This is a genomic window from Chitinimonas prasina (assembly GCF_030160395.1).
GTDB classification, from domain to species: domain Bacteria; phylum Pseudomonadota; class Gammaproteobacteria; order Burkholderiales; family Chitinimonadaceae; genus Chitinimonas; species Chitinimonas prasina.
In genome coordinates this window covers 114,472-171,557 of sequence record NZ_BSOG01000003.1, presented here as the reverse complement: position 1 = coordinate 171,557, position 57,086 = coordinate 114,472, and the positions used below count along the sequence as shown (strand labels likewise).

Genomic DNA, 57,086 nt, shown 5'->3' with positions numbered 1-57,086 from the left:
CGCGCCAAGGTAGATCGACAAAGCTGGCGCCCACCCACATTGAAGGCAAACGAAGTCAGTGCCGCCTGCATCCCCACAGGTAGCGCCACCGGTATGCAGCGCGCCACATCCGCCATGGCAACACGTGTGCCCGCCACCAGCATGCCGGCACATTCTTCAGCGCCATAAGCCCTTCCCATCCGCACGGCAGCACCTGTTTGTCCAAAACAGGCGGTTGGCACCCCAACCGGGTCCAGATAAGCCTGGCGTACCTCCCCCTCATGCGGGGCAATCAACAAGGCGGCCAGCAGCAAGCTCCCTGCCGCTCCTGCAGCAATCAAACGCCCGCGCAAGCTCATGCCCGCCTCCGCAACCAACGCCCAATCCTGCGCAAGCAGTTAGCACCACCAAACTTGTCACGCCACAGCACCAGCAACTGCATCACCGTGTAAAGCAAAGTCACCAACAGCACCAAGTCAGACAACTGCAGGCCTGCCAATGTCATCGCACCAACCGATACCGGCGGTGCCGCCTTGATCGCCTCCAGCCCCACGTCGTATGTTCGTTGATCCATCCCTCATCACCCTCCAGAAACGCAAACGCCCAATCCGGTTGGCATCAACTGGATTGGGCGCAGAAACGAAAAAACCCGGCACAAGGCCGGGTTTTTGTCGCACTTATTGAAAGTAACGGAGCAATGATCTCACACTTCATGCCGCAAGGCAAGTACCCAGCGCCGATTGCGAACTCAATACATTTATGGGATTTGACGGATTGGGCAGCACCGGGAAGACCCGGACCGGCAAACGCAGCCAGGATAGCCCCCATCACCGCTACGAAGGCGCATCCCGGCGCGGGATAGCCACAACGAAACGGTTAGTGCCAAGAGCGGCAGACACAACCCAACCTAGGGCCTTGCTGCGCAAGCACAGCAATCAGGCGCGGAAAGCTCGCAGCGCCGAGGCAGATGCGCGGTCTTCGTAGCGCCGAATGTCGCCAAGGCCAAACCCGCTGCCGTCCATCTTGCCACCCAACCAAGCTTGCCGGCACGCGCTACGCTGCCAGCAATGCCTGATACAACCGTCGCAGGAGGTCTCATGAACCGTCACATCGCGCTACAGCTACTCCTGTGCAGCAGCATGGCCCAGGCCGCCATCACGCCAGATCAAGTGTTCGACTGGGCGGAGATCCAATACTACGCACTGTTTCCAGGCAACAGCAGCACCGCACAATACGAAGGTTATACCTATCGCTATTACCCACAGTCCAACAACTACCTCGCCGTCAAAGACGGGGACAACTGGGTACTAGGCACCATCGCCAGCAGCCCACTCAAGATCGCGCCGGTAGCCGACTACCAATGCCAGGTTCTGCCTGACGTGTGTGTAGACAACACCACCCGGTCCGCACTGACCCATGCCGTCACCAGCTTCTCCCAACTTTTCAGCCAAGGCCATCCCAGCGCCGATCAACTGACGCCTTTGCTTGCCGACGACTTTCTGCATAACGACAAGCAACGCAGCACGCATATCGCCGACCTTATCGGCGACGCCGATACCCTAGGCATGCAGTTTGCCAATGTACAGGTTCAAGCCCTGTCAGGCGATCTGGCCACAGTCAGTTTCGATGTATTGGATGCACTGGGCACCCTGCAGGAGCGGGTGTATGGCATGCAGCTGCGTAAAATCAACCAGCAATGGCTATGGCTAGGCAATCAGCAACGATTCGAGACAGGCGCCTGGGCACAGGCCTTACGCCACAGCCGTAACAATGCAGCAGCAACCCTGAGTCAAGGGCTGGAGTTCTCCATCATTGATGCCGATGCCAGTAACAGCAGCGATATCAGCCACGCCATTATTACCGGGCCAGGCCTGCCTGTTGCCGGCCTCACCTTTGTGCCCGGTACGGGCGGTGCAGGCAATCAATGGGTCACCACCTTTACTCAGCCAGGCGGCACCGCCAGCATCACCTCGCCCTACTATCAGATCAACAACGACACCACCATCCAGCGCATTCCCAACGCCGCCATCTATCAGATGCAGTTCTACCGGGCCGATGCCAGCCTCGCCTACATCTATCAGGCCCATATCCTTCAGCGGCCGCATCTCGGCGCCGAAGCGCTTGCCCTCAGCTATCCCGACTTCAGCCCCGCCAGCCAACAGGCCTTTGCAAGCTATCTGGGTGGCGCAATCGCCATCAGCGGCACCGCACCTGCAGGCATAAAGTACGTATGGGCCTATCTGAAACTCGTCGGCAATGCTGGCACAAGCCAAGCCAGCGGCGACTACGCCATCAGCGAACAAAGCTTCACCGCCACCGATCTGGGCACCCAGATCAGCAGCATGCAAACCGTAACAGTACGCAACAGCCGCATCTCCTACCGCGACAACCACTATCGCAGCATCATGACTGAATACTATTTGGGACCTTGACCGCCGTCGCCGTCCGCCGCCCGCGCACCCAGCAAAGCGCCATAGCCCAGCTACACTGGTCTGATGATTGCACCTCGGCTCCCCACCTGGTCCATGCGGCCCTCATGGCTCAGATTCACGACTGCCCTGTGCCTGCTCAGCCTCGCCTGCAGCCACGCCCTGGGGGCTGAAAGCATCATGCTCAAGGTGCCATCCCAAAGTGGCACCGAACCCAAGTACCTCGCACTGCCCAATGGCAGCAAAGGTGGTATTTGTATTGATGTATTCAGGGCAATAGAACAGCTGGAGCCCACCAACCGTTTTAGCCGCGACCAGGAATTGAACCCGCCGCACGTATCGAAGCCTCGATGGCAGCGGGCTCGATAGATGCCGAATGTGGCTTCTCCAAAACCCCTGAGCGAGAGGCCCGCTTTATCTACGCCGAACCCGCCCTGTTCCAGGTCCGCTACCACTTGGTAGCCCGTGCCGACGATGCCGCATCCGTCCAGCGCTGGGACGATGTACGCAAGCTAGGCGATAGCGGCATCATACTCACCATACTTGGGTTCGGCCCGGTCAGCCGCCTGCGGGCCCTGGGCAGCTTGCAGATAGACTCCAACGCCAAGACCCCCCACCAATCTTCAAAAACCACTGGCTGGTCGCGGGCGTTTTTCTATCACCGACGGCCCAGCATCAAGAGCGATATTCGTAAACTGGGGCTGAAAGGAAAAGTGCGCACACTACCCACCGTCAAGGATCGCCAGGCCTTCTATTTGACGTTTGCCCGGCATATACGGCCGGCAGTCATCGAACGTATCAAGGCAGCGCCACGCCAGTTGGAGAAAACCGGCGATCTCAAGCACCTCGCCGATAAATGGGATGACAATTAGGGCCTACACTGAACTTGCACACGCGAGCGTAAAGATACCTGCAGCGCAGGCACCCGGGAAACCCGGGTGCTCACCATGGCGGCAACTCAAACAACGGCCCGACCTTGATTGAGCCCCACCCCTACCCCCGCCCGCCGGCGGGGAAGCTGGCTTCGAAGCCTCAGCTGTACACCTTGACAGCATGCCCTATGAACCTGTGCGCGACGCCTCTTGAGCCGGCCGCAGGAGTTCGTCGAATCGATGCGCCACCGCCTTCAGAGCAGCCGTGTATTGCGCATCCAGCTCAGCCCACACCGCGTGCTTGTAGCGATGCGCCGTCGCTGCCGAGCAACCCGCCATGCCTGCCAGCTCCACCTCCGACCCCGCAGTCGCCCCCTTCTGGCTAACAGGTGTCATCCACATCCTTGCCGCATAGCGCGCCGCCTGAAAGCCATACTTGCTCGGCACACTGTCCGCCGCCGCAATACTCATATTTTCGCGCATGGTTGGGTTGAACAAGCCAAACACCACGCACTTCTGCCCCACCGGCAGGCTAGAAAGAAAAGCCATCACAACTGCCGCCTGAGCATGCTTGTCATGCGCTGACATCCCTACCGGCCCGCCTCCCCGTACCTCGGCCGACCCCGCGTCATAGCATCGCGCACTACGCAATATCGGACGCTCGCTCGTCTCAAACGCCCACGCCAACAGATGTGCCGCCGATTTGAATTGCATCCCTTCTCTCCTCATTCTTGTGAGTACCATCGCCTCAATGCGGGCGCTACCACCCCACCAATTGTACGTCATCGCGTACGGTAATTCAACGAAATGGGCGCGCATTCGTACTTATTTTGCAAGACAATCCGGCAATGCGTACTCTATCCGAACGAATGCAAGCAGCCGCCGATGCTGCGAAGGTCTCACAGGCCGACATCGCAAGGCACCTGAGCGTATCGCGCTCAACGGTCAACCAATGGTTCAATGGCCGTGCGCACAGCCTCAGTGCAGACTATGGCGCGCGTGTTGCCAGCTTCCTGAACGTCAATGCGCTCTGGCTGTCCTCAGGCAAAGGCCCCATGCGGCCGGGAGAGATACCCGCAGGCGCGGCCGTTGCTGCGTACAACGATTTCACCGAGCTGGACGAACAGCGCTACGTCAAGGTCCCCAGCTATGATGTGGGCCTCTCTGCCGGAAATGGCAACCTGGCCTGGGTTGAGCATAGCGAGGATGACCCATTGGTATTCCGTGCCAGCTTCTTCAAGGCGCGGGGGCGTAAGCCCGAGAATGCCAAGGCACTTTATGTACGTGGCCGCTCCATGGAACCCGAGCTGCGCGATGGCGACACCGTCGTCATCGATATCGCCGACACCCGCATCGTTGATGGCGAAGTCTATGCAGTACTAGTTGGCGACCAACTCTTCATCAAGTTCGTTGATCGCCTTACCGATGGCATCCGCCTGCGCTCGGCAAATCCCGAGTTCGCCGCTCAGGACATACGTGGCGACGATCTGGAGCGCTTCAGGGTGCTGGGAAAGAAGTTCTGGCGCGCAGGTTGAACGCAGGCCCATTCATCATCCTCCCTACCATGATACCCATGCTTCATATACAAGCAGAAGATCCCGCATCCCTCGATGCCCAGCTATTGATGGACGAACTCTCGGCGGTGCTCGCACACATCACCGGCGATAGTGGGCGAGCCTCCTTCGACCCGGATGACGTGCGCGCAGCCAATGCTGCCTTTGTGGTCGCCCGCAACAACACAGGCCAGGCCGTCGGCTGCGGTGCTTTCCGTCCCCTGGGTGATGGCATTGCCGAAATCAAGCGCATGTATTCCCGGCCCGGCCATCAAGGTGTAGGCTCGGCCATACTGGCCCACCTTGAAGAGCGAGCCCGTACCCTGGGCTACCAGACACTCTGGCTGGAGACCCGCAAGGTCAACGAGCGAGCAGTCGGCTTCTACCGCGCTCGCGGCTTCCAGACCATCGACAACTACGGCAAATACGTCGGCAATACCAAGGCCATCTGCTTTGGCAAGCAACTGGGCTGATGCTTACACGCCAACGCAAGCGCACAGACCGAATCGTTCACCATCCTAGTCCGGGAAAAAAACTGCAAGCCCCTCCCTGCCACGGGGGTAACCTGTCCGCCCGATTGGATTCAGCCGTGCCGCTGGTCTAATCTCACTTGATCCAACATCCATCGCAGTCCGCTTTATCCGGAGTCCCCATGACCGCCTCACGCAGTCTTCTCAGCCTTATCAGCCTGGCGCTGGCTACTGGTGCGTTTGCCCAAGCCCGCCTGGATGCCGCCCTTCAAGCCATTGCCCGCAATCCTGCCCTGCAAGCCCAGGTCATTCCCGCCAATGCCGGCAGCAAGCCCAATATGGTGCCTGCGCTGCTTCGCTTTGAAGGCAAGGGCCTGGATGCCGCACGCGCCAGTGGCGTCACAGTGCGTGGCGTGCTGGGCGATGTTGCCTCTGTAGATATCCCCAGGAATAAACTACGACAGATCGCCAACTTGCCTGGTGTGATGTTCATCGAGGCGGCGCGCAAGCTCAGTCCCAAGCTCGACAGCAGCGTCGCTGCCACCAAGGCCAATACCCTACGCAGCGGCACAGGCTTCAACCTGACTGGCGCGACCGGCAAAGGCGTCATTGTCGGTATCGTTGATGATGGCATCGATTACCGCCACATGGATTTCCGTAAGCAGGATGGCAGCACCAGGCTGCTACAGCTGTGGGACATGCGTGCCAGTGGCGCATCAGGCGCGCCTCCCAGCGGCTTTACCTATGGCGGTATCTGCACGGCTGCCATGATCAACGCGGCCATCCAGGGCAACAGCACCATGTGCCGGCAACCGTCCAGTGGCGGCCACGGCACCCATGTTGCCGGTATCGCGGCTGGCAATGGTCAGGCAACGGGGGGCGCCATGGCTGCTTTCCGCATGGTGGGCATGGCGCCCGAGGCCGACATTGTCTCGGCTAACGCCATAGGCAGCGGCGTCGCAGCCAGCAACGCCGTGGTCGATGCCGTTAGCTATATCAAACAGGTCGCCAGCCAAGCCGGCAAGCCGGCTGTGGTCAACCTGAGCCTAGGCAGCTATTTCGGCGCGCGCGACGGCACCTCCAATTATGAGCGCGCCTTGTCCAACGCGGTCGATGCTGGCTTCATGATAGTCGGCGCCGCCGGTAACGAAGGCGATGCCAAGATACGCGCCAGTGGCAATATCAGTCAGGGGGAGACCGTCACCGTAGGTTACGAGGTCCCTGACGGCAACCAAACCTATTACCTGGAAATGTGGTACCCCGGTACTCAGTCGTTCAGCGTACGCGTCACCGGCCCAGGCGGCATTGATTGCGATAGCGGCCTGATTGCCGTCAATCAGTCCATAGACAAGGAAACCAGTTGCGGTCAGATTGTGGTGGCCTCCACCGACACCCTGGCCAGCAATGATGACAGACAAATCTATATTACGCTGAATCCCAGTGCCGCCGATGTTACCGTGGGCAAGTGGGGCATCTCCCTTACGGCCAACTCGCTCGGCGGAGCACCAGGTCGCTTCAGCCTCATCGGTGGAGAGGACACCAGCGGTGGCACCTTTACCGATCACACCGACAATGTCACCAGCGAGATCATCACCGACACCGCCTCGGCCACCAATGTCCTTGGCGTTGCAGCCTATGTCACCAAGCGCAGCTGGAAAGCCATAGACGGCAGCACCTACAACGTGCCGGACGATGTCGTAGGCGACATCACCGGCTTTTCCAGCCGTGGCCCGCGTCGCGACTGCAGCAATTTGGCCAAGTGCCCCGCCATCATGAAGCCTGAAATCACCGCGCCCGGCGCGACTATTTTTGCGGCATTGGCCCAGGACGATAACGATGTTGCCGAAAGCAGCACCGATCCGGATGGCAAACATGTAGGCAAAAGCGGCACCAGCATGGCCACGCCACATGTCGCCGGCGCCATCGCCCTGCTGCTGCAGAAAAAACCCAACTTGACGCTCGCCGAAGTCAAGCAGGCCCTGCTGGGTCATGTCCAGACCAATGGTTTCGTGGGTACGCTACCCGTTTACAATGCTCAGACCCTGCTCCCGCAATCACCCAACTACACCTGGGGCTACGGCATACTTGATGTCGCGGCCGCCTATAACGCCATCAGTTTTGGCCCCACTTTCTCGCTGGCACGCTCGGCCACCGCAACCGAAGTCAGCTACAACGCCACCATACAACCCGGCAGCGCCGACCTGGGCAAGACCGTCAATATTTATATCGGCGTGCAGGTAGGCAACAGCCTCTTCCTGCGCAATGGCAGCAACTGGGAACTCTACGCCCCGCCCGCCATTCCAGTGGCAAGTACCGCCGTCGCCAACACCAGCATTCCGGTACACATCGCCACCATCCCCCTCGGCGTCAACAACGACCTCATTGGTTCGCAGATCTATGTGGGCTACGGCAACAGCGTCGATGAAATGCTCAATGGCAAGGTTGCCATGCCAGGCTTCGTGCAGTAATCGCACATAGTTGATATGAAACCAGGGCGCTTCTTCCACCAAAGAAGCGCCCTGATCATATGTGGATTCCACCAGCGTAACAGTTGCATTGCAAAGAGAACGATCGTTCACCATAATGGTGCTGCCACAGCTTGGTGTCTACGAACGATCTCTTCCCCCTGCCATGCAGCGCCCCACGCTTGCCCCTCTCTACTACCTCACCAACTTCCAAAGTGCGCTGGGCTGGATTAGCGAACGCTATGGCGACTTGCTGGGTGATCCAGAACAGGCGTTCATCGCCGCATTTCAGCAGCTGCCTCTCCCCTCCCAAGCACTGCTCGTTCGGCTGGTCATGCGCAAGGGGCCGCTGTTTCTTGCCAGCAAGCTGCATTACCCCGAAATCGGCTGCATCCGTTCTGCTGCCGCACCGCTCACCAGCTTGGGCTGGCTGGATACCAAGCCCGAACTGAGCCTGCCCCAGCTGTTTCAGCTATTGACCCGGGCCGATCTCGCACAAGCCTTGCCTGCTGGCCCCGCAGGTCAACGCAAGGATGCCTGGCTGGCCGAGCTCAGCCCGCAATACCCAGAGCCGCGCCCCCTGGCAGCCTGGCACCCCACCACCAGCGATACCGTTTACGCACTGCAAGTCACCCCAATTTGCGAGCGCCTGCGGCTAATGTTCTTTGGCAATCTGCACCAGGATTGGTCGGAATTCGTGCTCACCGACCTGGGTGTGTTCCAGTACGAAAAAGTCCCATTCAGTCCCCATTCGCGTGCCTTCCAGCATCGCCAGGAAATAGACGACTACCTCCACCTGCACGATTGCCGCCAGCGCCTACACCAAGGCACAGCAATCACCGAACTACTGGACGCCATTCCCTCCCAGCCGTATGGCAACCCATGGCTGGAGAGTCGCCGCGCCAGATTGTTATTCCAGCTGGCACAACAATGCGAAGCCGACGATGTGGCGACCGCCCTGGCGATATACCAACGCAGCAGCCATCCCGGCGCCCGCACCCGGCAGGTCAGATTGCTGGAACTGCAACAGCAGTACGCGACGGCTTTTGCCTTGGCCACGGCCGCACAGCAGCAACCGGAAAACGACGCCGAACTGCAACAACTGGCGCGCATACTGCCACGGCTGGCCCGCAGGCTGGGCCAGCCCAAGCCCGCACCCGCACCAGCCGTACCCGTGCCGGAACAATGGCTGGTGCTGCCCCCCTCCGAGTCCGGACAGGCTGTCGAGCTGGCCGTTCGCGATCATCTCCATCGCATCGACGCCCCGGTACACTATGTCGAAAATACCCTGCTGAATGGCCTATTCGGCCTACTGTTCTGGCCAGCCCTGTATGCCCCTTTGCCCGGCGCCTTCTTTCATCCCTTCCAGGCCGCTCCTGCAGATCTTTATCGACCAGATTTCCAGCACCGCCGGGCGGCAATATGTGCGCAATGCTTCGCCGAACTTGACAGCGGCAGCTATAGAGAGACCTTGCGGCAACGCTACCAGGAAAAAGCCGGCCTGCAGTGCCCCTTCATCCACTGGCCCTGGCTTACGCCCGATCTGCTGGAGCAGGCCTTGGCCGCCATTCCGCCACAGCACCTCAAGCTATTGTTTCAACGCATGCTGGCCGACCTCCAAGCCAACCGTACAGGCCTGCCCGATCTGATCCAGTTTCAAGCAGGCCACCCAGGCTACCGCATGATTGAAGTCAAAGGCCCAGGCGACAAGCTGCAAGACAACCAGAAGCGCTGGCTGACCTACTGCCTGGCCCACAGCCTCCCAATCAGCGTGTGCTACGTCCGCTGGCAAGCAGGTAGTGAGGCGGGTGCACCGTGAGCTACGCCATCGCCGTACGTGCCTTGTGTGAATTCACGGCCAAGGCCGGCGACCTCGATCTGCGCTTCACCCCAGCCCCCACGGCCCAAGAGGGCATCACCGGCCACCAGGCTGTCACCGCACGACGCGCCAGTGGCTATCAGGCCGAAATCAGCCTGTCCGGTCAATACCAGAACCTGCTGGTTCGCGGCCGCGCCGATGGCTACGACCCGGACAACAATCGGCTGGAGGAAATCAAGACCTATCGTGGCGACCTGGCGCGCATGCCCGCCAATCACCGGGCGCTCCACTGGGCGCAGCTCAAAGTCTATGGGCACATGCTCTGTCAGCAGCGCCAGCTCAAGCAACTGGAACTGGCGCTGGTGTACTACGACATCAACCGCCAGAAAGAGACACTGCTGACAGAGACCCATAGCGCCGCCAGCCTGCAGCAATACTTCGAAACCCTGTGCGGCCGCTTTACCGCCTGGGCCGATCAGGAACTGCAGCATCAACTGCAACGCAACCAGCAATTGCAGCAGCTGGGCTTCCCTTATCCGCATTTCCGGCCAGGCCAGCGCAATCTGGCAGAGGCCGTCTACAAGGCAGCCAGCACCTGTCGCCATCTGTTGGCCCAGGCCCCCACCGGCCTGGGCAAGACGGTAGCCACCCTGTTTCCCCTGCTCAAGGCCATGCCCGTCCAGCAGTTGGACAAGCTGTTCTTTCTGACGGCAAAAACACCCGGTCGTCGACTTGCCCTCGATAGCCTGTCACTGCTGCAACAGGGTATGGCCGGCGGCTCCCTGCGCACGCTGGAACTGGTCGCTCGCGACAAAGCCTGCGAGCACCCGGACAAAGCCTGCCACGGCGATGCCTGTCCGCTAGCCCAGGGCTTCTACGATCGGCTGCCCGCAGCCCGCGCGGCTGCCGTTGGCTTGCAGCTGCAAGATCAGGCAAATTTGCGCGGTATCGCACTGGCCCACCAGGTCTGCCCCTACTACCTGAGCCAGGAGATGGCGCGCTGGAGTGATGTCGTCGTCGGTGACTACAACTATTTTTTCGATACCAGCGCCCTGCTCCATGGCCTGGCTCAGGCACAACAATGGCAGGTGGGCGTGCTGGTGGACGAGGCCCATAATCTGGTGGACCGTGCGCGCAAGATGTACAGCGCCACGCTCGATCAAGCGGCATTCCGCCTGGCCCGCAAGCAAGCCCCCAAGGTGCTACGCAAAACGCTGGATCGCCTGCACCGTAGCTGGAAAACCCTCACGGACGCCCAGCAAACCCCATATCAGGCCCACCCCACACTGCCCGATACCCTGCTCCACCCTCTGCAACAAGCCATCAGCGCCATTACAGATCATCTGGTCGAGCAGCCATTGGGGCTGGATCCAACGCTACAGCAGTTCTATTTCGATGCCCTGCATTTCACCCACCTGGCCGAGGTCTATGACCTGCACTCCCAGTTCGACAGTACCCTGAGCGGCACGCATAGCCGGCAAGCCAACAGCATCCTCTGCCTGCGCAACATCCTGCCCGCCCCGTTCCTGCAGCCGCGCTTTGCCAGCACCCGCAGCACCACCCTGTTCTCCGCCACGCTCAGCCCCTGGCACTATTACGCCGACACGCTGGGACTGCCACCCGACACTGGCTGGATCAATGTCGATTCTCCATTTCAAGCCAGCCAGCTGCAGGTACGCCTGGTCAATGACATCTCCACCCGCTATCCACACCGCCAGGCCTCGCTCACGCCCATCTGTAATCTGGTCGCCCAGCAATACCACCGCCATCCAGGCAACTACCTGGCCTTCTTCAGCAGCTTCGACTACCTACAGCAAGTCAGTCACGCCTTCCAGTCCTGCCACCCCCTCATCCCCACCTGGCAGCAGGCCAGACGCATGGATGAAAGCGAGCGGCAAGGCTTTCTTGCACATTTTGTCCCCGGCGGACAAGGCATAGGTTTCGCCGTCTTGGGCGGCGCCTTCGCCGAAGGCATAGACCTGGCAGGCGACCGGCTTATCGGTGCCTTCGTCGCCACCCTGGGCCTGCCGCAATTCAATCCCGTCAACGAGCAGATCATGCAGCGCATGGGCACCCTGTTCGGCACCGGCTACGAATACGCCTACCTTTATCCTGGCCTGCAAAAAGTGGTACAGGCCGCCGGCAGAGTAATCCGCACCCAGCAAGACCAAGGCTACGTCTACCTGATCGACGATCGTTACTGCCGCCCAGAAATACAGGCCCTGCTACCAACATGGTGGGACTTGCAGCTAGTCTCAGCCACGCAAGTGCAAACGTGCTCGGTTAGAGCCCTCCAGAATGAAGGCCAACTGCCCACCGAGCAAGGCGGTCGATAGCTGATGGAAATGCGCGCAGTCGCAACGCAGGTAATAACGCGCCAAAGCCGCCACCGGTGCATGCAATATCAAACCCATCAGATGCTCTATGGTGCCGCCATGGCAAACCACAATCACATGCTGGTCGGGTTTCGCCAGCAGCTGTTGCTGCAGGTGGCCAAACCAGCTCGCCACGCGCGCCCGGTGCTGGGCCACGCTTTCCTCGCCCATCAAACTGCACTCAGGGGCAAGCAGGCCATCCTCCTGCAGTTGCTGCGATAGGCGTCCTGTCAACTGAGGCAAGGCATCAAAACTACGCTCCGCCAGGCTGGCCTCATACTGTATCGGTACCTGCAAGCGCTCTGCCACACAGGTGGCCGTCTCACTCGCCCGGCGTATCGGGCTGGCATACAGCAGGCATTTCCCGCCCAGCCCAGCTAGGGCCTCGGCCAATGCCGTGGCGGCAGCCCAACCCGCTGCCGTCAGCCCGTTCTCTGCATCCGCCAGCAAAGGCAGATGAGCCTCCCGCACTACTGACATCGGCTCTGCATGTCTTGCCAGCACTAACAATTTCCTCACCTCATGTAGTTCAGTAATTCTGATTAATCCGCTCAAAATAAACCGCGTTCATTCCTGCCTGCATCTTGCCATACTGCAGCCACCCCACTCATCAGGGCGTGGCATTTCCCGCCCGGTACCATCAAGGAGCCTGCCATGGCAAAAGTCGCAATCGTCTATCACAGTGGTTACGGCCACACCAAGAAAGCCGCCGAGGCCGTCCATGCGGGCGCCGCCAGCACGGGGGCCGAAACCAGCCTGTATGCCATTGATACCGAAGGCAATCTGCCGGACGGTGGTTGGGAGGCACTGGAGGCAGCCGACGCCATCATCATGGGGTCGCCCACCTATATGGGTAGCGTGTCCTGGCAGTTCAAGAAATTTGCCGATGCCAGCTCCAAGCCCTGGTTCGGCCAGAAATGGAAGGACAAGATTGCCGCAGGCTTCACCAATTCCGCCACCATGAATGGCGACAAGCACTCCACCCTGCATTACCTCATTACCCTGGCCATGCAGCACAGCATGATCTGGGTTGGCAGCGGCATGATGCCCTCCAATAGCAAGACCGCCCACCGTAACGACCTCAACTATGTTGGCTCCTTTGCAGGTCTGATGACGCAATCCCCTTCCGACGCCAGCCCCGACGAAGGTCCGCTGCCTGGTGATCTAGAAACCGCACGGCAGTTTGGCGCACGTGTCGCCACCTACACCCAGCAGGTGAAGGGCTAAACCGCCACAACGCCGCCAGAAGCGAAATGCGCTGACGATACGCCCCACCATCGGGACCATCGCCAGCGCAATGCTTACCGCCAACCGCGAACCAACCCCAGCCTAACGACGTTGGCTAGGCGCGCGAGGACCAGCTCGCACAGCAACATCAGCAGGGTTGGTATCAGCGCGCCTTCACTGCAGACACCAGATACATCACTGCAGCACCACCATACCAATAGCGCCCCGACTCCAGCAGTGCGCGCAACCGCGCATGGCGCGCATCGACATCGGCCGCATACGTCCGTACGAAATCAGCGTCCTCCCGGCTTAGTGCAGTAACCCAGCGCGCCACATGGCTATCCCATAGTGCCACCCGCTCCGGCAACATGCTCTCGCGCAAATCCGCCAGGTCAGCCTGCGCTTCCTCGCCCCCATAGGGCGCCAATACCGGCGTGGCCTTGTCCGAGAGATAACTCTGAACCTCGGCAAAATCCGCCTGCCGAAACAGGCTAGCCAGCCCATCTCCCAGAGATGAGTCGCCTTCGCCCACCAGCCGCTTGCCCGTCTCGCACAGCAGGCGGTAACGATATGCCGCCAACCGCTCCGCCGGCGTCATGTCTGCCTCCAGTGCACTGGCCATGCCGGCATTGGCCAGATTGCTCGGTTCGGCACATATCACCCTGCCTCCCGGCTTGGCTACCCTGTGCATCTCCCGCAACGCGGCCAAGGGGTCAGCCAGATGTATCAGCACCGTCTGGCAAGTCACTAGGTCAAAGCTATCGTCGGCATAAGGCAGGCAAACTGCATCACCCTGGCGGAACACCAGGCTAGCCCCTTGCTCGGCAAATCGGCGCTGCAGCGCTGGGTCGCCCTGCGACCATTTGATATCGCGATCCAGGCCCGTAATCTGCGGCTGGTCCGCCAGATAGGGCAGCAGCAAACGGCTCCAGTGGCATTGCCCGCAGCCCACATCCAATACACTGCGGTAGTGCTGCAACTGCCAGCGCCTGGCAATCAGCTGCAGAAAGTCGGCGTTCCACCAAAAATCCCGATAAGCTCCAAAGTATTCCTCGGAGTGCCCCAGTGCGTTGTGGGCATGGGTAGATACGGCAGCCGGCGTGGCCGGCGTCAAAGATGAAGTCATATTCCTGTCCTGTAGAGACGCAACAACACCGCCATCGCAAGGCAATGGCGTGCAAAAAACAGCGATCTCAACACAGGCATTACATCGGCAGACCCATCCAGGCAAAGACTCAGACCCTGCCATGCTAACAGGCAAGCGGTCATATCGACCTACATCAGGTTTCAGCCCGCACGCCAGTGTGTATCTCCAGCAACCTCCACCACCAAGCCAGAGTTTGGTACGGGCGAGCCACCTCGACTCAGCAGGCATTTGATGTATTCGGAATATTGCCATCTGACCACGTCATGCCACGCAGACTTCTAGCTTCTGGATGCGCCCACCTGCATCTATGCTGAATCAGGCGCCACCACCCAGGAATCGCTTTGGAACACCTCAACAGCCTGAAAACCGCCATTGCCCTCGCCCTGCTGGGTGCTGCCGCCTTGCTGCTCTACAAGCTGATTACCGGCATAGACGCCCTCTGGAGCGACCCAGCATCACACGCCATCATCGGCTACTTTGCCTCGCTAAGCCCTGCCGACAACACCGTCCACAGCCCCAATGGCAACATCGTCCTGTCCAAATCCATAGTGGTGTTTCTGGGTGGCGCACTGGCGGTCTTTATCCTCGGCGTACTGGCTGGCGTCATCAACAGCCTGGTGCGGGGCGCCATTGCCCTGCTGGGGGCCGATCTCGAAAGCCGGTTTCAGCAGTTGCTGCAAGCCATCAATGCACAGCGCTCCAAGTGAGGCAGGCATGGGCGGGTACGAGCTGCCGCTATCGCGGCCCTGTTACATTCCGTTTCAAGGGTAAACAAACCGCAGACCTGCTTGTCCCGCGCCGACGCTGGGCACTATCTTGGCGTCACTTCCCACCAAGAGTTTGCCGCCATGCGCCGCCCATTGCTTGCCTACCCCCTGATGCTGTTCGCCCTGCTGTTATGCAGCCCATTGCATGCAGCAGTCCAGACGCTGGAAACCAATTGGTACGACCCTGTCCGCCAACGCAGCATCCCGCTCAAAGCCTATCTGCCTGAGGGCAAGGCACCCGCGCCCACCATCCTGTTTTCCCACGGGTTGGGTGGCTCGCGCGATGCAGCGGTTGACTGGGTCAGTTATTGGGCCGAGCACGGCTTTACCGTGCTGGTGCTGCAACACCCAGGCAGCGACGCCTCAGTTTGGCAAGACAAGCCCGCCAAAGACCGCCGAGCCAACCTCCGGCATGCCGCCACCGCACACCAGTTACTGGAACGTTTGCGTGATGTCAGCTTTGTCATCGACTACCTGGTCGAGCACCGGCAGGATACCGTAGCAAGCCGGGTAGACCTGCTGCGGCTAGGGGCCAGCGGCCATTCCTTCGGTGCCGTCACGACGCAAGGGCTCGCAGGCGAACGCTATCCCATGGTGGGCCTACGCTTTGCTGATCCACGCCCGCTCGCCTTCCTGGCCTTCAGCCCGTCCTTGCGTAACGACAGGGAAAGACGCCACAGCCAGATGATACGCCCCATGCTGCTGATTACCGGCACCGACGACCAGGATCCGCTGCACGCCGAACGTACTCCAGCCGATAGAGCCGCGCTGCTTGACCACCTTCCACCGGGCGACAAATACCGGCTGGTGCTGGATGGGGCCAACCATGCCTTTCTCGGTGGCCAGCAAAGGGGCAAGGTTAATGGCGATGCCACGGCCCAGCGCAAGCTGGTACAGGAGGCCAGCCTGCAATTCTGGCGTGCCTACCTGCTGAATGACACACAGGCACAGCAGTGGCTCAAGCAAGCTGCGCCCGGTACGACCCGGCAACTCAATGCCAGCTGGGCCACCCGCTGATGAAGGGCAGCACCCAGTCCAGGCACCGGGCGCTTGAACTCGCCTCAGCCGTGGGTTATATCTTGCTCCCGGCCAAGCACTGGCAACGACACCGCAACAGGAAAGCGCATGAGCAACCGCAGCCTGAACCTCGACGACACCCTGTACCAATACCTGTTGGACCATAGCCTACGCGAACACCCGGCCCAGCTCGGGCTGAGGGAAGCCACCCGTAGCCACCAAGCCGCGGGCATGCAAATATCGCCGGAGCAAGGCCAGTTCATGGCCATGCTGGTCAAGCTGCTGGGGGTACGGCGTGCCATTGAGATAGGCGTCTTCACCGGTTATAGCGCCCTCAGCGTCGCGCTCGCACTACCCGATGATGGCTACCTGCTGGCCTGCGACATCAGCGACGACTACACCCGCATCGGCAAGCCGTTCTGGCACGACGCCGGCATCAGCCACAAGATAGACCTGCAACTGGCGCCTGCGGTCGACACCCTGGATCAGCGCCTCCGTGCAGGCGAAGCCGGCCAGTACGACTTTGCCTTTATCGATGCCGACAAGGTCAGCTACGACGCCTATTACGAGCGCTGCCTGCAACTGCTGCGCCCTGGCGGTCTCATTGCCATCGACAATGTGCTGTGGAGCGGCGCCGTCGCGCAGCCATCGCAAGAGCCCGACACCCAGGCACTGCAAGCGCTTAACCGCAAACTGCACGCCGACACACGCATCGACCTTTCCATGCTGCCCCTGAGCGATGGACTGACACTAGCACGCAAGCGCTAACTACATTCCATGCAGACCGCAGCTATCCATGTACGGCCGGCCACGCTGGCAGACTGGCCCACACTCAAGACGCTACGGCTGGCCGCGCTGCTGGATGCACCTAAGGCTTTTGGCATCAGCCACGCCCAGGTCGCCAACGACAGTGACGAGCAATGGCAAGCCCGCGCCGGTGCACAGGCAGGTCCCACCTTCTTCCTGGCCTATGCCCATGAGCAAGCCATTGGCCTCGTCGGTGGCGTGGTGCATCCACAAAGCCAGGCATACCAACTGATCGCCATGTGGGTAGCCCCTGCAGCGCGCGGTAGCACAGCGGCCAGCAGCCTGGTTCAAGCCGTCATCAACCATGCCCGCCAGTTGGGTCACAGCAGGGTTGTACTCTCCGTTTCGCCCACCAACCAGCGCGCCTGCCAGCTCTACCAGCGCATGGGTTTCAGCTTTACCGAACAGACCGAAACCCTGGCCAGCCACCCCGAAATCACGGTGCACGTCATGGTCAGGGAGCACTAAGAGCCGCCACCAGGCATGCTCGAAGCAGCCTCAGCAACATCCGCCGGGGCCGGCAGCAACCTCCTGCGGCCCGCCCAGGCTACGACTATCGCCACGCAGATCAAGCCAGTCGCGACACCAAACGTCATCTGCATACCGGCCGCTACCGATACAGCGGAGGCCAGCGTGACATCGGTCGCCCTTGCCCCGTAAGCAAAAACAGCCCCCATCAACGAAGCGCCCGTAATCAAGCCCAGGTTGCGCGACAGGCTAAGCATGCCCGAGATGACACCTCGCTGGTCGGGCCTGGCATCCGCCGCCACCGCCGTATTGTTGGCAGTCTGGAATAAGGCATAGCTGGTCGTGATGATCACCAGCGGTACAACATAGGCAACGGCTCCCAAGGCCGGCGGCAGCAGCCACAGCATGCTACTGCCCACGGCCATGCCCGCCAGGCCCACCAGCGTCAGCGGCGGCGCACCCAAGCGATCCACCAGGCGACCGGCAGGCACCCCGCCAAGCGCCGCCGCCGCAGGCCCGGCCGACATGAGTAGCCCCACCAGCACCGCATCCAGCCCCAGCGTACGGGCCAGATAGAATGGCCCGACCACCAGTGTCGCCATGATCACCGAGGCCACCAGCGCGCTGGTGGTCAGGCCAGCGCTCAGCACGGGGTCACGGAACATGCCCAAGCGTATCAACGGCGACGCAACCCTGGTCTCCAGCCACACGAAAAAGCCACCCGCTACCAAGGCCAGCAGCAGCAGCCCGCCATTGCGCCAACCCGCCCCGCCCTGCCCTGCTGTCATGGCCAGCGCATAGGCCGCCAGCGTCACCGCCAGCAGCAACATGCCCCCAAAGTCGAAGTCACGCAGATTGGCTTTGGGGGCCAAGCCATCCCCCGGCAGGTAGCGATACGCCAGCAAACCGGCCAATACGCCCAAGGGCGGATTGAACCAGAACATCGCCCGCCACCCCAGCTCGGTTATTAGCAAGCCCCCCAGCGAAGGCCCGAGCGCCGTCCCGATGGCCGACATCGAACCCAAAAGCCCCATGGCACTGCCGCGCCTGTCCTTGGCTACGGCCTCGCCCACCAGGGCCAGGGCAAGCGCCATCATGATGGCCGCACCCAAGCCTTGCGCCACCCGTGCAGCAATCAAGGCCCCCAGCGTAGGCGCAGCACCACAAAGCGCCGAGGCCGTGGTGAACAGGCCTATCCCCACCAGCAATAGCCTCCGGCGACCGATGACGTCGCCCAGCCATCCAACGCTGACGATCAAGGTGGTAATGGCAATGAGATACGCCAGCACCACCCACTGCACCGCCTGGAAAGAAGCCTGGTAGGCCTGTGCCAACGTCGGCAAGCCCACACTGGCAATGCTGGTGCCCAACGAAGACAGCAACATCGCCAGCGCCAGACTAACCAGCGCCCAGTCCACCGCAGCCGGCCGATGCACAGCCGCCCCTACCGCATTACCTGCTTTTACCCTTGGTTTCATCATGAAAGCCGCCTCCGATTGCCACTCGCCATACACCGCGATCACAAGCAGAGACTAGCCCCCCGTCACTCATGGCGGAAGGCGCAGCATTTGCACTTTATTCATGCATACGACGCCACACCGTGTCTGTTCTGCGCTATCGTCAACCCATGTCCACGCCCGATCTCAACCTGCTCACCACGCTCGATGTCTTGCTGGCGGAAGGCAGTGTCGCCCGCGCCGCACGCCGCCTGCGGCTCAGCCCCTCGGCCATGAGCCGAGCCTTGGCACGATTGCGCGAAACCACTGGCGACCCCCTGCTGGTTCGTGCCGGGCGCGGCCTGGTGCCAACACCAAGGGCGATCGAACTGCGCGAGCGCGTCAGCCAGCTGGTGCAGGATGCGCAAGCCGTATTGCGGCCGGCCGAGCAGCCCGATCTCAGACAGTTGGTACGCACCTTCACCCTGCGCACGCGCGACGGGTTCGCCGAGAATTTCGGCCCAGCACTCATGGCCCGCATCGCCGCTGAGGCGCCCGGCGTACGCCTGTGCTTCATGCAGAAAACAAGCAAGGACAATGCACCACTGCGCGACGGCAGCGTCGATCTCGAGACGGGTGTGATAGGCGAGGCCACCGGCCCGGAGCTGAAAGTCCAGACCCTGTTCCGTGATCGCTTCATCGGGGTTGTCCGTGCGGGGCATCCGCTAAGCCAAACCGAGCCGACCGCAGCGCTTTATGCTGCCGGCAGGCACATCGGTATCTCGCGGCAAGGGCGGGAACAAGGCCCTATCGATGCAGCGCTGGCATCACTGGGGCTGGAACGCCAGGTCGTCACCATAGTCAGCGGTTTTTCCACCGCCTTGGCACTGGCGCGTCATGCCGACCTGATCGCCAGCGTGCCCGAACGCCATACCGGCAATCTGCGTGCGGGCATGCACAGCTTCGCACTACCCATCGCCCTGCCCGAGCTCACCATCTCGCTGATCTGGCACCCCAGGCTACAGGCCGACCCCGCCCACCGCTGGTTGCGCGAATGCGTGCTGGCCGTGTGCACGGCAGAGCTCGGCAGCACCGGCATACGCTGATACCGCCAGAGACAAGGTCACAACGGCTCGCCCGCCTGCAGGATGGCACGCACCTGCTCGTAGACCTTGAGCCGGGCATAGTCGGCCTCGGTAGGCTGGCTGATGCGGCCTAGATCCATATTGTCCGCCACGTCGGCCAGCTTTACCCGCCGCGCAATGGGGTTAGCGGCCGCTCTATGCGCCGCCGCAATACGCGACTCCCCCTCGGTTTTGGTCAAGGCCATCACCGCGTCCAGCACGGCTTGCGGAAAGCCAGCCAAGGCCAGCTCCTCCAGCGTGACCGCCGTATCCTCAATCACATCATGCAGCACAGCCGCCATGCGCTCGTCAGCCGTCGTCACCGCCAGCATCAGACGTAAGGGGTGCAGTATATAAGGCTGCCCCGCCTTATCAACCTGGCCCTGGTGTGCCGTCGCCGCAATGGCAATCGCCCGTTCAAGGGTAGACATATCAATCCTTCCTGCTCACAAGAATTCCGGTCGCGCCGCTAAGGGCCTGCCTCTACCTGAGTTTAATCGCACCACCGGCAATCACAATGCCAGTGCCCACGCTGCCGCCAGCCGGATACCCACACATGCGCTATACCTCAATCTGCCGCCCCTGTTCGGCACCCATACATTCAAGGAGTCGAGGAAATCATGAAGATCACCCCCTGCCTGCTGGCAGCCGCCCTCTTGGCCTGCACCAGCGCATCCGCAGAAGAAACCCACTGGAGCTACCACGGGAAACACGGCCCCAAGCATTGGGGCGGCCTCTGCAACAGCGGTCACGAACAATCACCCGTCAATATCGACACCGCCCGCGTAGAGCACGCCTTATTACCTGATATCGAATTCAACTACCACGACAGCAGCACGCAAGTCGTCAACAATGGCCACACCGTCCAGCTCAACTACGATAGTGGCAGCAGCATACGGCTGGGTCAGGACGAATATCGCCTGTTGCAGTTCCACTTCCACACACCTGCCGAAGAAACCGTCAACGGCCAGCGCTACGACCTGGTTGCCCACCTGGTGCACAAGAATGACGCGGGCCAGTTGGCAGTCGTTGCCGTCCTGCTCAATACCGGCAAAGAAAATGCCTTCCTCAAACAGTTCTGGCACAAGATTCCACCGCCCAAAGAGACCGCCACAGACGACAGCCGCATCAATGTCGCGAGGCTGCTGCCCGCCATAACCCGCTATTACACCCTGCCAGGGTCATTGACCACCCCAGCCTGCAGCGAAGGCGTGCGTTGGCTGATATTGAAGGTGCCGGGCAGCCTGTCACGACAGCAACTGGCTGACTTCAAAAAACACTACAAGATGAATGCCAGGCCCGTTCAAGCCCTGAACCAGCGCACCATCCAGGTCGGCTGGTAACCCCCCGGGCGGGCCCGTTTGCCCGCCCACCTCTCTCGCGCAAACACGAAACGTACATTTCGTACGAATATTTGACATTAAGTACATTATTACGTACAATCTGTTCATCGATGTCGCCATGTCATCGCGCAACAAACTCCTCGTAGCCGCAGCACCGTAGTCTGGTGTACCACCTAAAGCGGCAGGCGTACCGACACAAAGGCGGATGGGGAAGGTGGGGGATTCACACGCTCCATATGTACGCTTTTTTGAACATGTTTTGAACGCATATCGTACAAGCGCCATCGGTCGCTAAACACCGTGCAGCCTGAGCTGCGTGTCGCCGGCCACACCTTGCCGGCAAACCAGAACGCGTGCCAGGCGCGCAGTCCGGTTTTCTGGCAAGTGCACCCTACAGCGGCCGACGCCCTCAGCGAGTGCCTTGCCCTTGCAAGGCCTGGCGTGCAACTGGCACGCCAGGCCCAGGTAGGCCCCCATCAAGACGGAGATATCCATGTCAGCCCTCAGCCACATTGCCCGCAGCCTGATCGAAGCCACCGCCGAGCTGGAAGCCGACAACCGCCTGGCAGAGCTACGCCACATCGCCAGACTGGCCAGCCAGCAACTGGGCCTGCAGCACGCCGAAATCGAACGTCTCAATCAAGCCATGAAAGGCATGGGACCGCTGGATGCCGGCATGCCCGCCCTGGATCAGGCCCTCCGCACCGCCCGCAACGAAGCCAGCCGCCTGCAAAGGCTCTATGGCAGTGCCACCGCCAAGGCCGATCGCTACCAGCGCGAAGTCTGGCAACCGCTGTTTCTCGGCACAGGTGCCACCAGTAGGCAAGCCAGCTGCCACGCTAGCATCGCCTTGGAACAACAGCGCGCCCACCAGCAGGGCGATATGTACCTGAGCGGCGACTGAGCGCCTGTTCACCCCATGGTGCCAGCCATGAACTTAAGCCTTTATCAAGCGCAGCCAATTCAAAAGTGGCGACGAGCGTCAGCGATTCATCACAGGCCCTTGAACCAACCCACACTCACAACGGAAGAGGAGAAATGAATGCCCGCATGGCTAGATAAACAATCCCACCCCCCTCCCCCCAAAGCCGCGTCCAACGCGGCTTTTTCTTTGCCCCCACCCGCCAGGCACACACCAGGGCGGGAGGAAGAAGGCTTCTGGATCGGCGGGGCCCGTGATCTAGCAGGCGCATGGACCATAGGCTCCAACGGCCTGCTTCATGGCGCCGGCTGGCTGGTCGGCAAGCTCGGGGCCGACGAAGTCGGCGCCGACATGATGGAGATGGGACGCAGCGGCATGCAGTATGGCGAGGCCCTGCTCAGCGACCTGGGCTACAACGCCATGCAGTCCGATGAACTCAGCCTCCACAAGCTGGGCCTGGCCGGTGTGCAGTCGCTGCCCGGCATGGCAGTGGGCGGCGCCGTCGCGGCCCCCATTACCCTCACCGCCCGGGTAGGCGGTACGGCACTGGCAGCGCGCACACTTGCCTCACAAGGCGCCCTGGGCAAGGCCGCAGCGCGCATCCTGCAGCTACCCAAAGGTGCGGAGCTGGCCAAGGCCTTGCCCGCCGTGGTCGGCAACAGCGTAGCCGAAGGCAGCCTGGCGGCCATGCAAAGCGGCGCCGAGGCCTACGACGAAATCATGCAGGCCGACCCATCCCAGCTCGATCAATCACCGCAATTCCAAAAGCTGCTGCAAACCCTGGGCAGCGCCGACAAAGCGCGCGCCGCCATGGCAGACAGCTATGCCACCCATGTTGCATGGCGTACCGGCCTGAGCACCGGTGCCCTCAGCGGCCTGTTCGGCACCACGGCACTCGTCAGGCAAGGCGAGAAGGTACTGGGCCGGCAGACTGCCGTACAGGCACTAGCCCGGGTAAGCCGCGAGCTGGTACAGGAGTCGGCAGAAGAAGCCGTCCAGAGCGGCGCGGAGCAACTGGCCAAGAATCACGCCCGCCAACAGGTCATCGACCCCAAGCAGTCGCTGCTGCAAGGCGTTGCCAAGGCCGCCCTGGAGGGCGCAGCAACAGCGGGCCTGCTCGGTACAGCCAGCCGTGGCGCCAGCAAGCTAGGCGGCGTGGCTGCGACCGCCATCCATACCCCAGCACCAAGGGCGGCCAACACTGTCACCCACCCTGCTGCTGCAGACCAGGAAAGCCAGGCCACCACCGAACGTCGCGCGCCTGAAGCCACCAGCGCCACCGCCGGCCAGATTCCTGACCACAGCCGTACCTCAGACACGCAAGCAGCAACTGCTGGCAATACAAAGGCCACTTTCTCCCGCACCCAAGCGACGCCTCCAAGCGAGGCGGAATCACCCGCAGCCACCACACCCAGCGCCCGGGCAACCACGGCCGATCGTAACACTGGACAAGTTGCCGCCGCCGCCCGCCATGGGCCACAGCGCCACGTCACGGTGGAGGAAAGCGCCAAACCTCCCGCCGCAAGCGAGGACGCACCCGCCCAATCCCTCACCCCACAAGCCGCTCAGCCCCACCCTGCCGATCCCGTCACCCAACCGACGGCAGAAGACACATCCAGCCCAGCCCCACTCCACACCAGTGACAGCAGCAACGCCCCTCAGCTGCTCCCGCAGACCTCGCTGAACAAGGATGGCACCCTGCTGCTGCATGGCGAAAAGGCCCAGCTGCAAGCGCTGATGACCAGCCTGAATCTCCAGCACATCCGCTCGCAACCCCACACCGATGGCTTACTGATAGGCCGCAAGCAGGTAGCGCTGGTACAGCAGACACTGCTACAGATGCAGCAACGGCCCACCCAGCCCAAGCCGCCACCGCGCCCACCGCGCCCACCGCGCCCACCGGGCCAGCCGGCCGGCCCGGCGCTACCCGATACACTCGACACCCCCACCCAGGCCACCGTGGACGCCGCCTGGCAGACGCTGCATCAGCACGACGAACTGCGCAAAGCCCATGACTACATCCAAGAACAGGAACAAGCCGGCGACCTTGCCATCGCCGCCCTGGCACGCAGTATCGACACCAACCAGCCTGGCCTCACCGGCACCGCGCGCAGTGCCGCCATCCTGGCACTGGCCGCCCGTGGCGACATCGACTACAAGGAGGACCTAGGCAAGCATGCACTGAACCTGGCAAATCGCACCCGGCTGGCGCTGAGAGAAGCCGGCATCAGCAATCGCTGGGTAGGCAGCCACAAGAACGCCGACATACTGCAGGCGCTGAACCAGCAACACGCCGCCCCCACGCCAGCGCAACTGATCACCAGACCAGAATCCCCGCCGGCCAACCAGCACATCTATATCCAGAATTTCAACGAATACATCGCCGTCAGCAAACAGCCCTTGCAGCCCAATACCATCTATCACTTCGATGGCATGGAATTCGAAACCGATCATCTAGGCCGTTCGGTCAGCACCCGGGGTAAGGTCGACGTGAAAAAGCGCGGCAGGCGCATGAAGGTCTTGGACCGCCTACTGGGCAAGGTCAAGGAGGCGGACAGCCATGATGTCGGATTCCACCGTGGCGGCGATGCCCTCGGCTTCCCCGGTGGCCCGCTCAATGTCGTGCCCGGCAATGGCAAGCCAGATCAGAAGCAATTTCCCAACAAGAAGAACCTGAACCAAGGCCCTTACAAGCAGCTGGAGCTGGAACTAGCCAGGCTGGCCAAGGCTGGCAAGCAGGTGCATTGCAACTTCAGCATGGAGTTCGATAGCGACAACCTTCAAGGGAGGCCAGATCGCTTCGTGGTAAGCTATCAGGTAGACGGTGGACCCGCGATCACGCACTATTTCCTGAATCAACCAGGAGGATAAAGCACTGATGGAAAACGAGATTTTTCAAGACATTACCGACCTGGTGCTGGACGCCATCGACGCCCAGGGAAAAGATTGGCATGCCTTCGTCCTCAACTACCGGGTCGACGATCAGCAGAGCGATTGCGTCAACACCTTCATTACCCAGGAACAAGGGCAGTGGAAGGAAATATCCCTGCCCCCTATCAAAGGCCTGGATCAATCCCTGCGCAAACTCCGCACCCTGCAGTCACAAGGCGGCCGCTCGCCCTTCACCAGTTGCAACCTGCATGTCACGATAGACGGCGACTTCAACACCCAGTACGGCTACGACCCCATAGACTGGGAAAAGCGCCTGGGCTGGAACTTCGATATCCCCAATCGCTAGTCCCCTGCCTCAACGGCCAGCCTATTGATCATCGGTAGTTCGCACACCCGGCACGGTCGGGTGTGCCTCCTGTTGCCAGCTCCACACCTTACCCCAACAGGGTAACGACTTAATGTTGAAGAAATCACTCTGGATAGGCCTTGCTGCCCTGCTGCTCCTCAGCCTGGCCCTGTTCGCGTTCCGCACTACCCAGCCGGCCAATACCCAACCCAGGCCGACCGCGCCCTCGACCCCCACGGTGGCATCAGCACAAGCCGGCACCAGCCTGTTCGACCGCGCCCAGCCAAGCGCCAACGCGACAGCGATCGCTGCCGGCTATAGCCTGCAGACTACCGACGATGTCTACAGCGAGTTCCTCAAGTATCGGAATGACCCCAGCCCCGATGGTCCGGCCTTCGCCCTGAAGGCCTTGTATATGTGCCAACTGTTCTCTACACAGAAGTCCCGCCAGACCATCAGGGAGGCGGAAAAAGGCTACTTTAGCCCCAGCTTTCGCCGGATCATCGATCGTTGCCAGGGCTTTCTGAACATCCCCACGGCAGAATGGAAAAAATTAGCCCGTGCGCTGGAGGCCGAGGCCATCAAGCGTGCAGGGCCTGCTTCACTGGCGCAGCGAGCATTTTCACTACCCGCTGGTGCCCCACAGGTACGGCAGGAACTGGCAGGCATGGTGCAGCAAGGCAATCTGGTCGGGCTAGAGGCGTTCTCGGGTAGCGGTGCCGATCAACACCTCGGCTACCTGCTGAATGGCGAGACCATGGGCATGGAACCCTATGAGGCCAATCATATGCTCTTCCTCGCCCTCCGCTACGCCATCTGCGATGCTGGCATGCCCTGCGGGCCGGAAAGCCCCATAGGCGCCCTCCGCTGCCAACTCACGGAATCCCTGCTGGCGATTAACCCACAATCCACCCTCCGCTGCACCACCGGGCCAGATGCCTTGCCGGCCTACAACGCCTACGGCTCCTCCATGAGCGATATGACACCCACCCAGCAGCAATTCATCACGCACTGGCGCAAGCAGTTCAACCACGCCATCAATAACCGAGACCCCAGCCTGTTTGCCGCCAGATAAGACCGGCGCAACCTGGCTTGGCTAGGCGGCTCCTTATCACTTGCAACAAGATCAGGGACCGCCGCCTAGCCGGCGTCCCTCAGAACACAAAATGAAAAAATCCCACTGGATAGGCCTTGCCGCCCTACTTCTACTCGCCTTGGCAGTGCTTGTCCCCAGCCAATCCGCGCAGTCTATTTCTCTATCTGCTCCGCCCACCGCAGCTAACCCTTCTGCGGTTCCGGTTCAGCCTCAGGCAGGCTTGTTTGACCGCAGCACGCCAATAGCGGCCCGGCCGACCAATCCGGTCCATGGCCTCCACACCGCGACGGACATCTACAGCGAATTTCTCAAGTACCGAGACGATCCCGGCCCCGATGCCCCTGCGTTCGCGAAAATGGCCATGGATATGTGTGCCATTTTCTATTCACCGGATACACGCGATAGCTTCAGCAAGCCCGGCAACATACCGGGCAATGGGGCCAACAGCCGCCTGCTACTCGATCGCTGCCGTGGCTTCCTCAACCTATCCAGCACAGAGTGGCCCAAGGTTTACCAGGAACTGGCAGCCGCTGCCATCAAGCGCGGCGGCCCGGCATCTCTGATGATGCGAGCCAACGCATTGGGTTATGACACCGCGAGAATCAACCTGGAACTGATGGATATGATCAAGCAAGGCAACCGAGCCGGACTGGAAGTGTTTGCCTTCAACGTCACCCCAGAACAGCTTACCTATTTGCTGCATGATGGCACCAAGGGCATATCCACCATAGAGGCCACGGAAATGCGCCACATCGCGCTGGCTTATGCATTATGTGATGCCGGCCTCCCCTGCGGGCAGGGTAGCTATATGCATGCAGTAAAGTGCTACACAGGGGAATTAATGAACTCTGGGGGTATCAATACCACCTCCCGTTGTAACAACAAACCCGATCCACTCCCCCTCTACAGTTTCTGGGGGGCTTCTATGAACGACCTGCCGCCAGCCCAGCAGCAGCTCATCCTGCACTGGCGCGAGCAGTACAGCCACGCCATCAGCAACCGGGATCCCAGCCTATTTACCGACGATGGGCGGTCCAAGGTGCTTCCAAAACCCTTGGCTCTCCAGCAAGACGGGGCATGAGTGCCCCCTTTCTACCTTGCAAAGCTTGCCAGCCAAGGGGGCGTTTTTTGCGGGCAATCTCGTATCACAACGAAGGTGCCGCATATCAAAACTCCCTTGTCCACACCTTGGGGTGCGACTACCCCCGCCGCACCCACAGGCGATAGTCCCTCGGGGTCATGCCCGTCAGTTGCCGGAACTGCTTGGATAGCGCGCTCTGGTCACAGAAGCCGCAATCCAGCGCGATATCCGAGATAGCCGCCTGGCTCTGCGCCAGCTGGCGGGCGGCCGCATCGATGCGCAGCTTGGTCAGGAACTGCCCGGCGCTGAGCTGGAATATCTTCTTCATGCGCCGCTCAAACTGCGCCAGCGAGATACCCGCCATCTCGGCCAGCGCCTCCACTGACTGTGGCTGGGCATAGCAGGCCAGCATATGGTCCACCGCCTCTGCCATGCGGGCATCCACGATGCCGGCCCGGCTGGGCTCCAGTAGATCGCGTGACAAACAGGCCAGGCCGATGATGCTGCCCTGCGCATCGAGCAAGGGGGTCTTGTTGCTGAGACACCAGCCTGGCTCGCGGTTGTTGAACAGGGTCAGGTCCAGGTTGTCGACTATGGGCAGGCCAGTGCGGAACAACTGCTCATCCTGTTCGGCATAGCGGTCTGCCATATGGGGCGGGAACAACTCATGCGCCGTTCGCCCCACCGCCTCATGCTTGCCCGCCAGGCCGCAGCGCTCCGCACAGGCCTGGCTCATGGTGATGTAGCGTCCGGCACGATCCTTTACTGAAAACACCATGTCCGGCATACGGTCAAACAAGGCTTCCACAAACAGCGGCTGAGCCAGGCAGCTGACAAAGTCCTCGCGCCAGGCCTTGAGCGTGCTATCCATCCGATTTGTTCCCATCTCTATCGCATTTGCCAAAAACGGGCCTTTTTACGCGCTGATCACACAAGATCGCATCGGCCTCTAGAAACTAGCATGACGGCATTCCCAATCAACGGGCAAGCCTCATGTCTCAAATGCAGCAAATCCAGATCATCGACTCCCACACTGGCGGCGAGCCGACCCGCGTCGTCATCAGCGGCGGCCCACGCCTGGGCCACGGCACCCTGGCCGAACGGCGCGCCCGTTTCGGTAGTGAATTCGATCACTACCGCTCCGCGATATGCAATGAACCACGCGGCAGCGACCCGGTGGTCGGCGCCTTGCTGTGCGAACCGCGCGACCCCAGCTGCGTGGCGGGCGTCATCTTCTTCAACAACGTCGGCACCATAGGCATGTGCGGCCACGGCACCATAGGCCTGGTCGTCACCCTGGCCCACCTGGGCCGCATAGGCGAGGGCACCCACCGTATCGAAACCCCGGTAGGCGTGGTTGAAGCCACCCTGCAACGCGGCAACCGGGTCAGCCTGCGCAATGTTGCCAGCTACCGCAGCGCCGCCCAGGTGGCCGTCGAAGTACCCGGCTATGGTCGCATGCACGGGGATATCGCCTGGGGCGGCAACTGGTTCTTCCTGGTCAGCGATCACGGCCTGCAAGTCCAGTCCGACAATATTGCCCAGCTGACCGACTGCAGCGTCCGCCTGCGTGCCGTGCTGGATCAGGCCGGCATACGTGGCGACGATGGCAGCGAGATCGACCATATCGAGCTGTTCGGCCCCAGTAGCGTGGCCGACTCCCGCAGCTTCGTACTTTGCCCCGGCCTCGCCTACGACCGTTCCCCCTGCGGCACCGGCACCAGCGCCAAACTTGCCTGCCTGGCCGCCGACGGCAAGCTGGCTGCAGGCCAGATCTGGTGGCAGGAAAGCATCATAGGCAGCGTGTTCGAAGCGCAATACGAGCAGGCCGACGGCCAGCTCTACCCCCGCATCACCGGCACTGCCTATGTCAACGGCGCCACCACCCTGATGATAGACCCGCAAGACCCGTTCGCCTGGGGCATACGCAGCGAGGCCATGGCGTGAATCCCGTCATGCACGGCGACGTGCTGATCATCGGTGCCGGCATCATAGGCAGCGCGCTGGCCGAGCAATGTGCCCGGCGCGGACTGCGGGTCGCCGTTGCCGAGGCCGCCATCCCGGCAGCCGGCACCTCAGCCGCCGGCATGGGCCACCTGGTGGTGCTGGACGACAACCCTGCCGAGCTGGCACTGAGCCGTGACGGCCTGGCACGCTGGCAAGCCCGCCGCCATGAGCTGCCAGCCAATGCCGAGTACCGCGCCTGCGGCACCCTCTGGCTGGCGCGCGACGAGGCCGAGATGCAGGAGGCCGAGCGCAAGCAGGCCGGCTACCAGCAGCACGGTCTCAGCAGCAACCTGCTGCCCGCCACCGCCCTGCGCAAGCTGGAACCCGCCCTGGCGCCCAACTTGGCCGGCGCCCTGCAGGTTCCCGACGATGCCGTGCTCTACCCCCCAGTCGCCAGCCGCTGGTTGCTGCAAAACGCCCAGGCCCTGGGGGCGCAGCTCTGGTGCAAGGCCCAGGTCAGCAGCGTGGACGACGAAGGCGTCGCCCGCCTGGCCGATGGTCGGCTGCTGCGCGCCCGCCATATCGTCATCGCCGCCGGCAATGCCAGCGCCACGCTCCTGCCCGGCCTGCCACTCAAGCCGCGCAAAGGCCAGTTGCTGATCACCGAGCGCTATCCGCAACGCATCCGCCACCAACTGGTGGAACTGGGCTATATCCGCTCTGCCCACGCCAGCGATGGCGATTCCGTCGCATTCAATGTCCAGCCCCGCGCCACCGGCCAGTTGCTGATTGGTTCGTCCCGCCAGTTTCACGATACCGACCCCGCGATCAACTGGCCGCTGCTACAGGCCATGCTCAGCCGCGCGCTGGAATACCTGCCCAGCCTGCGCCAGTTGCAAGCCCTGCGCAGCTGGGCGGGGTTCCGGCCCGCCACGCCAGACAAACTGCCCCTGTTGGGCAAGGTGCCCGGCCACAGCCGACTCTGGCTGGCCACTGGCCACGAGGGTCTGGGCATCACCACCGCGCTTGCCAGCGCCCATCTGCTGGCCGATCTGCTGTGCGAACAGGCACCCGCCCTCGATCCCACCCCCTACAACCCCGCCCGCTTCGGCCCCTGGAGCCTGGCCGATCAGCACCACCCGGTGGGAGTCGCCGCATGAAGGTGCAACTGTTTATCGATGGCCAGGCCCACCTTGCCACCCTGGGCAGCAATCTGGCCGCCGCCCTGGCGGGCCTGCCCGGCCGCTGCTCGGTCAGTGGCCAGCCGCGTGCCGCCCTGTGCGGCATGGGCGTGTGCTTCGAATGCCGGGTCACCATCGATGGTCAGCCGCACCAGCGTGCCTGCCAACGGGTGGTATACGAAGGCATGGAGGTAGCGCGTGAGCTCTGAGCTGCATACCGACATCGCCATCATCGGCGCCGGTCCTGCCGGCATGGCTGCCGCCATCGCCGCCTGCGCCCAGGGCGCCCACGTCACCCTGGTGGACGACAACCCACGCCCTGGCGGGCAGATCTGGCGTGGCGGCCCGAGCCAGGCGCCGGCCTCGGCCAGCAGCACCTTCCGCCAGCTGGCCGACAGCCAGGCGCGCCTGCTCAGCGGCTTCCGCGTCGCAGCCATACCCGCCCCCGGCCAGTTGCTGCTGGAAGACCCCCACCGCGCCCAGGTATTGCGCTACGGCAAGCTCATCATCGCCAGCGGCGCCCGCGAACGACTGTTGCCCTTCCCCGGCTGGACACTGCCAGGCGTTACGGGCGCAGGCGGGCTGCAAGCCCTGGTCAAGGGCGGGCTGGATGTCCGCGACCAGCACATCGTGTTGGCCGGCACCGGCCCCTTGCTGCTGGCCAGCGCAGCCACCCTGCGCGCCGCCGGTGCCCAGGTGCTGCTGATTGCCGAGCAGGCACCCTGGTCGCAGCTGGCCCGCTTTGGCTGGGCCCTCAAGGCCTATCCGGCCAAGCTGGCCCAGGCCGCCTCGTTGGCCTGGCAGTTGGGCGGCGTGCCCTATCACCATGCCAGCCATGTACTGGCCGCGCTAGGCCAAACCCGGCTGGAAGGAGTGCAGCTGCAACTGGGCGCCCGCACCCTCACCCTGCCGTGCGACTGGCTGGGCGTGGGCTATGGCCTGCTGCCGAATACCGAACTGCTACGTGCCTTGCACTGCCAGATCAGCCAGGGCGCCGCCGAAGTCGATGCCCTGATGCAGACCTCGCAAGCCGGCATCTATGCCGTAGGCGAGGCCACCGGCATCGGTGGCGTCGATAAAGCCCTGCTGGAAGGCCGCATTGCCGGGCTGGCCGCCACCGGCGCCGTCGCCGCCGCCCAGGCGCTGGCCCCAAGGCGCAAACGGCAGCTAGCGTTTGCCGCACTGCTGGACAAACACTTCGCCCTGCAACCCGCCATCACCCAACTGGCCCAGCCCGACACCCTGGTATGCCGCTGCGAGGACGTCAGCCACGCCAGCCTGCAGCTGTTCGACAGCTGGCGCGAGGCCAAGCTGCAGACCCGCTGCGGCATGGGTGCCTGCCAGGGCCGTATCTGTGGTGCTGCCTGCGAGTCCCTCTATGGCTGGCAAGGCAGCGGCGACCGCCCCCCCTTACTCCCCACCCGGCTCGGCAGCCTGCTTGAGCCTACCCTAGCAAAGGCAAATCCCACATGAGTATCCGTTTCGAAGGCGTCATGCCTGCCATCACCACGCCGTTCGCAGCCGACCTGAGCGTAGATCACGAAGCCCTGACCCAGACCGTCCAATGGCTGGCCGGCCATGGCTGCAGCGGCATCGTGCCCTGTGGTTCGCTGGGCGAAGGCGCCACCCTGGAGTTCGACGAAAAGGTCGCCCTGATCGAAACCTGCGCCCGCGCCGTCGACATCCCCGTCATCCCCGGCATCGCCGCCCTCTCCACCCACGAGGCCGTCAAGCTGGCCAAGGCCGCAGCCCACCATGGCGCCAAGGGTCTGATGGTGCTGCCACCCTATGTCTACAGCAGCGACTGGCGCGAGATGAAGGCTCACCTGGCCGCCGTCATCCAGGCCACGCCCTTGCCCTGCATCATTTACAACAACCCGGTTGCCTACAAGACCGACTTCAAGCCCGAGCAGATCCTCGAACTGGCCAACGAGTTCGACAACGTCAAGGCCGTGAAGGAGTCCTCCACCGACGTCCGCCGCATCACCGCCATCAAGGCACTGGCCGGAGATCGCCTGGCCCTGGGCGTGGGTGTCGATGATGTCCTGGTGGAAGGTGTTGCCGCCGGTGCCCAGTTCTGGATCGCCGGCCTGGTCGATGCCCTGCCGGCCGAATCGGTGCGCCTGTTCGAACTGGCCCGCGCAGGCCGCTACGAAGAAGCCGCCCGCCTTTACGCTTGGTTCCTGCCCTTGCTGCGGCTCGATACCGTGCCCAAGTTCGTACAGCTGATCAAACTGGTGCAAGAAAAACTGGGGGTCTGCCACCACCGCGTCCGCGGCCCGCGCCTGGCCCTGGAAGGCGCCGAGTTGGCCGAAGCCGAAGCCATCATCCAGCACGCGCTTGCCACGCGCCCAGCCCTATGAGCAACGCCCCCTTGCTACAAGGCTTGTCGCTGATCGGCTACGACCACGGCAGCCCCAGCGACAGCCGCTTTCAGGCCAGCAACCCGGCCACCGGCGAGCTGCTGCCCCAGCACTTCCACGCCGCTCACCCCTCGGAACTGGACCGGGCGGTGACCCTGGCGCAGCAGGCCGCACCTGCCTACGCTGCCCTGGGCGGTAGCCTGCATGGCGCCTTCCTGCGCGGCATCGCCGAGCGGCTGGAGGCACTGGCCGATGAATTGGCCGAGCTGGTGCCACAGGAGACCGGCCTGCCCGAGGCACGGGTGCGCGGCGAGTTGGCACGCACCACAGGTCAATTGCGGCTATTTGCCCAACTGGCCGAGCAGGGTGATTGGGTCGATGCACGGCTGGACAGCGCACAAGCCCAGCGCCTGCCGCAGCCCCGGCCCGAGCTGCGCTCCATGCTGCAGCCCTTGGGGCCAGTCGCGGTATTCGGCGCCAGCAACTTCCCGCTGGCCTTCTCGGTGGCCGGTGGCGATACCGCCTCGGCCCTGGCCGCCGGCTGCCCGGTCGTGGTCAAGGCCCACCCAGCCCATCCGGCTACCAGCGAGCGGATTGGCCTGGCCATCATCGAAGCCGCCCGGGCGCTCGATCTGCCCGAAGGCGTCTTCTCGCTGCTGTTCGACGCCGGCATCAGCATCGGCCAGGCCCTGGTCAAGCACCCCGGCATACAGGCAGTCGGCTTCACCGGCTCCCTGCGGGCCGGCCGGGCGCTGATGGATGCCGCCGCCGCCCGCCCGCACCCCATACCGGTGTATGCCGAAATGGGCAGCAGCAATCCGGTGATCGTCCTGCCCCAATCGCTCAGCCGCCATGCCGAGTCCATCGCCGATGGCCTGGCCGCCTCGGTCACCCTGGGCAACGGCCAGTTCTGCACCTGTCCCGGCCTGGTCCTGGCGGTGGAGGGCGAGGGCTACCAGCGCCTGCGAGATCGCCTCACCCTGCAACTGGCCAAGGTGCAGGCAGCCCCCATGCTCAGCGCCGCCATCGCCGCCAGCTTTCATGATGCGCTGGCCACCCGGGCCCGCCAGGAAGGCGTCGTGCAACTGCTGTGCAATACCCCAGGCCCCCACCGTACCGGCCCCGCCCTGCTGGAGACCGATGCGGATCGCGTACTGGCCCAGCCGGCCTTGACCCACGAGGTCTTTGGCCCGGTCACCGTGCTGGTGCGCTGCGCCAACCCGGCCGAACTGATGCAGGTGCTGCACAGCCTGGATGGACAACTGACCGCCACACTCCATGCCGAGACGACCGAGCTTGCCGCCTGGCCGGGCCTGCCAGCCCTGTTGGCCAGCAAGGCGGGCCGCGTGCTGTTCGGCGGCTATCCCACCGGGGTCGAGGTCTGTCATGCCATGGTGCATGGCGGCCCCTACCCAGCCGCATCCGATAGCCGCAGCACCTCGGTCGGTGCCGCCTCCCTGCTGCGCTTCGCCCGCCCAATCTGCTACCAGAACTGGCCTGATGAGCTGCTGCCTGCTGCCCTGCAAGCCGCCAATCCGTTGGGCCTGATGCGCATGGTGGACGGCCAATACCGCCGGGATGGGGGATGAGTCACCCGTCTCCAACATAAAGGGGCTGGCCCGCCCAGCCAGCCCGACAAGCGCGGCAGCACCGCGGCAGATACCGAGGAAGCCAGCGGGCCGGCTCGCCGGCCCACGCAGCAACACCACCAAGAAGAGAGGACAACATGCCACACCCTGCACCCAAGCAATGCGCCCTGATCCTGGCCAGCGCCCTGCTCGCCTCATCAGTTGCCGCTGCCGGCCCCACTACGGTCAAACTGGGCTTCGCCGCCCCGCTCACTGGCCCGCAAGCGCACTACGGTGCCGACATGAAGGCCGGCATCGTGCTGGCGCTGGAAGACATCAACAAGCAAGCCCCCGTCATCGGCGGCTCGCCGGTGAAGTTCGAGCTAATGACCGAAGACGATCAGGCCGACCCCAAGTCCGCCACCAGCGTGGCGCAGCGCTTCGTCGATGCCAAGGTCAGCGGCATCATCGGCCACTTCAACTCCGGCACCTCCATCCCGGCCTCCAAGGTTTACGCCGACGCCGGCATTCCGCAGATTGCCATGGCGACCGCCCCGACCTACACCGCCCAAGGCTTCAAGACCACCTTCCGCGCCATGACCAGCGACACTCAGCAGGGCAGCGTCATGGGCGGCTTTGTCGTCAAGAAGCTGGGGCTCAAGACCATCGCCATCATCGATGACCGCACCGCCTATGGCCAAGGGCTGGCCGACCAGTTCGAGAAAGCCGCCAAGGCTGCCGGCGGCGTGGTGGTACAGCGCGAATACACCACCGACAAGGCTACCGACTTCTCCAGCATCCTCACCAATATCAAGGCCAAGCAGCCGGCGGCCATCTTCTACGGTGGTGCCGATGCCCAGTCCGCCCCGCTGACCCTGCAGATGCGTCGCCTGGGCATCAAGGCGCAGCTGATTTCCGGCGAAATGACCCGCACCGACAACTACCTCAAGCTGACGGGCGACGCTGGCGACGGCGTCATCGCCTCGCTGGCTGGCCTGCCGGTAGAGAAGACACCGGGCGCATCCGAGCTGGTGGCACGGGTCAAGGCACGCTTCGGCGCCGCCGATTTCTACGCCCCCTATTCCTACGACGCCACCATGGTGATGTTCAAGGCCATGAAGGCCGCCAACTCCACCGCCCCCGCCCGCTACCTGCCCTTCCTGGCCAAGACCCGCCATGCCGGCGTCAGCTCGCCCAATATCGCCTACGACGCCCGTGGCGATCTCAAGTTTGGCGACATCACCGTCTACAAGGCCCAGAAAGGCAAGTGGACGGTGCTGGAAACCGTCAGCGGCAGCTGAGCCTCACCTGCCCACCCCGTTTCGGCATCCTCACGGGCTGGCCGCTATCGCTCCGTAGCGTCTTGCCCACCGTGCAGGGTTGACCCCTCCCTGCGCGGTCGCCGACTTGCGGCGGGTCCACAAGGCCCGCCGCACCTTTTTATTCTAGCGAGACCCCGATGAACGCCCCGCTCCACACCGCCACCCAGCACCTTGCCAACCTGCGTCAAGCCATGCAGGCAAACGGCCTGCACGCCTGTATCGTGCCCTCGGCCGATCCTCATCTGTCCGAATACCTGCCCACCCGCTGGCAGGGCCGCCGCTGGCTCAGCGGCTTCCAGGGCTCGGTCGGCACCCTCATCGTCACCGCCGATTTTGCCGGTCTGTGGGTAGACAGCCGCTACTGGGTGCAGGCCGAAGCCGAACTGGCCGGCAGCGGCATCGCCTTGATGAAGACTGATACCGCCGCCAGCACCGCCTATATCCCCTGGCTGGCTGCGCACTTGCCCCCAGGCAGCAGCGTCGCCGTGGCTGGCGAAGTACTGGGCCTGGGCCTGCGCCGCACGCTCAACACTGCCCTCTGCGCCAGCGACATCTCCTTGCGTACCGATATCGACCTGCTCGCCAGCATCTGGCTGGATCGCCCCGGCCTGCCCGCCGCGCCGGTATACGAGCATCTGGCACCCCACGCCGATCTCAGCCGCGCCGAGCGGCTGGCATGGGTCCGCGCCCAAATGCACGAGCAAGGGGCCGACTGGCATTTCATCTCCTCGCTGGACGACATAGCCTGGCTGTTCAATCTGCGCGGCAGCGACGTCAGCTTCAACCCCGTGTTTGTTGCCCATGCCCTGCTCAGCCCCAGCCAGGCCACCCTGTTCCTGGCACCCGGCAAGGTCGATGCTGCGCTGACCGCACGGCTGGCCGCCGATGGTGTCGCCCTGGCCGACTACAACCAGGCGACCCATGCCTTGCGCGCCCTGCCATCCGGCAGCAGCATCTTGCTAGACCCTCGCCGCGTCACCGTCGGCCTGGTCGATACCCTGCCGGCCGGGGTCAAGCGGATCGAAGCCATCAACCCCAGCACCCTGGCCAAGGCCGTCAAATCCCCCGCCGAAGTCGCCAACCTGCGCCTGACCATGGCCCACGATGGCGCCGCCCTGTGTGAATTCTTCGCCTGGCTGGAGGCAGCCCTGGCGCAAGGTCAGCGGCTGACCGAGGTGGACATCGACACCCACCTGACCGCCGCCCGCGCCCGCCGCCCCGGCTTTGTCAGTGCGAGCTTCGCCACCATTGCCGGCTTCAACGGCAACGGCGCCATGCCCCACTACTGCGCCACGCCCGCAAGCCATGCGGTCATCGAAGGCAACGGCCTGCTATTGATCGACTCGGGCGGCCAGTATCTGGGCGGCACCACCGACATCACGCGCACCATCGCCATCGGCGAGATCACCGACCAGCAGCGGCAGGACTTCACCCTGGTACTCAAGGGCGTGATCCAGCTATCGCAGGCGCGCTTTCCCACAGGTACCCGCAGCCCCATGCTCGATGCCCTGGCCCGCACCCCCATCTGGGCCGCCGGCATCAACTACGGCCACGGCACCGGCCACGGCGTGGGTTACTTCCTCAATGTGCACGAAGGCCCACAAAGCATCTCGCCCTACACCGCCCCCGAACCCCATACCGCCATGCTGGCCGGCATGATCAGCTCCAACGAACCCGGCATCTACCGGGCCGGCCTGTGGGGTGTGCGCATAGAGAACCTGATGCACAACATCCCGGCGGGCGAGACCGAGTTCGGCGAATTCCTGGCCTTTGAAACCCTGACGCTATGCCCCATAGACAGCCGCTGCCTGATGCTGTCGCTGCTGCGGGAGGATGAACGCGCCTGGCTCAACCAGTACCACGCCACCGTACGCGAGCGGCTGTTGCCGCTGGTCACCGGTGCCGCACAGCAATGGCTGCTGCGCAGCACCGAGCCCGTCTAGCGCCATCACGCCTAGCCCCGCTGGCCTGCATTGTCTGCAGTGCCAGCCCCCCGGCGATGCACGGGTAAGCCATTAGAGCCTGTTCAAATTCCTTTCGCCGCGTCGCGGCCCGCTGGCCGGCGCGCGGCGAAAGGACTTTGAATAGGCTCCTACATCGCCGCCTCAAAAACGCAACACAAGCTTAGTCATACTTAAATAACACTGTTTTATTTTATATCTCGGTTCTAGAAATAGACCTGCTGCAGACGTCGCATCGCCTACCAGTACTCAACTCGAGGAGATAAAGCATCATGCGCATTACCACCTGGCTGCGTATCGCAGCCTGTACCCTGCTGGCCTCACTGGCCAGTGCCGAAAGCTACGTTTACCTCAGCAACAATACCGCCCAGCCGGTCACGCTCAGCACGGTGCAGACGGGGGACAAAGCCCTGCAGCAAGGCAGCCACTGGGGCCAGTACGAAACCACCATACCGGCCTACGGCACCCGCAAGATACTGTGGATGAACCGCGATCAAGGCATCAGCAGCGGCAAGAACTTCTATTTCGAGACCACCGTCCGCCAGGGCGCACATGCCGTGGTGCTGCAGCAGCGCCTGCAAGGCAAATTCATCGGCAGCAGCATCTGGGCCGCAGCCCGCTCGGCCGATTTCAGCCACCCCTGGTATGCTGACCGCGAGCTGCACAACGGTCGCACCCGCTTCGCCGGCCTGCAGGCTACTCTGTCCTACCGCGCCCAGTTCACCGGCGGCTACGACGACTTCCACTACGTCATCCAGCCCGATGCCACCGTCGAAACCGCCTCGGCCAGCAATGAGTTCAAGATACTGAGCTGGAACATCTGGGGCGTGATCGGCGCCAAGCAGATCTGCGACCGCTGGAGCGACGTCCCCACCCATACCCGCAATTTCGACGCCGTCGTCTTCAGCGAGGCCTTCGATAACGGCTGCCGCGACCAGCTCCGCGCCGCCTTAAGATCAGAATTCCCCTACCAGACCCAGGTCGTGGATAAAGCCAATGTCTACGAGGATGGCGGAGTCTTTATCGTCAGCCGCTGGCCTATCGCTGGCGAACGGCAAATGGTCTACAGCCAGTGCTCAGGTACCGACTGCCTGTCCAACAAGGGCGTCATGGTGGTCGAGATCATCAAACAGGGTAAGGCCTACCATATTGCCGGTACCCACACCCAGGCCTGGAACGGCGCAACCGAACGCAGCGTACGCCTGGCCCAGCTCAGCACCCTGCGCCAGTTCGTCGACCAGCAACGGCCACCCGCTAGCGACGCCCTGTTCTACGCCGGCGATCTGAACGTAGACCGTTACGCCACCGCCGACGACTACCAGCAGATGCTGGGCCTACTCGGCGCCAACCAGCCGGCCATCCAGGGCTACAGCTGGACCTACGACGCCAGCGTCAACAGTCTGGCCAGCGCAGGGCGCGAATACCTGGACTACGTGCTGGTCTCCAACGGCCATCGCCAGCCCAGCCGCAGCGAGAACGAGGTCACGGTCTACCGCAGCATCACGCCCGCCGTCTGGTCCTTGCGTGATCTTTCCGACCACTTCGCCGTCGCCGGGCGCTTCCGCTACTAAGCACCGCCAGCAAAGCCATGGTCTCCCCACCCTCTACGCTGGTAGAGGAATGGGAGGCCACGGCCCCCTGCTCATCGCAAAGCCGCCATCACGCAAAGGCGCCTATCCCATGCCACGCACCCTGCTATTGAGCCTGATCACCGCACTGACGCTGACCCTCTGGTATCTCTGGCCTGTCGCCCAAGCCACCACGACTGCCCCAGCCGCCATCACCCCACCACCGCCCGTGCTTGCATCCAGTACCACCACAGCCATCCCGGCGCTCCCGCCCCAGCAGACCGCAGCCGCCCAGCGCCTGGCAGCCTTGCGCACTGTCCTGGCCGGCCAGCGCAGCTTGCTCGAGCTGCAAGCCGAAGTCCGTCGGGCCTGCAAACCCGCCTGCCCCAACTGGCCCGAAGGCGAACTCAGTGCCCTCAGTCCGCAAGAAGCCCATCTGCTGCGAAGGGCCCTGGCCGCCCACCCCACCATGGAACGCGCCGTGGCCAATCTGGTACAAGACAGCCAAGCCCCCCTGGCCGAGCGGCTGGCCCGCATCAATACGGCCCGCCAGCAGATCGCGGGCACAGAAGTCACCCAGTTGCTCTATGGCGAACAACACGCGCAGATCGCCTTCCAGGCGGCAGTCCAGTCTTTCCTGGCCGGCCCTGCCGCCAGCCTGCCCCCAGCAGCCCGGCAGCAAGCCCTTGATGCCCTGCAGCGCCAACATTACGGCAGCTATTACGATCACCTCACGGCACAGCAAGCGCCCGCAGAAAAACTGCATTGGGTACTAGCCGCCGCCGAACTGGGGCTGAACGCCGCCCAGCGCGATGCCATCCGCCTGCAGCTACGCACCCAGTACCTGGGCGCCGACATGGCTCGCCAACTGGCCGCCCAGGATGCCGACGATGCACGCCACCAGCAGCAGGCCCAAGGCTATCAAGCCGCCCGCGCAGCGCTGGAAACCGCACTCCGCCAACGCGGCGATCCCAGCCGCGACCCGGTACTGGCCGCCGAATGGGAAGCCGGCCTAGCCGCACTCAGGCAGCAGTGGTTTCGCTAGCCCGTCACACGGCAGCCTTGAATGCACACAGCAGTATCAGTCCGACTTGATGCCATGCCTTGCCATCTTCCGCTGCAGATAGGTCGCACTCAGTTTCTGGTATTGGCGTTGCGCCTTCTCCTGCCGTTTCTCATCGCCGCTTTGGTGGTGCGCCATGATCTTGTCTATCTTCGCCTTTTTGCTGGTCCACCAAGTGCCCCCCTTGAAGTTGGAGTCAGCCATCTGGTCAAACTTATGGCTGAAGGTCGCCAGTCCAGCGTTATAGGCCTCTTGATGCGCATTGCTGATATGCCCGAGTTGATCGCTCTTGGAGAACTTGGTGCCGCCAGACTCCCAGTGTGACTTCAGCGCCGAGATGCCAGAATCCTTCAATTTGCCCACCGCCAACCCACCCTTGCCCAGCTGTGGAAACTGCTCCAGCATGGTGGACTGGAAGCGCTTTCCGGCATCCTCGTTGCCAGCCAGCTTCATCCGCCACTTCGCCGCCATGGTCTTGGCTCGCATGGCCGAGCCAATATGGTCCATGCCCACCGCGCGGCCAGCCGTCACGTCTTCCAGAAACGACCCTATCGCAATACCACCCAGCGGTGATGACTTGGCGGTTTCCTTGGTAGACAGGCCCAAGGAAGGAAAAGCACTGACCTTGGCAGAGGCATGGTAGGGTGCATCCCCCTCCTGCACCGGCGACAACTGCTTGATCACCCGGCTTTCCAGCGTGGCCCGCTCCAGCGAGAGATCAACCGGCAGCACGCTATGTGTCACGATCTTCTGCTGCCGTTTTTCCTCGGCCTCCTTGTTCTTCTGCGCGTCCTTGGTCTTCTTGATGGCCTTGGGCGTAGATAGATAGGCCGACGGCGCACTACTGTTCATCATGCCCTGGGTCAGCTCCGTGGTGGAATGGGTCATGATGCTGAAACTGGCGCCGATCTTGTGTACCTCAGCCTTACCGCTCGCCCCCTGCAGATTGAGGGCCACCTTGGTGCGGACGCTTTCATCGCTATTGCCACGCATCCGGATGATGGCGTCGGAAAACTCCTTGCCCGTCTTGACCGGTGGCGTCCGTGGCTTACCCAGGTCACTCGTCTTCTGGCCGGTAAAATTAAAGGGATTCACCGCCGTCAGCGGCTTGAGCTTCTTGTGGCCGGTGTCACCGCCTGAACTACCATGGTCGTCACTGGCTTTGCGCTTCACGTCATACCCCCATTCAGGCTATTAGATCGTCGAGTGCAATGGGCTTGCAATGCGCATGCCACCCCCGCCCAAGACATTCCCAATCCAGCCCCAACCGAGTCGCTCAGACTCGGGTAAGCGCACATAGCTGAATGAATGTGGGTTGTTTTATACCCATGACGGGTGGTGTATTACCCGTCCGCCTGCCGATGACAGCGCATGGCTATGACCTACTCGCACCACAAGGCCCAAAGGGGTTCAGGCCAATGATGCGCAGTAGACTCCGACTTTGCGTCTAGACTCCCTTATAGCTACGCCGACACATGTAAACAGGGGAAAACATGACACGAGTTCGCGTTGAGAGCTTCACCATCTCACTCGACGGATACGGCGCGGGGCCCGATCAAGACATCAACAACCCGCTCGGCGTGGGTGGGGCAGAGCTGCACCAGTGGCTAATCCCCACCCGCACCATACAGCGTGCCCTGTTCGGCAAGGACGGCGGCACGACCGCGGTGGACGATGATTTCGCCGCCCGAGGCTTCCAGAATGTCGGTGCCTGGATACTTGGGCGGAATATGTTCAGCCCCATCCGGGGCGCTTGGCCAGACACCAGTTGGCAAGGCTGGTGGGGAGATAGTCCGCCGTATCACGTCCCGGTATTCATCTTGACCCATCATGCTCGCGCCCCCATCGAGATGGAAGGCGGCACGACCTTCCACTTCATCACAGGCGGCATACACGAAGCGCTAGCCCAGGCTCGTGTAGCCGCAGCCGGCAAGGACGTGCGCATCGGCGGCGGGGCTGCCACCATCCAGCAGTACCTTCGCGAGGGCCTGATAGATGAGTTACACATTGCCATCTCGCCTATCCTGCTAGGCGAGGGTGCCGCGCTGTTCGCAGGGTTGGACTTGCGGGCCCGAGGATACGAATGCGTTGAGTTCGTCCCGTCAGAGAAGGCCACGCATGTCGTCCTGCGGCGCCGGGCCTGAGTATGCTTGCCGCCGGCAACGTCGAAGGCTGCGTCCGCCGTTCGGACTAAGCCGGCCGTACCGGCAAACACAGCTCGCAGTTGAACACCTGCGTCTCCGGGTCGTATTGGGCATCGGCCGGATAGTGCTCGAAACAAGGTCTGTTGTCGCACTGCATGCCGCTGGATGGCAGCCAGTCACGCAGCAAGGTCAGCCAAGCATCGCCGATATCTGCCCCGGTGCCCTCGAACCTGGCCACGGCATAGCAGCCACCAGGCAGACTGGATAGCACGGCGCTGCCGCTGGCCACATAGTCGTCCGGCACAACAACAGCCGCGTCGTAGCGGCATTTATCCGGCGCAGTGACGCTGGGGTCGTCGTGGCCTATGCCGTAGCACGATCGCCCGGTCAGCCCCGCAGCAGCCAGCCATGGAATAAAGGTCTGCGCCCAGAAGCGGCTCACGCCGGGGCCATAAGGGCCGATATAGCGTTGATAAGCGATCTTGCAGGCAGATAGTTGCACGATGCGGACTTGCATATGGGCCTCCCAGGCTTTGAATGAGTCCGCATCATCGCCATTTCCCTCCTGGCCAGCCTGATCGAGCTTGCGCTGCACTTGATCCTGCTTGCGCATCTGTTGCGCGCGCCGGGCCTGCATCTCCTCCAGCAAGGCTTGCGCGCGTTCCGCCGCCCCCTTGCGCCAACTGGTCGGTGTGCAGCCAAAGCGCGCCTTGAAGGCCCGGGTAAATGCCTCCGGCGACCCAAACCCTATCGACAGCGCCACTGCCAGGATGGCCTGATCGCCATTGCACAGCAGCAAGGCGCCTCGCTCCAGGCGGCGGCGCCAAAGGTAGTCGCCCAGCGTCTCGCCCATCCACGCCGCAAACAGCCGGTGGAAATGATAGGGAGAAAAGTGCGCCACCGCGGCCACCGTCTCAAGGTCCAGCGGCTCCCCCAAATGACGATCGATATAGTCCAAGACGCTATTCATGCGCCTGCCGTATTCACGCCGGCTTTCACGCCATGTCATGCCCTAACTGCCCTCCTGCCTCGGTCAGGCCCGCATCATGCCAGCGCCAGGCGCCACACACCAAACCTCGCCAGGATCGGCAACACCCAGTTCGATCATCGGCACCTCAAAAAGGCCGTCCCTGGCCACAGCCCAGCATCGTCATGTCGCCACCACACGACAATGCTTTACGCTGCTTTTTCATGAACTTATCCAAAACGCCCCGCCAATGCGTCGCCTCTACCCGACAAATCCCTGGCCCAAGTGCGCCTCATCGCCGCACCTGTACGGCCATCTCGCTGATACGACAGGCATAGCGCCTGGTGGCACGGCTTTTGTATGGCTCAGGCGCTCACCCCGTTCTGCGGGGTGCAACACTGGCGCCGCGGAGCCCGAGCCTCGGTGCATTCCTGCTCCCATCACCAAGGAACGCCATGTTCAACAAGACCAGTCCACTCGCCCGTCACAACGCCAATGGTCAGGAGAGCGACAACCGCACCAGCAGCCCCTCCACCCCCAGCCAGCGCAGCGTAGGCAGCGCCTATTCCGGCCTGGAACTGGGTAGCACCCCGCCCAAGCCAGCGCCCGAACCCATTGCAACAACGCCCGCCGCCAAAATCGATGGCGACAGCCCCAGCCAGCTCAGCGTCGGCCCCAATGTCAAGCTCAAGGGCGCCGAGATTCTAGATTGCGACACCCTGGTGGTAGAGGGCCGAGTCGAGGCCACCATGGACAGCCGGGTGCTGCGCATCGCCGAAAAAGGCGCCTTCTCCGGCAAGGTCAGCATCGACATCGCCGAGATACACGGCCACTTTGATGGCGAGCTGACCGTGCGCCAGCAACTGGTGGTCCACGCCACCGGCCGGGTCAACGGCACCATACGCTACGGCAAGATGCTGGTAGAGGAAGGCGGCGAGCTATCAGGCGATGTCCGCTCGCTCAATGCCCAGGCCACCCGGCCCGAAGGGCTGCAGCGCACAGAAGCACGCCCGGTACAGGTTGAGGCCGCCAACAGCAAGCCCCTGAACGGCACGCTAGGCTAGCAAGCACACCCGGTGCAGCGCCCGGCCTGCCCCGGGCGCTGCCAGGTCGGCCTACCATAGTGTAGCCAGGCCTGCGACAGGTGATACGCTCCCCCGCAGCCAGATACCCTTTCAAACGCCTAGTGGGCATCATTCGGGCTAGCCCCGGCCCCCCTGGACGGAGGCCGACTCAGGCAGCCTGGCTATCACCTTGATCTCAAACTGGTAGCCGTACAGCCAGGTCACCCCTACACCAGTCAGCGTCGGATGCGGCGCCCCACCCCAGCATTCCGAGAACACCTGCCAGATGAGCTCAAAATTCTGGGCAGGATCGACGATAAAGACCGTCACATCGACCACATCCTCGAAAGTGCAACCCGCAGCCGCCAGGATGGCATCCAGATTGTCGAACGCAAGCCTGACCTGGGCTGCCAGTTCAGGCTCAGGATTACCATCGGGCCGGCTGCCGACCTGCCCCGACACAAACAGAAAACCGTTGGAGCGCACCGCTGGCGAATAGCGGTTCTGTTCATACAGCGCTTGGCGCTGGGCAGGGAAGACAACATCCCGTGCAGACATGGATCACCTCCTGGTGCTGGGTCGAGTCAGATAGCACCGGGCGAGAGGACCGGCATCGCTGATCGAGCAGATAAGGCGATTCTAGGAATTCGCCCTAGGCGAATAAACACCAAAGACGCACAATGACTGTTTGCATTAAGCAAACAATTAGTTGCACATCAGAGGTGACCATGGACCGATTCGACGCACTGCAGGCCTTCACCCGCGTAGTGGAGGCAGGGAGCTTCACCAAGGCGGCGCAGACGCTACATATCAGCAAGACCACGGTGACTCAGTTGATCCAGCAGCTGGAGGCACGCCTGCGCGTCAAACTGCTACATCGCACTACACGCAAGGTTCAACTGACCAGCGAGGGGGCCACCTACTACCAGCATGTGGTGCGGCTACTCGCCGATCTGGAAGAGGCTGATGCCAGCCTATCGAGCGCTGTCACTTCGCCCAAAGGACGTTTGCGGGTGGACGTACCCAGCCCTTTCGCCCTGATGATACTGATGCCGGCCCTGCCGGACTTCCACGCCCGCTATCCCGATATCCAGCTGGATCTGGGTGTCAGCGACAGGATGGTGGATGTCATAGCCGACAATGTGGACTGCGTACTGCGTGGCGGCGAACTGCCAGACTCCGCCTTGATTGCCCGCCGCATAGGGGTATTACAGTTTGGCGCCTACGCAGCACCAGGCTATCTGGCGCGCTCGGGCACGCCATTGCACCCAGCAGAGCTGGAAGACACGCACCACCGTGTCGTGGGCTTTCTGCGTGCCAGCAACGGCAAGGTTGCCCCCGTCACACTGTGGCGAGCAGACGAGCGCATCGAGGTGCAGGGCCGCTACACCGTCGCCCTTGATGACGGCAACGCCCATCTGGCTGCGGGCCTGGCCGGCATGGGCGTCCTGTGGCTGCCGCACTATATGGCCGAGACACATGTGGTACAGGGGCGCCTGACCCCGCTGTTCGAGGCCTGGTGCTCCGCACCCATGCCCATGCACCTGATGTACTCACCTAACCGCCATGTCAGCGCACGGCTTAGGGTATGGATAGATTGGCTGACGGAGCTGATGGCCCATCATGCGCCGAGCGTTGCTCCGCAAAACACTCAGCGCCGCTAGAAAATCCGGCTTACACCCCCTGCAGCATCAGGCCAAGATATTTCCTCGCTATTTTCATGGGCCCGTTGATGGCGTAGATTGCGGCCAGCTAAACCAAGCACCCCCACACCAAGGTCCTATATGAGCACTGATCGCGTTGCAAAGCTGCTGGACGACATCCGCGCCCTAGATGAAGCGCGCTACACCCTGGTACAAACCCTGCGCGAGGCAGTGCTGAGCCTGGGCGTCGGCGTAACCGAGGAAGTGAAATACGGCGGCCTGTTGTTCTCTGCGGGCAAACCATTCTGTGGTGTTTTCTCTTACGCCAAGCATGTCTCGCTGGAGTTTAGCGACGGCGCGGCACTGCCCGATCCGCACCAGGTGCTGGAGGGCGAAGGTAGGCTGCGCCGCCATATCAAGCTCTCTGCCATCCAGGATATCCAGGCCAAGCAGGTACATACCTATCTGGGGCTGGCATACCAGGCTGCAGCCCCAGCTTGAATAGGGCCGCCGCAATAGGCCCGGCGCAGCGAACGGGCTAGCGGCGCAGACCGCCTGGCCACCCCGCGGCTGCCGCACCGGCCCCCTTCATCCCTCATCCTGCTTGGTTCCAGCGCTTGCCACCACAATAGGCAGCCCCCTCCCGCCTCCTCCCCGCCCATCAATCCAGCTTGACCCGGCTGCCTGTTTCGTATTTAATTTCTGTAACGACAGAAATTACTGAATACATCATGAAGCTCAGCCCCACCGCACAGAAATACATCCTCCACTGGGGCGAAATGGGCACCCGCTGGGGTGTCAACCGCACCGTCGCCCAGATCCACGCCCTGCTCTTCCTCAGCCCACATCCGCTGCATGCCGAGGAAATCAGCGAGACCCTGGGCGTCGCCCGCTCCAATGTCAGCACCAGCCTCAAGGAGCTGCAGAGCTGGGGCCTGACCCGGGTGACCCACAATCTGGGCGACCGCCGGGATCACTTCGTGGCCCATCAGGATGTCTGGGAAATCTTCAGGGTGGTGATGGAAGAGCGCAAGAAGCGCGAGCTGGACCCGACCCTGACGGTACTGCGCGAGTGCTCGCTGGAAGCCGATGGCGACCGCGAACTCGATGCCGTCACCCGCGCCCGCATGGATGAGGTACTGAGCTTTATGGAAGACCTGATGCGCGCCTACGAAGACTTCAAAGGCCTGCCTCCCCCCACGCTCAAGCGCTTTTTGAAGATGGGCGGCAAGATGGCCCGCTTCCTGAGCACCGATGACAGCAACGACCTACCCTGACAAGCGAGTAAGCACCATGACTACCCTCACCCTGTTCTACGATAGCCGCTGCCCCCTCTGCGCCGCCGAAATGCGCCGCCTGGCCCGACTGGATAGGCACGGCCGCCTGGCTTTCAGCGATATGCACGCCGAAGGCTTCGACGCCGCCCGCTACGGCGTCACCCTTGCAGCCCTGGATGCCGAACTGCATGGCCTCGATGACCAAGGCAGGATGCTGGTCGGCATCGACTGCATCGCCGCTGCCTATACTGCGGTAGGCCGGGCCTGGCTGGTATGGCCGCTGACCATAGGCGTCACCAAGCCCCTGTGGCGCAGCCTGTACCGCTGGTTTGCCCGCAACCGCTACCGTGCCAGCGAAATGATGGGCTTCACCTGCACCGATGGCGTCTGCGCCACTCGCTATCGCTAAAAAATTTGGCAATCTATTTCTGTCTTTACAGAAATTGCCGCAACGAAAACACCCGGAGCCATCATGGACATCCTGCTTACCGGCGCCAGCGGCCTAGTTGGCAGTGCTTTGCTCCCCCGGCTCCTGGCACAGGGCCACACGGTACACGCCCTGTGCCGTCGCCCCCCTGCCAACACGGCAGCAGTCGGCCAACTGCACTGGCATGCCGCCGATATGGCCACACTTCTGAACGAAGACGACTGGCTACCGCTGCTGGACGGCATCGACCTGGTCATCAACACCGTGGGCATCTTTGCCGAGACCGGTAGCCAGACTTTCGCCCACCTCCACACCCAGGCCCCCATCGCCCTGTTCAACGCCGCCATCGTGGCCGGGGTGGAACGGGTCATCCAACTCTCGGCCCTGGGTGCCCACCCGCAGGCCGCCACCGCCTACTGGCGCAGCAAGGCCGCGGCCGATGCCGTGCTGCGTACCGCACCGCTGGACTGGGCCATCGTGCAGCCCTCGCTGGTATACGCCGACCAGGGCAGCAGCAGCACCCTGTTCCGCCAGATGGCGGCCCAGCCCTGCCTGCTGGTGCCAGCCGATGCCGGCCCGGTACAGCCCATCCATCTGGCCGATCTGGTGGATACCTTGCTCCAGTTGATCCACCGCCCCACCCTCGGCCGCATCACCCTGGCAGCGGTCGGCCCGCAGGCCTTGCCCTGGCATGATTACCTGCAGGCGCTGCGGAGCGGCATGGGCATGGCGCGCGCCCCCGTCATTGCCCTCCCGGCCCTTTGGGTAAGCGGCATCAGCCACTTGGCCGCCCTGTGCCCAGGCAGCCTGCTCAACCCAGCCAGCCTCAGCATGCTGCGAGCCGGCAGTTGCGCTGATGCCGGCCCCATCCAGCAGTTGCTGGGCCGCCCCATGCACCCACCACCGGCCTACAGCCATCCCGCCCTGCGCAGTGCAGCCGTCATCGCCGCTTGGCAGCCCTGGCTACGCCTGGCCTTGGCGTTCGTCTGGCTACTGACGGCAATCGTTTCCATCCAGCAAGCGCCGCTGGGACTGCAACTACTGGCCGATGCTGGCCTGCCCGCCGCCTGGCACCCGGCAGCGCTCTGGGGCGGCGCAGGGTTGGATCTGATCCTGGGCCTACTCACCCTCAGCCATCCCCATCGCCGGCTATGGCAGGCACAGATCGCGCTGATCCTGAGCTACACCCTCTTTATCAGCCTACTTCTGCCGCAATGGTGGCTGCACCCCTTCGGCCCCATCAGCAAAAACCTGCCCATCCTGGCCCTGCTGGGCTTGCTGACCGCCCTTACTCCCGCCACCCGCAAAGCGAGCTGATCATGGACTACCTCACCCTCAAGTGGCTGCACATACTCTCGGCCACCTTTATGTTCGGCACCGGCTTTGGCACCGCCTTCTATATGTTCTTTGCCAACCGCAGCGGCAATGTCCAGGCCATCGCCGTGGTCACCCGCTGGGTTGCCCGCGCCGACTGGTGGTTCACCACCCCCGCCGTCATCATCCAGCCGCTCTCCGGAGTGTGGATGATCCACCTGGCCGGCTTCCCCATGGATTCGTTCTGGATCGTCGCCTCCATCGCCCTCTACGCCCTGGCCGGCGCCTGCTGGGTGCCCGTGGTGTGGCTGCAGCTCCGCATGCGCGACATGGCCCAGCACGCCGCACGCGACAACACCCCGCTGCCGCCCAGCTACTGGCGTTACGAACGAATCTGGACTGTACTCGGCTTCCCCGCCTTCAGTGCCCTGATCGTTGTCTACTGGCTGATGGTGCACAAGCCCATGGCCTGGTAAGGGCTCGCTTTTCCAAATACTGCTTCATAGGAAACACATCATGTTTGCCACACCATTGGACTGGGTCCTCAACCTGCTGATACTGCAGGGCTTGATGGGCGCCTTCGATACCCTGTACCACCACGAACTGACCGTCGGCTTGCCGCAGCGCCCCGGCGCCCGCAAGGAGCTGACCCTGCATGCCGTCCGCGCCCTGCTCTACGGCGTGGTCTTCGCCGCCCTGGCCCACGTAGGGTTCCATGGCCTCTGGGTTGCGGCCATTGCCGCCCTGGTGCTGGTCGAAGTCGGCCTCACCCTGTGGGATTTCGTGGTGGAAGACAACAGCCGCAAGCTCCCCAGCACCGAACGCGTGTTGCATACCGTGCTGGCCATCAACGGCGGCGCCCTGTTCGGGCTGTATGCCTGGCAATTGGCCGACTGGGCCAGCCTGCCCAGCGCCCTGGTCAGCCTCGATACCGGCTGGCGTGGTTGTCTGCTCAGCCTGTTTGCTGCCGGCATAGCCCTCTCGGGCGTGCGCGATGCACTGGCCGCCCGCAAGCTGGGGCAGGCCGCCGCCACCCCCAACCCGTTTGCCGACCTGCCCCATCAAAGGGTGTTGGTAACCGGTGGCACCGGCTTTATCGGCGAAGCCCTGGTATCGCAGCTGCTGGCAGCCGGCCACAATGTCACCGTGCTGGCGCGTGATCCCCTGAATGCCGCCTATCTGTTTCACGGCCGCGCCCGCTGCGTGCCCGCGCTGGACCAGTTGCACAGCGCCGAGCAGTTCGACGCCATCATCAACCTGGCCGGCGCACCGGTGGTCGGCCCACGCTGGAGCCCCCAGCGCAAGGCGCAATTGCTGGCCAGCCGGGTGGGCACCACCCAGGCCCTGCAAGCGTGGCTGGCAAGGGCCACCCACAAGCCCGCCACTTGGATACAGGCGTCGGCCATAGGCTACTACGGCGTGCGGCCGGCCGACGAGCTGCTGCACGAAGACAGCCGCGCCGGCCAGGGTTTCATGACCGAACTGTGCGCCCGTTGGGAGGAATCCGCCCAGCCTGCGCAGCGCCAGGGCCTGCGCCTGGTCACCCTGCGGCTAGGCCTGGTGTTCGGCCCCGGCGGCGCCCTGCTTCCCCTGCTGCTGCCCCATCGCTTCGGGCTGGGTGGCCGCATGGGCAATGGCCGCCAGATCATGAGCTGGGTACACCGCGACGATGTACTAGGCATGATCGCCAGAGCACTGGGCGACGGCACCATGCAGGGCACCTACAATGCGGTCGCGCCCGAGGCCATCAGTCAGGCCGACTTTGCCCAGACCATAGGCAGACTGATGCATAGGCCGGTTTTCCTGCACCTGCCGGCCGCCCCCTTGCGCCTAGTCATGGGCGAGATGGCCCAGCTGTTCTTCGATGGCCAGCGCGTTGTGCCACACCGCCTGCAGTCGCAAGGTTATGTCTTCCGTTATCCCACCCTGGCAGGCGCCTTGCGGGCGCTGATCTGAAGCCCGCCTACCCAGCCAGCGACTAGCCCACCATGCCCACGCTCTACCAAACCGCCCTCGGCCCCGACTACCGCCACCTGCCCCCGCTGCTGCAAGCCTTCCATGACCAGCCAGGGCCTTGGTGGCGCGGCCAGGTCGATGTCAGCTGGAGCCCCTGTCCCCTGCTGCGCAGCCTGCTCTGGCTGGCACGCCTGCCCGCCGAAGGCAAGCAGCTGGCTATTGCCGTGCGGCTGGTGGCGCAGGGCCAAAGTGAATCCTGGCAGCGTTACTTCGGTAGCCGTGCCATGGTCTCGCAACAGCGCCAGCACCCCATGGGGCTCAGTGAATCATTCGGCCCCCTGCGTCTGCTGCTGCGCAACCAGGTAGACGCCTACGGCCTGCATCAGCGCAGCCACCACACCCGCTTTTTGGGCCTACCCCTGCCAGCGTTCCTGTCGCTGCAGGTACAGGCACGCGAATGGGCGGTGGCCGACCGCTTCCATTTTGATGTCACCATCGGCCTCGGCCCACATCGCTTGCTGCACTATTGCGGCTGGCTGCAACCGGAGACAGAGCCAAGCCCAGCGTAGCGGTTCTGGCCAGACGCGCCATCGCAATCGCGCGCAGCAGGCAGTACACAAGTACGACAAGCATGTGCAACAACGTCGGAAGTGTTTTATAAGAGGGTCAACGCCATGCCCATCGTCGAACATCGCGCCACCCTGCGCTGCAGGCAGGCCATCGCCTTCCATACCTCCCAGGACTACGCCCTGCGCCAGCAGTGGGATCCCTTCGCCGCCAAGCTAGAGAGCGAGTCCACCACCGATGGTCGCCGTATCATCACCGTCACTGCTTGGCACGGCATGACCATGGTGGTCGAGTACGTCGCCTGGCTACCGCCGGAACGGGCCGCCATCAGGATGCTGAAAGGTCCGCGGGTACTGGCCACCTTTGCCGGCACCTGGGCATTTGTCGAGACCGGCGAGCAGCAAGTCACCGCCAACTTCCGCTACCAGATCAAGGCTGCACGTGGGTGGGGCTGGTTGGAACCCTTGATGCTGCGGTACTTCAGCTGGGAAACAAAACGCCGACTGCAGGCCCTGCAACGCTATCTGGAACACACCCGTGAGTGCTAAACCCATCCTTTACCTGCTGGCCGGCAATGGTGGCGCCGCCGACTGGTGGAATGATGCCCTGCCCTATTTCCGCCACTACCATCCCCAGCCGCTGGAGCTGCCCGGCTTTGGCGACAACCCGGCGCCACCGCTACCCGATCTCGCCAGCTATGCCGAAGCGCTGCTGGCCGCCACCCAGCCCGGCAGTCACATCTTCGCCGTCGGGGTCAATGCCCTCCTGGTCATGCATGCACTGGCCCGCCGGCCCGGCCATTTCCAGCGCACTGTGCTGCTGGCCCCGGTTGGCGCCTTCCTCTGGCAACGTCGCCTGCCGGCCCTGATGGCACCCAAGCCTATGCGCCTGCTGGCTTACTGGCTGTTGGCCTACAAACCGCACTGGCTGGCACACAAGTTTTCGCGCCAGCGCTGGTCCGCCACCCAATACCGCCGCATGGGCATGGGCTATCGCCGCTGCCGCGCCTTCCTGCCCTATTGGGACATGGTAAGGGCCGATACCGCCCTGCCCCTGCTGGAATGGATCAACGACAGCATGGAACTGGTCTGGGGAGAGCACGATGCCATGCTGGGCCGCGAGCAGGCCTCGGCCTGGTCGGCCATCCTGGCCCGGGCAGACCTGCACGTCAGCATCCAGCCCGGCTGGGGCCACTACCCCTGGATAGACCAGCCAACCGAATTCGTCGCCTGGCTGGAATCCGGCCAGCGAGGCTTCGTGGCCCACGGCAAGGGCGGCCGGCTGCAACTGGCTGCGCTCGCCGGCCTGCCGGTACCCACCGCCGTCAGCGTCAACCACGCCGACGATCCACGCGTGGCCGCCTTGCTAGCCAGCCAGCCCGACGCCACCTGGGCCGTCCGCTCCTCCAGCCACGCCGAGGATCAGGCCGACCAGGCCAATGCCGGGCTCTCCACCACCTATCTCCAGCTCCCCAGAACCGCCGTCGCCGAGCATATCGCCCTGCTGCGCCAGTCTGGTGTGGAAGAAGTGGTCGTGCAGCGCTTTGTCGCCCCCGTGCTCTCGGGCATCGCCTTCGTCCGCCATCTGGCCGCCGAGGTCGAATGGGTGGAAGGCCATCTTGCCGGCCTGGCCGACGGCCAACTGAATCCCCAACGCGCCATCCTGTCACGGCTGGGTGGCGACTGGGCCAGCCGCCACTTCCCCACCCAACATGGCCTCAGCCAGCAGGCACTGTGGCAGTTCCTGCAGGCAGTACTGCATGCCTTCCACTATGTGCATGGCGATGTGGAATGGGCCTGGGACGGCCGGCAACTCTGGCTGCTGCAATACCGGCCCATCAGCGACTACGGCTGGCGCCGCCATCTGACCGCCGCCAATATTGCCGAAATCCTGCCACCGCAGCCCAGCCGCCTGGTCGAATACGCCCAGCGCCGCGCCGCCGGCAGCATACCCGCCATCATGGCCCGCTGGGATGGCCGGGTGCTGCAGGATGCCGAGCCCTTTACCGCCCGCTATGGCGATGCCTCCTACATCAACAACGACCTGTTCCTGGCACGGCTGGCCGACTGGGGCCTGCCCTCGCAGCGCTACGCCGACGAGGTCGGTGGCAGCGCCCCCAAGCTGGGGCTAAGGCCAGCCAGATTGCTGCGCCAGCTGCCCTTGTTCTGGCGCATGCAGCAACGCAGCCGCGCCGCCCTGCCCGATCTCGCCGCCGGCCTGCAGCGCTTTGATGCCGAGCTGGATCAGCTACGGGCCCAGGCAGCCAACGGCCAGCAACTGGCAGACTGGTTCTGCCGCTTCTATGTGTTTGTGGTGCAAGGCAATCTCTGCATAGGCACCGCCCTGGCCGGCAGCGGCGGCAGCTTGTTGGGCCGTCCAGCCACCGCCTACGCCACGCTGGGCCACGCGCCCCACCGCCTGCCGTGGGAGACCGACCCCGCCACCCCAAGACCCGCCTACACCGCCCTGCCCCTGCAGCCTTTCCCGCGCTGGACCGGTGCCATCCAGCTAGCCCACCGCCTGGGCCTGCCCGGCATGCGCGGCTACTATCTGCAGGTACGCGAGTGGTACCGCGATAACCTCATGCGCATCTTTTTCCGTTTGCACCACGCCATGCCCGAGCCCGACCGCGCCTATTGGTACACCCCACATCCTGCCAGCCGCACCCAGCCGGGCGCCTTCTGGCAAGACGGCCAGGCCGACCACACACAGGCGCAGGGTTTCGTCATCTATCCCGGTGCCGCCGAGGGCATACTGGGCCAGGACATCCTGCTGGAAGCCACCCTGGACCCCGGCCGCCATGCCCACTACCGCGAAGCCCGCGCCGTCATCGCCCTTATGGGTGGCCGCCTGTCGCACGGCGCCACCCTGCTGCGCGAACTACGCAAGCCCGCCGCCGTGCTACCCCAGGTCGATCCCACCTGGGTGGGGCAAGCCGTGCGCTACCGCGACGGCCAGCTCAGCCTGATGTCGGCCATCCATTGACCCGACCACCACGCAGCATAGGCTTGATGGGGGAAAGCTGAGCTGTCGGACTCGCCACACCGCACTGGCCAAAGACGATCAATGTCTTAGGAAAGCAAACCGAGGCTTACCCTTCAAACACACTCACTTGGGCAACTCTGCAATTAACTGCTTGATTCGAGCAATCATGTCTTCACGCACTGCCACGTAGCTCTTGCTTACGGAAGGAACGCCTTCCCAGGCCACAACCTTTTCCTTGTTCAAGAAGCCAGGTGCTTGCTCGATCCCAATCAGCACGACTCTTTCGGACGTTTCGGCATCCGCCTCACTCAAGTTCTCAGGCACGAATGCTGACGTATCCATGCCGTCCTCCTTCAGGCCGACAGCCGTCGCTGGTTGAAGCTCTGCTTTGCTGGTGACACCCCTTGATACAGCGGTGTATTTCAGACCCTGTTCTTTGGCGAGCTTATTGAAGTACTTCTCGGCAATGACACTTTTTGCCACGCCATACTCGCAAACAAAGGTGATCTTTTTGGGCGATGGCTCCGCCGTGCCCGCCCCGAATGAAATGCTGGACTGCAGGGCAAAAATGGCAAACGCAATCAACTTTCTCATTGTGACTCCCGATTGAACGCTGTTCGTGGCGGTATCCACCACACCTCTATCTGCACAGTCTTACCACCCAAGGCCCGAGACTTCCGTTCGTCTCGCATGGCGAGCCATAAGGTGGAGCAGCCGCTCGACTTGCGATCAAGTTGGGCAACATGACTCGCACCCGATCATGTCAGCACTCTATACGAAGCATATATAAATACGCTACATTTTTTGTAGATCATATTGCATGTATCATGGAAGGATGAACGAATGGCTAGCACTTATACTGACTCTACCCACCGGCAACGCAACTGCACGCATGCGCGTTTGGCGGACACTCAAGGCCAGCGGCGCGGCAGTGCTGCGAGATGGTGTTTACTTGCTGCCTCGGCGCGGCGAATGTCTTGGCGCACTCAGCGCCGTAGCGGAAGACGTTCGCCAGAATGAAGGCACGGCCTACTTGCTCGAGGTTTGCGGCAGCGACACAGAAGGATTTCCTGGGCTCTTCGATCGATCTTTGGAGTACACAGCGCTGCTGGGTGAGATTTCCCACCTGAGAGCCAGTTTGACGCTGGCCAGTGCCGACGAATCCGTCAAAAAGGCTAGGCGTTTGCGCAAACAGGTCGATGCGTTGACTACGATCGACTTCTTCCCCGGCGAGGGGAGGCCGCAGGTTTTGGCAGCACAGGCTGAGCTAGACCAGCTTCTTCGCCAGCTACGCCACCCAGGCGAGCCACAAGCCATCGAGATGGCATTGCCCCGACTCGACATTGCCGACTTTCAAGGCCGGCGCTGGGCAACCCGGCAACGCCCTTGGGCGGACCGACTCGCGAGCGCTTGGTTAATCCAGCGCTTCATCGATCCTGCAGCCCATTTCCTTTGGTTGGCCACACCTGCAGACTGCCCCAGCGATGCGCTTGGATTTGATTTCGACGGCGCCCGCTTCAGTCATACCGGCTCTCGTGTGACGTTCGAAACCCTATGTGCCAGCTTCGGCCTTGATAGCCCAGCAATGCGCAGGATGGCTGCCTTGGTCCATTACCTCGATGTTGGTGGCACATCAGTACCCGAAGCGGCGGGTGTTGAACAAGTCTTGACCGGCCTGCGGAGCCGTCTGAGCGATGACAACCTGCTTCTCACAGCCAGTTTCGCCATTTTCGACGGCCTGCTGGCCGCTTTTGAGTCAGAACAAGCATGAGCTCACCCAAGCAACCGCGCCTCACCGACCAAGGCTTACTACAGCCCAACCAACCAGCGCCGCCGGATACGCTCCAGCGTGCCGTCGCGGCCCAGCTGCACAATCGCCTCGTTGATAACGTTCAGGTCGGCCAGCGTCAGTGTCTTGCGATTGAGCATATAGGCCACCTCGCCCCTGGCAATCGCGATGTCCAGCCGCCGGATGGGCACGCCCTGCTCGGTGGCGGCATGCTGTACCGCCCATTGGTCGCCTATCAGCACTTCGCCACGCCGCAGTTGCAGCAGCTGTACCCCCTTGCGGTACGCCTCATACCGCGTCACTAGGCCCGCCGCCAGAAACTGCGCCGCCAAGGGGTAGCCGCCA

Annotated in this window: 55 protein-coding genes (2 of these 55 only partly in view); 42 read left to right on the top strand and 13 right to left on the bottom strand. The window is 62.9% G+C overall.

Going from position 1 to position 57,086, the window contains the following annotated elements:
- Positions 1-338, bottom strand: the 5' portion of a protein-coding gene (locus QQK16_RS13890) for a lysozyme (protein WP_284197081.1). It extends 139 nt beyond the left edge of the window; only the first 338 of its 477 coding nucleotides appear in the window; the start codon lies at positions 336-338; the stop codon falls past the left edge of the window.
- Complete coding sequence (locus tag QQK16_RS13885) at positions 335-553, bottom strand: hypothetical protein (protein WP_284197080.1); 219 nt, start codon at positions 551-553, stop codon at positions 335-337. The genes QQK16_RS13890 and QQK16_RS13885 overlap by 4 nt, the downstream gene beginning before the upstream one ends.
- A 523-nt stretch (positions 554-1,076) precedes the next feature.
- Between QQK16_RS13885 and QQK16_RS13880 the strand changes: the two genes are divergently transcribed.
- Both QQK16_RS13880 and QQK16_RS13875 read left to right on the top strand, forming a co-directional pair.
- Positions 1,077-2,411, top strand: a complete 1,335-nt coding sequence (locus tag QQK16_RS13880; protein WP_284197079.1) for a hypothetical protein — start codon at positions 1,077-1,079, stop codon at positions 2,409-2,411.
- Between the two features lie 317 nt (positions 2,412-2,728).
- Positions 2,729-3,280: a transporter substrate-binding domain-containing protein gene (locus QQK16_RS13875; RefSeq protein ID WP_308447051.1), complete on the top strand. Its 552-nt coding sequence runs from the start codon at positions 2,729-2,731 to the stop codon at positions 3,278-3,280.
- Positions 3,281-3,466: 186 nt separating this feature from the next.
- Here QQK16_RS13875 and QQK16_RS13870 read toward each other — a convergent pair whose 3' ends face one another.
- On the bottom strand, positions 3,467-3,994 hold the full coding sequence (locus tag QQK16_RS13870; protein WP_284197078.1) for a hypothetical protein: 528 nt from the start codon (positions 3,992-3,994) through the stop codon (positions 3,467-3,469).
- Positions 3,995-4,128: 134 nt separating this feature from the next.
- Between QQK16_RS13870 and QQK16_RS13865 the strand changes: the two genes are divergently transcribed.
- The 5 genes from QQK16_RS13865 to QQK16_RS13845 all read left to right on the top strand — a co-directional run bounded on the left by QQK16_RS13865 (position 4,129) and on the right by QQK16_RS13845 (position 11,923).
- Positions 4,129-4,815 (top strand): LexA family transcriptional regulator, encoded by a 687-nt coding sequence (locus QQK16_RS13865; protein WP_284197077.1) that lies wholly within the window; start codon positions 4,129-4,131, stop codon positions 4,813-4,815.
- Positions 4,816-4,853: 38 nt separating this feature from the next.
- Positions 4,854-5,306, top strand: a complete 453-nt coding sequence (locus QQK16_RS13860) for a GNAT family N-acetyltransferase (protein WP_284197076.1) — start codon at positions 4,854-4,856, stop codon at positions 5,304-5,306.
- A 179-nt stretch (positions 5,307-5,485) separates the two neighbouring features.
- Entirely contained in the window at positions 5,486-7,771 is a 2,286-nt protein-coding gene (locus QQK16_RS13855; protein WP_284197075.1) for a S8 family serine peptidase, read from the top strand.
- A gap of 163 nt (positions 7,772-7,934) precedes the next feature.
- On the top strand, positions 7,935-9,587 hold the full coding sequence (locus QQK16_RS13850) for a VRR-NUC domain-containing protein (RefSeq protein ID WP_284197074.1): 1,653 nt from the start codon (positions 7,935-7,937) through the stop codon (positions 9,585-9,587).
- On the top strand, positions 9,584-11,923 hold the full coding sequence (locus QQK16_RS13845; protein WP_284197073.1) for an ATP-dependent DNA helicase: 2,340 nt from the start codon (positions 9,584-9,586) through the stop codon (positions 11,921-11,923). Before QQK16_RS13850 ends, QQK16_RS13845 begins: the two co-directional genes overlap by 4 nt.
- Here QQK16_RS13845 and QQK16_RS13840 read toward each other — a convergent pair.
- Positions 11,843-12,466 carry a histidine phosphatase family protein gene (locus QQK16_RS13840; protein WP_284197072.1) on the bottom strand — a complete coding sequence of 208 codons (624 nt, stop codon included), beginning with the start codon at positions 12,464-12,466 and terminating at the stop codon, positions 11,843-11,845. The genes QQK16_RS13845 and QQK16_RS13840 overlap by 81 nt on opposite strands.
- Positions 12,467-12,616: 150 nt before the next feature.
- On the opposite strand from QQK16_RS13840, the gene QQK16_RS13835 reads away from it, so the two are divergent.
- Positions 12,617-13,189, top strand: a complete 573-nt coding sequence (locus tag QQK16_RS13835) for a flavodoxin family protein (protein ID WP_284197071.1) — start codon at positions 12,617-12,619, stop codon at positions 13,187-13,189.
- Positions 13,190-13,352: 163 nt separating this feature from the next.
- On the opposite strand, the gene QQK16_RS13830 is transcribed toward QQK16_RS13835, so the two are convergent.
- Positions 13,353-14,315 (bottom strand): class I SAM-dependent methyltransferase, encoded by a 963-nt coding sequence (locus QQK16_RS13830; RefSeq protein WP_284197070.1) that lies wholly within the window; start codon positions 14,313-14,315, stop codon positions 13,353-13,355.
- A gap of 362 nt (positions 14,316-14,677) precedes the next feature.
- On the opposite strand from QQK16_RS13830, the gene QQK16_RS13825 reads away from it, so the two are divergent.
- The 4 genes from QQK16_RS13825 to QQK16_RS13810 all read left to right on the top strand — a co-directional run bounded on the left by QQK16_RS13825 (position 14,678) and on the right by QQK16_RS13810 (position 17,395).
- On the top strand, positions 14,678-15,043 hold the full coding sequence (locus QQK16_RS13825; protein WP_284197069.1) for a hypothetical protein: 366 nt from the start codon (positions 14,678-14,680) through the stop codon (positions 15,041-15,043).
- Between the two features lie 141 nt (positions 15,044-15,184).
- Positions 15,185-16,120, top strand: a complete 936-nt coding sequence (locus QQK16_RS13820; RefSeq protein WP_284197068.1) for an alpha/beta hydrolase family protein — start codon at positions 15,185-15,187, stop codon at positions 16,118-16,120.
- Positions 16,121-16,228: 108 nt separating this feature from the next.
- Positions 16,229-16,888, top strand: coding sequence for a class I SAM-dependent methyltransferase (locus QQK16_RS13815; protein ID WP_284197067.1), 660 nt, complete (start codon positions 16,229-16,231; stop codon positions 16,886-16,888).
- A 9-nt stretch (positions 16,889-16,897) separates the two neighbouring features.
- Positions 16,898-17,395, top strand: coding sequence for a GNAT family N-acetyltransferase (locus QQK16_RS13810; protein ID WP_284197066.1), 498 nt, complete (start codon positions 16,898-16,900; stop codon positions 17,393-17,395).
- On the opposite strand, the gene QQK16_RS13805 is transcribed toward QQK16_RS13810, so the two are convergent.
- A complete protein-coding gene (locus tag QQK16_RS13805; RefSeq protein ID WP_284197065.1) occupies positions 17,392-18,876 on the bottom strand; it encodes an MFS transporter in 1,485 nt (494 codons plus the stop codon). The genes QQK16_RS13810 and QQK16_RS13805 overlap by 4 nt on opposite strands.
- Before the next feature lie 146 nt (positions 18,877-19,022).
- Between QQK16_RS13805 and QQK16_RS13800 the strand changes: the two genes are divergently transcribed.
- The gene (locus tag QQK16_RS13800) at positions 19,023-19,937 is read left to right on the top strand and encodes a LysR family transcriptional regulator (protein WP_284197064.1); all 915 of its coding nucleotides are present in this window, start codon (positions 19,023-19,025) and stop codon (positions 19,935-19,937) included.
- Between the two features lie 17 nt (positions 19,938-19,954).
- On the opposite strand, the gene QQK16_RS13795 is transcribed toward QQK16_RS13800, so the two are convergent.
- Positions 19,955-20,386, bottom strand: coding sequence for an HD domain-containing protein (locus QQK16_RS13795; protein ID WP_284197063.1), 432 nt, complete (start codon positions 20,384-20,386; stop codon positions 19,955-19,957).
- A gap of 189 nt (positions 20,387-20,575) precedes the next feature.
- On the opposite strand from QQK16_RS13795, the gene QQK16_RS13790 reads away from it, so the two are divergent.
- The 6 genes from QQK16_RS13790 (at position 20,576) to QQK16_RS13765 (ending at position 27,635) form a co-directional block, all read left to right on the top strand.
- Complete coding sequence (locus QQK16_RS13790) at positions 20,576-21,298, top strand: carbonic anhydrase (RefSeq protein WP_284197062.1); 723 nt, start codon at positions 20,576-20,578, stop codon at positions 21,296-21,298.
- 493 nt (positions 21,299-21,791) lie between these two features.
- Complete coding sequence (locus tag QQK16_RS13785) at positions 21,792-22,202, top strand: hypothetical protein (protein ID WP_284197061.1); 411 nt, start codon at positions 21,792-21,794, stop codon at positions 22,200-22,202.
- Between the two features lie 138 nt (positions 22,203-22,340).
- Entirely contained in the window at positions 22,341-25,091 is a 2,751-nt protein-coding gene (locus QQK16_RS13780) for a DNA/RNA non-specific endonuclease (protein ID WP_284197060.1), read from the top strand.
- Positions 25,092-25,098: 7 nt separating this feature from the next.
- Positions 25,099-25,458, top strand: a complete 360-nt coding sequence (locus tag QQK16_RS13775) for a hypothetical protein (RefSeq protein ID WP_284197059.1) — start codon at positions 25,099-25,101, stop codon at positions 25,456-25,458.
- Between the two features lie 112 nt (positions 25,459-25,570).
- Complete coding sequence (locus QQK16_RS13770) at positions 25,571-26,533, top strand: hypothetical protein (protein WP_284197058.1); 963 nt, start codon at positions 25,571-25,573, stop codon at positions 26,531-26,533.
- A 91-nt stretch (positions 26,534-26,624) separates the two neighbouring features.
- The gene (locus QQK16_RS13765) at positions 26,625-27,635 is read left to right on the top strand and encodes a hypothetical protein (protein ID WP_284197057.1); all 1,011 of its coding nucleotides are present in this window, start codon (positions 26,625-26,627) and stop codon (positions 27,633-27,635) included.
- A gap of 118 nt (positions 27,636-27,753) precedes the next feature.
- Here the strand turns inward: QQK16_RS13765 and QQK16_RS13760 are convergent, their stop codons facing one another.
- Positions 27,754-28,506: an AraC family transcriptional regulator gene (locus QQK16_RS13760; RefSeq protein WP_284197056.1), complete on the bottom strand. Its 753-nt coding sequence runs from the start codon at positions 28,504-28,506 to the stop codon at positions 27,754-27,756.
- A 122-nt stretch (positions 28,507-28,628) separates the two neighbouring features.
- Here QQK16_RS13760 and QQK16_RS13755 point away from each other — a divergent pair, with 122 nt between their 5' ends.
- The 10 genes from QQK16_RS13755 (at position 28,629) to QQK16_RS13710 (ending at position 40,590) form a co-directional block, all read left to right on the top strand.
- Entirely contained in the window at positions 28,629-29,582 is a 954-nt protein-coding gene (locus tag QQK16_RS13755; protein ID WP_308447037.1) for a 4-hydroxyproline epimerase, read from the top strand.
- Positions 29,579-30,742: an NAD(P)/FAD-dependent oxidoreductase gene (locus tag QQK16_RS13750; protein ID WP_284197055.1), complete on the top strand. Its 1,164-nt coding sequence runs from the start codon at positions 29,579-29,581 to the stop codon at positions 30,740-30,742. The genes QQK16_RS13755 and QQK16_RS13750 overlap by 4 nt, the downstream gene beginning before the upstream one ends.
- Positions 30,739-30,972 (top strand): (2Fe-2S)-binding protein, encoded by a 234-nt coding sequence (locus tag QQK16_RS13745; RefSeq protein WP_284197054.1) that lies wholly within the window; start codon positions 30,739-30,741, stop codon positions 30,970-30,972. Before QQK16_RS13750 ends, QQK16_RS13745 begins: the two co-directional genes overlap by 4 nt.
- Positions 30,962-32,236 (top strand): NAD(P)/FAD-dependent oxidoreductase, encoded by a 1,275-nt coding sequence (locus QQK16_RS13740; protein WP_284197053.1) that lies wholly within the window; start codon positions 30,962-30,964, stop codon positions 32,234-32,236. Before QQK16_RS13745 ends, QQK16_RS13740 begins: the two co-directional genes overlap by 11 nt.
- Entirely contained in the window at positions 32,233-33,126 is an 894-nt protein-coding gene (locus QQK16_RS13735) for a dihydrodipicolinate synthase family protein (RefSeq protein WP_284197052.1), read from the top strand. Before QQK16_RS13740 ends, QQK16_RS13735 begins: the two co-directional genes overlap by 4 nt.
- Positions 33,123-34,715: an aldehyde dehydrogenase (NADP(+)) gene (locus QQK16_RS13730; RefSeq protein ID WP_284197051.1), complete on the top strand. Its 1,593-nt coding sequence runs from the start codon at positions 33,123-33,125 to the stop codon at positions 34,713-34,715. The genes QQK16_RS13735 and QQK16_RS13730 overlap by 4 nt, the downstream gene beginning before the upstream one ends.
- Before the next feature lie 137 nt (positions 34,716-34,852).
- Positions 34,853-35,995 carry a branched-chain amino acid ABC transporter substrate-binding protein gene (locus QQK16_RS13725; protein ID WP_284197050.1) on the top strand — a complete coding sequence of 381 codons (1,143 nt, stop codon included), beginning with the start codon at positions 34,853-34,855 and terminating at the stop codon, positions 35,993-35,995.
- A gap of 158 nt (positions 35,996-36,153) precedes the next feature.
- Positions 36,154-37,959 carry an aminopeptidase P family protein gene (locus tag QQK16_RS13720; protein ID WP_284197049.1) on the top strand — a complete coding sequence of 602 codons (1,806 nt, stop codon included), beginning with the start codon at positions 36,154-36,156 and terminating at the stop codon, positions 37,957-37,959.
- 290 nt (positions 37,960-38,249) lie between these two features.
- Positions 38,250-39,548: a sphingomyelin phosphodiesterase gene (locus QQK16_RS13715; RefSeq protein WP_284197048.1), complete on the top strand. Its 1,299-nt coding sequence runs from the start codon at positions 38,250-38,252 to the stop codon at positions 39,546-39,548.
- Between the two features lie 109 nt (positions 39,549-39,657).
- Positions 39,658-40,590: a lipase secretion chaperone gene (locus QQK16_RS13710; protein WP_284197047.1), complete on the top strand. Its 933-nt coding sequence runs from the start codon at positions 39,658-39,660 to the stop codon at positions 40,588-40,590.
- 36 nt (positions 40,591-40,626) lie between these two features.
- On the opposite strand, the gene QQK16_RS13705 is transcribed toward QQK16_RS13710, so the two are convergent.
- Positions 40,627-41,781 (bottom strand): hypothetical protein, encoded by a 1,155-nt coding sequence (locus QQK16_RS13705; protein ID WP_284197046.1) that lies wholly within the window; start codon positions 41,779-41,781, stop codon positions 40,627-40,629.
- Positions 41,782-42,101: 320 nt separating this feature from the next.
- On the opposite strand from QQK16_RS13705, the gene QQK16_RS13700 reads away from it, so the two are divergent.
- Positions 42,102-42,752, top strand: a complete 651-nt coding sequence (locus QQK16_RS13700; protein WP_284197045.1) for a dihydrofolate reductase family protein — start codon at positions 42,102-42,104, stop codon at positions 42,750-42,752.
- A gap of 46 nt (positions 42,753-42,798) precedes the next feature.
- Here QQK16_RS13700 and QQK16_RS13695 read toward each other — a convergent pair whose 3' ends face one another.
- The gene (locus QQK16_RS13695; protein WP_284197044.1) at positions 42,799-43,722 is read right to left on the bottom strand and encodes an AraC family transcriptional regulator; all 924 of its coding nucleotides are present in this window, start codon (positions 43,720-43,722) and stop codon (positions 42,799-42,801) included.
- 452 nt (positions 43,723-44,174) lie between these two features.
- Here QQK16_RS13695 and QQK16_RS13690 point away from each other — a divergent pair, with 452 nt between their 5' ends.
- Positions 44,175-44,783, top strand: coding sequence for a bactofilin family protein (locus tag QQK16_RS13690; RefSeq protein ID WP_284197043.1), 609 nt, complete (start codon positions 44,175-44,177; stop codon positions 44,781-44,783).
- 138 nt (positions 44,784-44,921) lie between these two features.
- On the opposite strand, the gene QQK16_RS13685 is transcribed toward QQK16_RS13690, so the two are convergent.
- Positions 44,922-45,341 carry a RidA family protein gene (locus tag QQK16_RS13685; RefSeq protein WP_284197042.1) on the bottom strand — a complete coding sequence of 140 codons (420 nt, stop codon included), beginning with the start codon at positions 45,339-45,341 and terminating at the stop codon, positions 44,922-44,924.
- 170 nt (positions 45,342-45,511) lie between these two features.
- Between QQK16_RS13685 and QQK16_RS13680 the strand changes: the two genes are divergently transcribed.
- The 10 genes from QQK16_RS13680 (at position 45,512) to QQK16_RS13635 (ending at position 54,952) form a co-directional block, all read left to right on the top strand.
- Entirely contained in the window at positions 45,512-46,447 is a 936-nt protein-coding gene (locus QQK16_RS13680; RefSeq protein ID WP_284197041.1) for a LysR family transcriptional regulator, read from the top strand.
- 120 nt (positions 46,448-46,567) lie between these two features.
- Positions 46,568-46,927, top strand: a complete 360-nt coding sequence (locus QQK16_RS13675; protein ID WP_284197040.1) for a DUF1801 domain-containing protein — start codon at positions 46,568-46,570, stop codon at positions 46,925-46,927.
- A gap of 230 nt (positions 46,928-47,157) precedes the next feature.
- On the top strand, positions 47,158-47,703 hold the full coding sequence (locus QQK16_RS13670) for a GbsR/MarR family transcriptional regulator (protein ID WP_284197039.1): 546 nt from the start codon (positions 47,158-47,160) through the stop codon (positions 47,701-47,703).
- Positions 47,704-47,719: 16 nt separating this feature from the next.
- Positions 47,720-48,112 carry a thiol-disulfide oxidoreductase DCC family protein gene (locus QQK16_RS13665; protein ID WP_284197038.1) on the top strand — a complete coding sequence of 131 codons (393 nt, stop codon included), beginning with the start codon at positions 47,720-47,722 and terminating at the stop codon, positions 48,110-48,112.
- Positions 48,113-48,175: 63 nt separating this feature from the next.
- Positions 48,176-49,447, top strand: coding sequence for an SDR family oxidoreductase (locus QQK16_RS13660; protein ID WP_284197037.1), 1,272 nt, complete (start codon positions 48,176-48,178; stop codon positions 49,445-49,447).
- Entirely contained in the window at positions 49,447-49,920 is a 474-nt protein-coding gene (locus QQK16_RS13655) for a DUF2269 family protein (RefSeq protein ID WP_308447050.1), read from the top strand. Before QQK16_RS13660 ends, QQK16_RS13655 begins: the two co-directional genes overlap by 1 nt.
- A gap of 40 nt (positions 49,921-49,960) precedes the next feature.
- Positions 49,961-51,400, top strand: coding sequence for a TIGR01777 family oxidoreductase (locus tag QQK16_RS13650; RefSeq protein WP_284197035.1), 1,440 nt, complete (start codon positions 49,961-49,963; stop codon positions 51,398-51,400).
- A 32-nt stretch (positions 51,401-51,432) separates the two neighbouring features.
- Positions 51,433-51,969 (top strand): DUF4166 domain-containing protein, encoded by a 537-nt coding sequence (locus QQK16_RS13645; RefSeq protein WP_284197034.1) that lies wholly within the window; start codon positions 51,433-51,435, stop codon positions 51,967-51,969.
- A 105-nt stretch (positions 51,970-52,074) separates the two neighbouring features.
- Positions 52,075-52,515: an SRPBCC family protein gene (locus QQK16_RS13640; RefSeq protein WP_284197033.1), complete on the top strand. Its 441-nt coding sequence runs from the start codon at positions 52,075-52,077 to the stop codon at positions 52,513-52,515.
- A complete protein-coding gene (locus QQK16_RS13635; protein ID WP_284197032.1) occupies positions 52,505-54,952 on the top strand; it encodes a PEP-utilizing enzyme in 2,448 nt (815 codons plus the stop codon). The genes QQK16_RS13640 and QQK16_RS13635 overlap by 11 nt, the downstream gene beginning before the upstream one ends.
- A 123-nt stretch (positions 54,953-55,075) precedes the next feature.
- Here QQK16_RS13635 and QQK16_RS13630 read toward each other — a convergent pair whose 3' ends face one another.
- Positions 55,076-55,546 (bottom strand): arsenate reductase/protein-tyrosine-phosphatase family protein, encoded by a 471-nt coding sequence (locus tag QQK16_RS13630; RefSeq protein ID WP_284197031.1) that lies wholly within the window; start codon positions 55,544-55,546, stop codon positions 55,076-55,078.
- 241 nt (positions 55,547-55,787) lie between these two features.
- On the opposite strand from QQK16_RS13630, the gene QQK16_RS13625 reads away from it, so the two are divergent.
- A complete protein-coding gene (locus QQK16_RS13625; protein WP_284197030.1) occupies positions 55,788-56,723 on the top strand; it encodes a chromate resistance protein ChrB domain-containing protein in 936 nt (311 codons plus the stop codon).
- 38 nt (positions 56,724-56,761) lie between these two features.
- Here QQK16_RS13625 and QQK16_RS13620 read toward each other — a convergent pair whose 3' ends face one another.
- Positions 56,762-57,086, bottom strand: partial view of a substrate-binding periplasmic protein gene (locus tag QQK16_RS13620; protein ID WP_284197029.1) — the end only. The gene runs 437 nt beyond the window's last position; only the last 325 of its 762 coding nucleotides appear in the window; the start codon falls outside the window, past its right edge — the gene reads right to left on this strand; its stop codon occupies positions 56,762-56,764.

Coding starts and splice junctions, on each gene's coding strand:
- QQK16_RS13755 (WP_308447037.1), top strand. CDS start 28,629: ATGTCTCAAATGCAGCAAATCCAGATCATCGACTCCCACACTGGCGGC.
- QQK16_RS13770 (WP_284197058.1), top strand. CDS start 25,571: ATGTTGAAGAAATCACTCTGGATAGGCCTTGCTGCCCTGCTGCTCCTC.
- QQK16_RS13735 (WP_284197052.1), top strand. CDS start 32,233: ATGAGTATCCGTTTCGAAGGCGTCATGCCTGCCATCACCACGCCGTTC.
- QQK16_RS13805 (WP_284197065.1), bottom strand. CDS start 18,876: ATGATGAAACCAAGGGTAAAAGCAGGTAATGCGGTAGGGGCGGCTGTG.
- QQK16_RS13700 (WP_284197045.1), top strand. CDS start 42,102: ATGACACGAGTTCGCGTTGAGAGCTTCACCATCTCACTCGACGGATAC.
- QQK16_RS13850 (WP_284197074.1), top strand. CDS start 7,935: ATGCAGCGCCCCACGCTTGCCCCTCTCTACTACCTCACCAACTTCCAA.
- QQK16_RS13820 (WP_284197068.1), top strand. CDS start 15,185: ATGCGCCGCCCATTGCTTGCCTACCCCCTGATGCTGTTCGCCCTGCTG.
- QQK16_RS13665 (WP_284197038.1), top strand. CDS start 47,720: ATGACTACCCTCACCCTGTTCTACGATAGCCGCTGCCCCCTCTGCGCC.
- QQK16_RS13650 (WP_284197035.1), top strand. CDS start 49,961: ATGTTTGCCACACCATTGGACTGGGTCCTCAACCTGCTGATACTGCAG.
- QQK16_RS13695 (WP_284197044.1), bottom strand. CDS start 43,722: ATGAATAGCGTCTTGGACTATATCGATCGTCATTTGGGGGAGCCGCTG.
- QQK16_RS13775 (WP_284197059.1), top strand. CDS start 25,099: ATGGAAAACGAGATTTTTCAAGACATTACCGACCTGGTGCTGGACGCC.
- QQK16_RS13810 (WP_284197066.1), top strand. CDS start 16,898: ATGCAGACCGCAGCTATCCATGTACGGCCGGCCACGCTGGCAGACTGG.
- QQK16_RS13815 (WP_284197067.1), top strand. CDS start 16,229: ATGAGCAACCGCAGCCTGAACCTCGACGACACCCTGTACCAATACCTG.
- QQK16_RS13785 (WP_284197061.1), top strand. CDS start 21,792: ATGTCAGCCCTCAGCCACATTGCCCGCAGCCTGATCGAAGCCACCGCC.
- QQK16_RS13685 (WP_284197042.1), bottom strand. CDS start 45,341: ATGTCTGCACGGGATGTTGTCTTCCCTGCCCAGCGCCAAGCGCTGTAT.
- QQK16_RS13745 (WP_284197054.1), top strand. CDS start 30,739: ATGAAGGTGCAACTGTTTATCGATGGCCAGGCCCACCTTGCCACCCTG.
- QQK16_RS13880 (WP_284197079.1), top strand. CDS start 1,077: ATGAACCGTCACATCGCGCTACAGCTACTCCTGTGCAGCAGCATGGCC.
- QQK16_RS13710 (WP_284197047.1), top strand. CDS start 39,658: ATGCCACGCACCCTGCTATTGAGCCTGATCACCGCACTGACGCTGACC.
- QQK16_RS13730 (WP_284197051.1), top strand. CDS start 33,123: ATGAGCAACGCCCCCTTGCTACAAGGCTTGTCGCTGATCGGCTACGAC.
- QQK16_RS13855 (WP_284197075.1), top strand. CDS start 5,486: ATGACCGCCTCACGCAGTCTTCTCAGCCTTATCAGCCTGGCGCTGGCT.
- QQK16_RS13835 (WP_284197071.1), top strand. CDS start 12,617: ATGGCAAAAGTCGCAATCGTCTATCACAGTGGTTACGGCCACACCAAG.
- QQK16_RS13780 (WP_284197060.1), top strand. CDS start 22,341: ATGCCCGCATGGCTAGATAAACAATCCCACCCCCCTCCCCCCAAAGCC.
- QQK16_RS13680 (WP_284197041.1), top strand. CDS start 45,512: ATGGACCGATTCGACGCACTGCAGGCCTTCACCCGCGTAGTGGAGGCA.
- QQK16_RS13660 (WP_284197037.1), top strand. CDS start 48,176: ATGGACATCCTGCTTACCGGCGCCAGCGGCCTAGTTGGCAGTGCTTTG.
- QQK16_RS13830 (WP_284197070.1), bottom strand. CDS start 14,315: ATGACTTCATCTTTGACGCCGGCCACGCCGGCTGCCGTATCTACCCAT.
- QQK16_RS13720 (WP_284197049.1), top strand. CDS start 36,154: ATGAACGCCCCGCTCCACACCGCCACCCAGCACCTTGCCAACCTGCGT.
- QQK16_RS13860 (WP_284197076.1), top strand. CDS start 4,854: ATGCTTCATATACAAGCAGAAGATCCCGCATCCCTCGATGCCCAGCTA.
- QQK16_RS13640 (WP_284197033.1), top strand. CDS start 52,075: ATGCCCATCGTCGAACATCGCGCCACCCTGCGCTGCAGGCAGGCCATC.
- QQK16_RS13790 (WP_284197062.1), top strand. CDS start 20,576: ATGAAGATCACCCCCTGCCTGCTGGCAGCCGCCCTCTTGGCCTGCACC.
- QQK16_RS13675 (WP_284197040.1), top strand. CDS start 46,568: ATGAGCACTGATCGCGTTGCAAAGCTGCTGGACGACATCCGCGCCCTA.
- QQK16_RS13645 (WP_284197034.1), top strand. CDS start 51,433: ATGCCCACGCTCTACCAAACCGCCCTCGGCCCCGACTACCGCCACCTG.
- QQK16_RS13670 (WP_284197039.1), top strand. CDS start 47,158: ATGAAGCTCAGCCCCACCGCACAGAAATACATCCTCCACTGGGGCGAA.
- QQK16_RS13630 (WP_284197031.1), bottom strand. CDS start 55,546: ATGAGAAAGTTGATTGCGTTTGCCATTTTTGCCCTGCAGTCCAGCATT.
- QQK16_RS13800 (WP_284197064.1), top strand. CDS start 19,023: ATGTCCACGCCCGATCTCAACCTGCTCACCACGCTCGATGTCTTGCTG.
- QQK16_RS13725 (WP_284197050.1), top strand. CDS start 34,853: ATGCCACACCCTGCACCCAAGCAATGCGCCCTGATCCTGGCCAGCGCC.
- QQK16_RS13795 (WP_284197063.1), bottom strand. CDS start 20,386: ATGTCTACCCTTGAACGGGCGATTGCCATTGCGGCGACGGCACACCAG.
- QQK16_RS13885 (WP_284197080.1), bottom strand. CDS start 553: ATGGATCAACGAACATACGACGTGGGGCTGGAGGCGATCAAGGCGGCA.
- QQK16_RS13760 (WP_284197056.1), bottom strand. CDS start 28,506: ATGGATAGCACGCTCAAGGCCTGGCGCGAGGACTTTGTCAGCTGCCTG.
- QQK16_RS13625 (WP_284197030.1), top strand. CDS start 55,788: ATGAACGAATGGCTAGCACTTATACTGACTCTACCCACCGGCAACGCA.
- QQK16_RS13765 (WP_284197057.1), top strand. CDS start 26,625: ATGAAAAAATCCCACTGGATAGGCCTTGCCGCCCTACTTCTACTCGCC.
- QQK16_RS13690 (WP_284197043.1), top strand. CDS start 44,175: ATGTTCAACAAGACCAGTCCACTCGCCCGTCACAACGCCAATGGTCAG.
- QQK16_RS13870 (WP_284197078.1), bottom strand. CDS start 3,994: ATGCAATTCAAATCGGCGGCACATCTGTTGGCGTGGGCGTTTGAGACG.
- QQK16_RS13715 (WP_284197048.1), top strand. CDS start 38,250: ATGCGCATTACCACCTGGCTGCGTATCGCAGCCTGTACCCTGCTGGCC.
- QQK16_RS13865 (WP_284197077.1), top strand. CDS start 4,129: ATGCGTACTCTATCCGAACGAATGCAAGCAGCCGCCGATGCTGCGAAG.